43 protein-coding genes (2 of these 43 only partly in view) are annotated in these 57,671 nt (G+C 64.4%); 13 read left to right on the plus strand and 30 right to left on the minus strand.

Annotated features, from left to right (window positions below; all coding sequences use genetic code 11):
* A protein-coding gene (locus tag EA187_RS06700; protein ID WP_127779672.1) for a hypothetical protein crosses the window boundary here: on the minus strand, window positions 1-327 show its 5' end (the start). 972 nt of this gene lie to the left of the window's left edge; the window shows 327 of its 1,299 coding nt (coding positions 1-327); it begins with the start codon at window positions 325-327; its stop codon lies beyond the left edge, outside the window.
* A gap of 281 nt (window positions 328-608) precedes the next feature.
* Here EA187_RS06700 and EA187_RS06705 point away from each other — a divergent pair, with 281 nt between their 5' ends.
* Complete coding sequence (locus tag EA187_RS06705; protein WP_115606568.1) at window positions 609-1,196, plus strand: PhnA domain-containing protein; 588 nt, start codon at window positions 609-611, stop codon at window positions 1,194-1,196.
* A gap of 782 nt (window positions 1,197-1,978) precedes the next feature.
* Here the strand turns inward: EA187_RS06705 and EA187_RS20595 are convergent.
* From EA187_RS20595 to EA187_RS06720, 3 genes are read right to left on the minus strand one after another with little or no spacing between them, the layout of a single operon-like run.
* On the minus strand, window positions 1,979-2,569 hold the full coding sequence (locus EA187_RS20595) for an HNH endonuclease (protein ID WP_206524210.1): 591 nt from the start codon (window positions 2,567-2,569) through the stop codon (window positions 1,979-1,981).
* A 30-nt stretch (window positions 2,570-2,599) separates the two neighbouring features.
* Window positions 2,600-2,899: a hypothetical protein gene (locus tag EA187_RS21195; RefSeq protein ID WP_488226192.1), complete on the minus strand. Its 300-nt coding sequence runs from the start codon at window positions 2,897-2,899 to the stop codon at window positions 2,600-2,602.
* On the minus strand, window positions 2,896-4,131 hold the full coding sequence (locus EA187_RS06720) for a DNA cytosine methyltransferase (RefSeq protein WP_206524211.1): 1,236 nt from the start codon (window positions 4,129-4,131) through the stop codon (window positions 2,896-2,898). Before EA187_RS06720 ends, EA187_RS21195 begins: the two co-directional genes overlap by 4 nt.
* A 799-nt stretch (window positions 4,132-4,930) precedes the next feature.
* Between EA187_RS06720 and EA187_RS06725 the strand changes: the two genes are divergently transcribed.
* Window positions 4,931-5,521, plus strand: a complete 591-nt coding sequence (locus EA187_RS06725; protein ID WP_127779676.1) for a flavodoxin domain-containing protein — start codon at window positions 4,931-4,933, stop codon at window positions 5,519-5,521.
* A 223-nt stretch (window positions 5,522-5,744) separates the two neighbouring features.
* Here the strand turns inward: EA187_RS06725 and EA187_RS06730 are convergent, their stop codons facing one another.
* The 4 genes from EA187_RS06730 to EA187_RS06745 are packed head-to-tail and all read right to left on the minus strand — an operon-like array spanning window position 5,745 to window position 9,789.
* On the minus strand, window positions 5,745-6,788 hold the full coding sequence (locus tag EA187_RS06730) for a hemin-degrading factor (RefSeq protein WP_127779678.1): 1,044 nt from the start codon (window positions 6,786-6,788) through the stop codon (window positions 5,745-5,747).
* On the minus strand, window positions 6,782-7,606 hold the full coding sequence (locus EA187_RS06735) for a heme ABC transporter ATP-binding protein (protein ID WP_127779680.1): 825 nt from the start codon (window positions 7,604-7,606) through the stop codon (window positions 6,782-6,784). Before EA187_RS06735 ends, EA187_RS06730 begins: the two co-directional genes overlap by 7 nt.
* A gap of 51 nt (window positions 7,607-7,657) precedes the next feature.
* Entirely contained in the window at window positions 7,658-8,758 is a 1,101-nt protein-coding gene (locus EA187_RS06740) for a FecCD family ABC transporter permease (RefSeq protein ID WP_127779682.1), read from the minus strand.
* Window positions 8,759-8,760: 2 nt separating this feature from the next.
* Complete coding sequence (locus EA187_RS06745) at window positions 8,761-9,789, minus strand: heme/hemin ABC transporter substrate-binding protein (RefSeq protein ID WP_164856067.1); 1,029 nt, start codon at window positions 9,787-9,789, stop codon at window positions 8,761-8,763.
* A gap of 212 nt (window positions 9,790-10,001) precedes the next feature.
* On the opposite strand from EA187_RS06745, the gene EA187_RS06750 reads away from it, so the two are divergent.
* On the plus strand, window positions 10,002-12,098 hold the full coding sequence (locus tag EA187_RS06750) for a TonB-dependent receptor plug domain-containing protein (protein ID WP_127779686.1): 2,097 nt from the start codon (window positions 10,002-10,004) through the stop codon (window positions 12,096-12,098).
* 56 nt (window positions 12,099-12,154) lie between these two features.
* Window positions 12,155-13,774 (plus strand): HmuY family protein, encoded by a 1,620-nt coding sequence (locus EA187_RS06755; protein ID WP_127779688.1) that lies wholly within the window; start codon window positions 12,155-12,157, stop codon window positions 13,772-13,774.
* 183 nt (window positions 13,775-13,957) lie between these two features.
* On the opposite strand, the gene EA187_RS06760 is transcribed toward EA187_RS06755, so the two are convergent.
* Window positions 13,958-16,573, minus strand: coding sequence for a hypothetical protein (locus EA187_RS06760; RefSeq protein ID WP_127779690.1), 2,616 nt, complete (start codon window positions 16,571-16,573; stop codon window positions 13,958-13,960).
* Between the two features lie 235 nt (window positions 16,574-16,808).
* On the opposite strand from EA187_RS06760, the gene EA187_RS06765 reads away from it, so the two are divergent.
* Window positions 16,809-17,615: an ABC transporter substrate-binding protein gene (locus EA187_RS06765; RefSeq protein ID WP_127779692.1), complete on the plus strand. Its 807-nt coding sequence runs from the start codon at window positions 16,809-16,811 to the stop codon at window positions 17,613-17,615.
* Window positions 17,616-17,831: 216 nt separating this feature from the next.
* Here the strand turns inward: EA187_RS06765 and EA187_RS06770 are convergent, their stop codons facing one another.
* The 11 genes from EA187_RS06770 to EA187_RS06820 all read right to left on the minus strand — a co-directional run bounded on the left by EA187_RS06770 (window position 17,832) and on the right by EA187_RS06820 (window position 35,135).
* Window positions 17,832-19,778, minus strand: a complete 1,947-nt coding sequence (locus EA187_RS06770; RefSeq protein WP_127779694.1) for a hypothetical protein — start codon at window positions 19,776-19,778, stop codon at window positions 17,832-17,834.
* A gap of 303 nt (window positions 19,779-20,081) precedes the next feature.
* Window positions 20,082-21,668: a hypothetical protein gene (locus tag EA187_RS20330; protein ID WP_164856068.1), complete on the minus strand. Its 1,587-nt coding sequence runs from the start codon at window positions 21,666-21,668 to the stop codon at window positions 20,082-20,084.
* Window positions 21,669-21,979: 311 nt separating this feature from the next.
* Entirely contained in the window at window positions 21,980-23,287 is a 1,308-nt protein-coding gene (locus EA187_RS06780; RefSeq protein WP_115606546.1) for a lactate 2-monooxygenase, read from the minus strand.
* Window positions 23,288-23,634: 347 nt separating this feature from the next.
* Window positions 23,635-27,453, minus strand: a complete 3,819-nt coding sequence (locus EA187_RS06785) for a serine-rich family protein (RefSeq protein WP_127779695.1) — start codon at window positions 27,451-27,453, stop codon at window positions 23,635-23,637.
* Window positions 27,454-27,976: 523 nt separating this feature from the next.
* Window positions 27,977-28,528, minus strand: coding sequence for a DUF4168 domain-containing protein (locus EA187_RS06790; RefSeq protein WP_164856069.1), 552 nt, complete (start codon window positions 28,526-28,528; stop codon window positions 27,977-27,979).
* Window positions 28,529-28,747: 219 nt separating this feature from the next.
* Entirely contained in the window at window positions 28,748-29,623 is an 876-nt protein-coding gene (locus EA187_RS06795; RefSeq protein WP_115606540.1) for a YitT family protein, read from the minus strand.
* 25 nt (window positions 29,624-29,648) lie between these two features.
* Window positions 29,649-30,302, minus strand: a complete 654-nt coding sequence (locus EA187_RS06800; protein ID WP_127779698.1) for a glutathione S-transferase family protein — start codon at window positions 30,300-30,302, stop codon at window positions 29,649-29,651.
* Window positions 30,303-30,463: 161 nt separating this feature from the next.
* Window positions 30,464-31,918 carry a dihydrolipoyl dehydrogenase gene (locus tag EA187_RS06805; RefSeq protein WP_127779700.1) on the minus strand — a complete coding sequence of 485 codons (1,455 nt, stop codon included), beginning with the start codon at window positions 31,916-31,918 and terminating at the stop codon, window positions 30,464-30,466.
* Between the two features lie 40 nt (window positions 31,919-31,958).
* The gene (locus tag EA187_RS06810; RefSeq protein WP_164856070.1) at window positions 31,959-32,387 is read right to left on the minus strand and encodes a CBS domain-containing protein; all 429 of its coding nucleotides are present in this window, start codon (window positions 32,385-32,387) and stop codon (window positions 31,959-31,961) included.
* A gap of 112 nt (window positions 32,388-32,499) precedes the next feature.
* On the minus strand, window positions 32,500-33,957 hold the full coding sequence (locus tag EA187_RS06815; RefSeq protein ID WP_206524212.1) for a sigma-54-dependent transcriptional regulator: 1,458 nt from the start codon (window positions 33,955-33,957) through the stop codon (window positions 32,500-32,502).
* A complete protein-coding gene (locus EA187_RS06820; protein WP_115606534.1) occupies window positions 33,954-35,135 on the minus strand; it encodes a protoglobin domain-containing protein in 1,182 nt (393 codons plus the stop codon). The genes EA187_RS06815 and EA187_RS06820 overlap by 4 nt, the downstream gene beginning before the upstream one ends.
* A gap of 664 nt (window positions 35,136-35,799) precedes the next feature.
* On the opposite strand from EA187_RS06820, the gene EA187_RS06825 reads away from it, so the two are divergent.
* A complete protein-coding gene (locus EA187_RS06825) occupies window positions 35,800-36,762 on the plus strand; it encodes a sigma-70 family RNA polymerase sigma factor (RefSeq protein WP_115606532.1) in 963 nt (320 codons plus the stop codon).
* A gap of 20 nt (window positions 36,763-36,782) precedes the next feature.
* On the opposite strand, the gene EA187_RS06830 is transcribed toward EA187_RS06825, so the two are convergent.
* The 4 genes from EA187_RS06830 to EA187_RS06845 form a co-directional block, all read right to left on the minus strand.
* On the minus strand, window positions 36,783-37,562 hold the full coding sequence (locus tag EA187_RS06830) for a 4'-phosphopantetheinyl transferase family protein (RefSeq protein ID WP_115606530.1): 780 nt from the start codon (window positions 37,560-37,562) through the stop codon (window positions 36,783-36,785).
* 231 nt (window positions 37,563-37,793) lie between these two features.
* Window positions 37,794-40,529: a pyruvate, phosphate dikinase gene (gene ppdK / locus EA187_RS06835; RefSeq protein WP_127779705.1), complete on the minus strand. Its 2,736-nt coding sequence runs from the start codon at window positions 40,527-40,529 to the stop codon at window positions 37,794-37,796.
* Window positions 40,526-43,045, minus strand: a complete 2,520-nt coding sequence (locus EA187_RS06840; RefSeq protein ID WP_164856071.1) for a Lon protease family protein — start codon at window positions 43,043-43,045, stop codon at window positions 40,526-40,528. Before EA187_RS06840 ends, ppdK begins: the two co-directional genes overlap by 4 nt.
* Window positions 43,046-43,173: 128 nt before the next feature.
* Window positions 43,174-43,776, minus strand: coding sequence for an HPF/RaiA family ribosome-associated protein (locus EA187_RS06845; RefSeq protein ID WP_164856072.1), 603 nt, complete (start codon window positions 43,774-43,776; stop codon window positions 43,174-43,176).
* A gap of 309 nt (window positions 43,777-44,085) precedes the next feature.
* Here EA187_RS06845 and EA187_RS06850 point away from each other — a divergent pair, with 309 nt between their 5' ends.
* From EA187_RS06850 to EA187_RS06860, 3 genes are all read left to right on the plus strand, one after another.
* Window positions 44,086-44,580, plus strand: a complete 495-nt coding sequence (locus EA187_RS06850) for a SixA phosphatase family protein (RefSeq protein ID WP_115606523.1) — start codon at window positions 44,086-44,088, stop codon at window positions 44,578-44,580.
* A 111-nt stretch (window positions 44,581-44,691) separates the two neighbouring features.
* Window positions 44,692-46,041, plus strand: coding sequence for an MFS transporter (locus tag EA187_RS06855; RefSeq protein ID WP_115606522.1), 1,350 nt, complete (start codon window positions 44,692-44,694; stop codon window positions 46,039-46,041).
* 138 nt (window positions 46,042-46,179) lie between these two features.
* Window positions 46,180-46,872 (plus strand): DUF4336 domain-containing protein, encoded by a 693-nt coding sequence (locus EA187_RS06860; RefSeq protein ID WP_115606520.1) that lies wholly within the window; start codon window positions 46,180-46,182, stop codon window positions 46,870-46,872.
* 426 nt (window positions 46,873-47,298) lie between these two features.
* Here EA187_RS06860 and EA187_RS06865 read toward each other — a convergent pair whose 3' ends face one another.
* Entirely contained in the window at window positions 47,299-47,967 is a 669-nt protein-coding gene (locus EA187_RS06865; RefSeq protein WP_115606519.1) for a DUF2267 domain-containing protein, read from the minus strand.
* Window positions 47,968-48,236: 269 nt separating this feature from the next.
* Here EA187_RS06865 and EA187_RS06870 point away from each other — a divergent pair, with 269 nt between their 5' ends.
* The 3 genes from EA187_RS06870 to EA187_RS06880 all read left to right on the plus strand — a co-directional run bounded on the left by EA187_RS06870 (window position 48,237) and on the right by EA187_RS06880 (window position 51,365).
* The gene (locus EA187_RS06870) at window positions 48,237-50,117 is read left to right on the plus strand and encodes a DUF7305 domain-containing protein (protein WP_115606517.1); all 1,881 of its coding nucleotides are present in this window, start codon (window positions 48,237-48,239) and stop codon (window positions 50,115-50,117) included.
* A 249-nt stretch (window positions 50,118-50,366) separates the two neighbouring features.
* Complete coding sequence (locus EA187_RS06875; RefSeq protein WP_115606515.1) at window positions 50,367-50,786, plus strand: nuclear transport factor 2 family protein; 420 nt, start codon at window positions 50,367-50,369, stop codon at window positions 50,784-50,786.
* 36 nt (window positions 50,787-50,822) lie between these two features.
* The gene (locus EA187_RS06880) at window positions 50,823-51,365 is read left to right on the plus strand and encodes a YaeQ family protein (protein WP_115606513.1); all 543 of its coding nucleotides are present in this window, start codon (window positions 50,823-50,825) and stop codon (window positions 51,363-51,365) included.
* A gap of 274 nt (window positions 51,366-51,639) precedes the next feature.
* Here the strand turns inward: EA187_RS06880 and EA187_RS06885 are convergent, their stop codons facing one another.
* On the minus strand, window positions 51,640-52,056 hold the full coding sequence (locus EA187_RS06885) for a hypothetical protein (RefSeq protein ID WP_115606512.1): 417 nt from the start codon (window positions 52,054-52,056) through the stop codon (window positions 51,640-51,642).
* Window positions 52,057-52,476: 420 nt separating this feature from the next.
* On the opposite strand from EA187_RS06885, the gene msrA reads away from it, so the two are divergent.
* Window positions 52,477-53,100, plus strand: a complete 624-nt coding sequence (gene msrA, locus EA187_RS06890) for a peptide-methionine (S)-S-oxide reductase MsrA (RefSeq protein ID WP_241250179.1) — start codon at window positions 52,477-52,479, stop codon at window positions 53,098-53,100.
* Window positions 53,101-53,468: 368 nt separating this feature from the next.
* On the opposite strand, the gene EA187_RS06895 is transcribed toward msrA, so the two are convergent.
* The 4 genes from EA187_RS06895 to EA187_RS06910 all read right to left on the minus strand — a co-directional run.
* Window positions 53,469-54,296 carry a hypothetical protein gene (locus tag EA187_RS06895; RefSeq protein ID WP_127779709.1) on the minus strand — a complete coding sequence of 276 codons (828 nt, stop codon included), beginning with the start codon at window positions 54,294-54,296 and terminating at the stop codon, window positions 53,469-53,471.
* Between the two features lie 505 nt (window positions 54,297-54,801).
* A complete protein-coding gene (locus EA187_RS06900) occupies window positions 54,802-55,629 on the minus strand; it encodes a hypothetical protein (protein ID WP_127779711.1) in 828 nt (275 codons plus the stop codon).
* Window positions 55,630-55,984: 355 nt separating this feature from the next.
* On the minus strand, window positions 55,985-56,815 hold the full coding sequence (locus tag EA187_RS06905) for a hypothetical protein (protein ID WP_115606505.1): 831 nt from the start codon (window positions 56,813-56,815) through the stop codon (window positions 55,985-55,987).
* A 376-nt stretch (window positions 56,816-57,191) separates the two neighbouring features.
* Window positions 57,192-57,671, minus strand: partial view of a beta-propeller domain-containing protein gene (locus EA187_RS06910; RefSeq protein ID WP_164856073.1) — the final stretch only. The gene runs 1,725 nt beyond the window's last position; 480 of the gene's 2,205 nt are visible here — the last part of the coding sequence; its start codon lies beyond the right edge, outside the window; its stop codon occupies window positions 57,192-57,194.

A 57,671-nucleotide genomic window follows, 5' to 3' on the forward strand; every position in this document is an offset into this window, starting at 1 on the left:
CGTATTCAACGGGCCCCATCGCAGCGTCACCACGTAGAGGGACTCGATGACCGATCCGGGGCGCTGACCGGCTGGCCCCGGCTCGCAGTCATCCTCACCCGCACAGATCAGCGCGGGACGCCCCCCTTGCACCGCCTGGGCCTGGGCCAGCTCGCAGCCATCGACCCCATCGCAGAGCGTGGCGACTGCCTCCTCCAGCGTCCAGGGGGCCACCCGATCCTGGCGTGGTGCGGGCTCTGGCGAGTCCGGACGCGACGTCGCCCCGCGGGCACATCCCACCAAAAACCCCATCGCCACCATGCCTGCCATCATCGCGTTTCGTGTCATCGCGCTCACCCTCATGTCCATCGCATTGCCATCATCGCATTGCCATCATCGGAGCGCCCCTTGCGGCGCAGACTCGGGCGCACCTGCGTCACTCGCCGCGCCAGAGTCTACGCCGCAAGGGGTTCCCGGGACAAAGGCCCTGCCCGGCGGCTCTTTCCCCGGATGACGCCGCGTCGTTTGACTGCTAGGAGCATGCTTCCCCCCTTTCGGGGCGATCGAGCGCGTGGTCCGACCCACGCGTTTCCCCCCTTCCCTCCCCCTCTCACCCGACGAGCCTGACGATGACCGACGCCCGACTGACACACGACCTGGTAGACCGTTCCGGGAACATCTGCGAGCTCTGCGGCGCCCACCACGAGCTTGCCCCCTTCGGAGTGGCCCCCTTCGAGGCCGAGAGCGCCGAACACGCCGCCCTGCTCTGCGCCGGCTGCCGCACCCAGATCAGCGGCGAGGACGCCGAACTCGATCCGACCCACTGGTTCTGCCTGCAGGAGGCCATCTGGAGCCCGGTGGCACCGGTGCAGGTTTTGAGCTACCGGCTCTTGCACAGGCTGGCCCCCCGCGCCACCTGGGCGGCCGACCTGCTGGCCCAGGCCTACCTCCCCGACGAGGTGCTTGCCTGGGCCGAAGAGGGAATCCACACCCCCGACGATGACGCCCCGCGCACCCTCGACAGCAACGGCACCGAGCTCAGCGAGGGCGACGCCGTCACCCTGATCAAAGACCTCGACGTCAAAGGCACCTCCTTTGTGGCCAAGCGCGGCACCCTGGTCAAAGGCATCCACCTCACCGACAACCCCGAACACGTCGAGGGCCGCGTCAACGGCACGGTGATCGTGCTCAAGACGATGTTTTTGAAGAAGGCCTGAGCCGGCGGGGTCTCGCCGGGGGTTTGCGATATGGGGAGTTGGTGCGGGTGCCGGGGGTTCGCGGGTTGTGGTTGGGTGGTTGGGTGGTTGTGAGACGCCGGGGGTTTGCGATGTGGGTCGATTCGTGAGCGCGTTGGCGGGTTCGCGCGTTCGAGATCCAGCCCGAGTTCGAGTTCGAGATCGAGATCGAGTTCGAGTTCCGGCCCGAGAGCACGCCCGAGATCGAGATCGAGATCGAGATCGAGTTCGAGTTCGAGTTCGAGTTCGAGTTCGAGATCGAGATCCAGCCCCACCAGCCCTCCCCACCCACACGCTTCGCCCCATCCGAGCTCCGACAGCCCTCCAAAACCGAACCCCGAACGCCATTCCTCCCGGCTCACCTCCCCCCTGACCCGTACCGCCAACGCCATCCTACCCGGGTCACCTCCCCCCCGCTCCGTACCTTGAACGCTATCCCACCCGGCCCGCCTCCCCCAAACTGTACCTCGAACGGCTTCCGAGCGTAGCTAAGCCTCCCGGGCCGTCCCCTCTGCGATCGAGGAAGGCAGAATAGATGAGGGCATCGAACCCGTGAGTTACACAAAATACTTTACAGTCCCTTTTTTCCCTCCAGTTTGACCACAAAATTTTCCTTCCAGTTTGACCACAAAATTTTCCTTCCAGTTTGACCACAAAACCAGACGGCACGCGGGTTCCATCGGTGCTCACCACCAACGAGGCGTAAACGGCCAACCCCAACCCAAAAACCATCCCCATCACCCCAAAACCCTCACCCCAAAACATCACCCATCCAACTGATGCCTCACATCATGACAAACATGGCACAAGGTCACCAAATTACCTTCTGTATTCGAGCCCCCATCAGCGTGATGCTCGATATGATGAAGCTCAAGGTGCCGAGGATCCGACGGGTTCCACTCTTCATAAGTCCAACCGCAGTCCTGACATTGATAGCTGTCTCGTCGTAACACCTGGCGACGCGTACTATCCGAGATATATCGGTCATGGGCGGGGAGCTGACGCTCATCTTCGAGCACGTAGATACCTGCCGCCAGATCAGGACGCCCGGAAAAGCGAGTAGAGATCGACCACCCCTCTTCCGTGCGCAGCTCCCGAACGCGCCGCGCCCACTCGGAGCCCTTTCTGGCGACATACTTGAGCTCTTCGCCGGTCACCTCTTCACCGACGTTGTGCCTTAAGTAGAGTAGAATTCGATCTTTGATCCCCAGGTCTTTGCGCTTACGGATATCGTTTGCCAATTTCCAACGCTTGGCGCCATTTCGATCTTGAGTGGTGCTGAGAAGAACATAGTCGTCGGGCCGCATAGCCTCGACGTCCACCCGGTCGAGCGGGAACTCTCCTTCTTCTTGCATATCCCTCGCCGTTATGCCGCTAACAATCGGCTACCCCTGTTCCACTCGTAACTCGCGAACCCTGCGCGCCCACTCGCTGATCCCGGCAACAGCCTTAAGCTCTTGTCCAGAAACGACCTGGCGCGGATAGTGCTGCAAATACTCCAATATCCGCCCCCGTGCCGATTCACTTTGAAGCAAAGAGGTCCCCAATTTGCCCAGAGCCGCTTGCGCTGGTACCAGGGCCCGAACCTGGGCGCGAAGATCGTCGTTCTGAAGCTCGTGTTCAAACGCATCTAGCAACTCGAGAAGCTGTGCGCGCAGCTCCTCCGAAGTACGACGCTCACTCATAAATAACCTTTACCTACATCTTCACCCAAGAGCTCTTGAAAAAGAGCGTTCGTGTTATCCACGTATGTTTTTGTCGTTTGTCCACTTAACGTGCGCTGAACTTCATTCGCAATGGCCTCGGCAAGTAGTGGGGGCACCGCATTTCCAATTTGAGTGGAGAGCGCATTGCGTGCCTTTCCGCAAAACACGAAGTCATCTGGAAAAGACTGGAGCCTCGCCCCTTCTCTCAGGGTTATAGGCCGATGTTGGACCGGGTGCAGGTACCGCCCTTTCTCCGGTTTATAAAACTCGGTCCGGACGGTAACGGAGGGCTTATCCCACCACAGACGCCCGAAGAGATCGGTGCCGCCGGACTTCTTCTTTTTCCAGCAATTCGGCGTGATATCAGGTCGATTGGCCAACAGATCAAATCGATTCCCGCCGGGAGGCACTGCTTTATAGCGCTCCATGCTCTTCGCGGTCGGATTACGATTTACATGCAGGTCATGGACCCCTCGTCGTTTAACGACGTCGCCTTCCGGCTCAGGCAAATCTCCAATCGCGTCTTTAACCGTTCGCCAGGGCCGAAGACCCAGCTCTTCACGACGTTGAGCAGACACGTTCTTCAACACACTTGGATTCAGGTGGGAGGGGCGAGGAAGCGAGATGGGGCCCACCCGAGATGCCATCAAAATCGTGCGATGACGCAGCTGGGGCGCACCATAATCCGCCGCCGTCAGCACGTGCGCCGTGACGTGAGCGAAACCCAGCTCACGAAGGCGCTCAAGGATCTGCTGAAACTCCGGCGAGGATATGAGCTGACGGACGTTCTCCATGACGACGACTCGGGCTCCCGATAGCCGCACCGCCTCCATGAAGTACCACCAGAGTTCGCGCCGCTCATCGCCCGCTTTTTTCTTGTTTAACAGCGAGAACCCCTGGCAGGGGGGCCCCCCGATCACGACGTCGGCTGCGGGCACATCGACGCCCGCTTCAAAAAGCTCGCGAACATCCGCGCATACCGAGTGTGCACCATCGGCGTCGAAATTCGCGCGATACGAGTCGATCGCATTCGCGTCGTAATCAACAGCCCAGACGGGCTCAAATCGGCCGTGAATCTCCTCTCTCGTGGACGTCGGTTTGACGAAACCGAGCGTCATCCCGCCACATCCGCTGAACACATCGACCACCCGATAGGTTTCAACGGTCTCGGAGAGCAACGAAATCTGTTCCGGTAAGGTTGTTTCCATCATCGCTATCCTGCAAGTTCGGGTTGATGTTGGGATATCCTAAAAACTGAACACAAAGTCAGTCCAACCTAGAAGATATGAACACCGACCCAGGGACGTCCACCGCAACACCGGCGTGTCGCTCCTAACGCATCGGTGCCAAATTCTCCAGAGACGATCGAGCAGTCGGCCGTCGTTCGGTAGCGCGCGACCGGCGCGGAACCCTTTGAATGTAGAAACACGACAGACTGCCACAAACACTGGTGCGTCCGACCACACGCTTCACCCCGCCCGAGCTCCGCTGAGCCTTCCGGCCCGGACCGCCCCCTGCCCCCCGGGCTGTCCGCCCCCCTCCCCTGCCAGACGCCCTCTGGCCTTGCAGGGGGTCCAACCCCCTCCCCTGCCAGACACCCTCTGGCATCGGAGCCTTAGTAAGCCTCCGGGACCAGAGGGCCTCTGGCATCGGAGCCTTAGTAAGCCTCCGGAACCAGAGAGCCTCTGCCGCCGGAGGGGGTCCAACCCCCTGCGAGGTGGAGCCACCTCCGAGCCCGCGCACAAAAGGCCCCCGGCATCGCGCGAGGGGCCTTGTTGAACGCAGGTCCGACGCCATGCTGTGTTTTATGGGAGAAGGGGCCGGGGTTCGCGATGTGGGTCGATTTGGGTGGGCGGCCGGGGAGGCGCGGGTTGTGATTGGGGGGGCAGGTAGTTGGGGAGCACCGGGGCGCTCGGCACCGTGCCTAGATTTCGCTCAGAGCACCCTTTGTACTCCGGGGTGCGGGCATTGATGCCTTAACGCGCTTCCCCCTTAGAAGGAGGTACTCCCGTGGCACACCAGAACACCATCGCCTTGATCTACAGCAGCCAGGAAGGCCAGACCGAGAAGATCGCCGGGCATCTGGCCGACTACTTTAAAAACAAAGCGTATCCCGTCGAACTTCTGGATGTGGACGACATCCCCGACGACTTCTCTGCGGACGCCTACGCCGGGGTGATTCTCGGCGGCTCCATTCATATCGGGCGTTTCTCAAAAACGCTGATACGTTTTGCCAAAGCGAATCGTCACGCGTTGAACCAGGTGGCAAACGCCTTCTTTTCGGTGAGCCTCTCGGCGGCCGGAGACGACGACGAGAGCCGCCAGGAGGTGCACCACTACTTCGACGTCTTTTGGGAAGCGACCGGCTGGCAGCCGATACTTATGGCGGCCTTCGCCGGCGCGATGCCCTTCTCGCGCTACGGCTTTATGAAACGCATGATCATGCGCTCGGCCGGGCGCCGGGCCGAAGGCGGCGAGAAACTCGATACGAGTAAAGACTACGAGTACACCGACTGGGCTTCGGTCGACGCCTTCGGCGACCATTTTATCGACCAGCTCGCGACCCGGCAGACCCACTCGGAAGCACCGAGTGCGCCGTGAGTGGAGCGCCGGGGGTTTGCGATGTTGGGAGTTGGTGCGGGACGTCGGGGTTCGCGGGTTGTGGTTAGGTGGTTGCGGGACGTAGGAGGTCCGCGAGGGTTGGGAGGTTTGTGGTTAGGTGGTTGTGGGGCGCCGGGGGTTCGCGATGTGGGTCGATTCGTAATGATCGGTTGGGGTTCGCGAGTTCGCGGTCGAGGTCGAGCCCCCCCGACGCACACCATCCTCAGAGCGCGTGCGCCAGCTCCCGCCAGGCTCCAATCTCCGGAATCCCCGGCTTGCGGGCCCCGAAGAAGAGGGCGATGACCTCGCCATCCTTATCGAAGACCTCCAGGGCGGTGACGTCGCCGTCGACGGTGGGTTTGGTGACCACCCAGGCCTGGGCGATGTCGCCGTCTTTGAGGTGCAGGTTAAACGCCGGGTCGAGCACGTTGAACCACTCTCCGGTGCGCACGAGCTTGTTGACCTGGCCGCTGTAGATCTGGATGCAGCCCTTGCTGCCCACGAACACCATGATGGGGAGCTCCTGCTCGCGGGCCTTCTCGAGCACGGTGACCGCGCTCTCGTTGCTGACCTTGCGGGCGTAGCCCTCGGGGGCCAGGCGCATGGCCTGGGTGCGGGTCACGCCGAACTCGCGCAGCATGCCGAAGAAGTCGTGGGTGTCTTGAAGCTCGCGCCAGGTCGTCTCAAAAGCCTCCCGATCGATCTCGGCGTCGGGAGTCTCCGGGTCTTTTGCTTTTTTGGTCTTCGCTTCCAGGTGGGGAGTCTGGTCGGCGGCGGTGTGCTCCTGAACGAAAGAATCCCAGGCGGCCTCGTCGCTCTTTTTGGTCAGGTAGACCTTGTGCACGGCGGTGCCGTCGATGTCGAAGAACTGCAGGCTCTTGCGCACGCCGTTGCGGAAGGGAACTTCCACCGCAAAGCCGTGATGCCAGGACCACATAAAGAGGCGCAGATCGATCATCGGGTTGAGCACAAGGCCAGCCTGCCCGTCAAAGGAGATATCTTCGTAGCGACCGTGCACCTCGTGCACCGCCGACGCGTTGCGGGTGAGCGCCATGACCTCACCAAAGGCCTCAAAGCCCTTGATCATCTCCTTAAAATCCCCCTCCAGGCGCACCACGCCCTGGCCTACCTGGCTGGCGAGGAGCTCGCCCTCGCTCACACCGAGGCGCTCGGCGGCGCGGCGAGCGCGGATGGTGGGCTCGTTCTCTTTGAGGGCGAGGAGCTGGTTGAGAAGGTGCGAGGATTCGGTGGTGTGGGTGTTTAGCATGGTGTTGCCTCCGTTGCTGGGTGAGTGCGTCGGTCCCCGAGCACGACGACCTGGAGGGCGCCGGTGCGGGGGTGGTCGACGATGTCGGCGTCGACCCCGAAGTGGGTTGCGAGTAGGTCGGTGGTTAAAACGTGGTGCGGGGCGCCGATGGCCTGAAGCTGCCCCCGAGCCATCAGGGCGATGGTGTCGGCGAAGCGGGCGGCCAGGTTGAGATCGTGCAGCACGCAGATCACGCCCACGCCCAGCTCGCAGAACTCCCGGGCGACCCGCAGCGCGGCGAAGGCGTGGGCGACATCGAGCTGGGAGGTAGGCTCGTCGAGCAGCAGGTAGCGCGGATCGTCACGCTCCGGGCCGACCTGGGCTAAGACACGCGCAACATGCACCCGCTGGCGCTCCCCGCCCGAGAGTGTGGTGTAGGCGCGCTCGGCCAGGTGCTCGATGCCCACAAGGCGCAGGCAATCCCGGGCGATCACCTCATCGACCCGGCCGGGCTGACCGCCGTTGAGAGGCTGGCGGCCCATCAGCACCACGTCGATGACCGGGAAGGGAAAGGTCAGCGCGGGCGACTGCGGCAGGAGCGCGCGTTTTCTGGCCAGTTGGTCGAGACGCCAGCGATGCAGCGCGCGATCATCGAGTTCGACCTGCCCCGACTCTCCACGAAGCTCGCCGGAGAGCGCCCCGAGGAGCGTGGATTTTCCGGCGCCGCTGGGGCCCACCACGGCCAGAAACTCACCGGGGCGCACCCCGAGGCTGATGTTCTCGACGATCGTGTTACCCCCCAGGCGCACGCTCAGGCTTTTCGCGCAAAGATCACTCATGGCTGGCCTCGTCGCGCATCGCTAAGCCCTTGCTTTTCGGGTCCAAAAACATCAGCGCCCTCCTTTGAGCTGGCGGGTCAGAAGCCACAGAAAGAAGGGCGCGCCGATAAGCGAGGTGATCACCCCGATGGGAAGCTCGGCCGGAGCGGCCACCGTGCGGGCCAGCGCGTCGGCCCCCACCAGGAGGGCCGCGCCGAGCAGGGCCGAGCCCGGGAGCACCAGGCGATGATCGGCCCCACCGGCAAGCCTCAAAAGATGCGGGACCACCAGGCCCACAAAGCCGATCATGCCCGCAAAGCCCACGCTCGCACCGACGGCCAGCGCGCTCAGCGCCACCACGCGCTTTTTGACGCGGTCGGCGTCGATGCCCAGATGAAAGGCCTCCGACTCGCCAAGGAGCATGGCGTTGAGCTGGCGCTGCTGCGAGAGCAGAAGCCCGATGGCGAGGAGCGCCACCGGGGTGGCCAGCATCAAAGTCTTCCAGCTCGCGGTGGTCAGGCTCCCCAGGGTCCACAGGGTGAAGTCGCGAAGCTCGGTGTCGCTCGACGCGTAGATCAGAAGTCCCAGCCCGGCGCCGCAGAACGCGTTGATGGCGATGCCCGCCAGGAGCATGGTGGCCACGTCGGTGCGGCCGCCACGGGTGGCCAGGCGATATACGATGGAGGTGGCGATGAGGCCGCCCACGAAACCTGCGGCCGGGACCATCGCGCCGGCCAGCCAGCCGGCCGCCATCCCCGAGAGAGAGCCGCCGAACATCATCGCGCAGGCCACCCCCAATGAGGCGCCGCTGGAGACGCCGATAAGCCCCGGGTCGGCCAGGGGATTGCGAAAGATCCCCTGCAACGCCGCGCCGCTCACTCCCAGGGTCGCACCGACCAGCGCGCCAAAAAGCACGCGCGGGGCGCGGATCGTGCCCACCACCGCCAGGTGCATCGCGTCGGCCTGGCCGCTCTTGAAGAGGAGCGCCATCAGCGCCGCCCATACCTCCCCCGGAGCGATGGCGACGGCGCCGGCGCCCAGGCTGAGAAGTCCCACCAGCGCCAGCACTCCGCCCAGGCCGACCAGCGAAGCCCTGCGGCGCCGCGCCCGCTCGGAGGCACGCGCGCCGGGCGCCGTGCCCACCTCGGGGCTATGAGAGATCGCCGCGCTCATGCTTAGTTCTCCGCCCGCTCAAGGTTTGCGAATCCCGCGCTGAGCTCGCTGACCGCCTCCCCGAAGCGAGGGCCGAAGCCCAGCAGTTTGAGATCGTCGACCACGACCACCTGCCGGAAACCCGCCGCCGGAGTCTGGCTCATGCCCGGCAGCTCCCAGACCCTGTCGACGCCCCCCAGGCTCTTGAGCCCCTTCTCGGTCATGACGATCACGTCGGGGCGAGTGGCGATCAGCCCCTCGGCGCTCATCGGGCGAAAGTCCTCGACCCCGGAGACAAGGTTCGCGCCGGCCAGCTCAATGGCGGTGGCGGCGCTGGTGCCACGGCCGCCGATGAGCAGGGTGCCCGGGCCGCGGGCGTAGACAAAAATCGCGCGCGGCTCCCCGTCGACCCGGGCGGCGGAGGCTTCCGCGTTCTCCAGCGTCGCGTCGAACTCGGCCACCAGCCCCCGGGCCTCTTCGCTACGTCCGAGCGCCTCGCCGACCTTGAGGATGCGTTCGCGAGCCTGGGCGATGTTATGGGGCTCCTCGAACACCGTGACCTCGACGCCGGCCGCTTGAAGCTGGTCGACCACCTCGGCCGGGCCCACGCCCTCCGAGGCCAGCACGCGCCCGGGACGGTTGGAGAGCACGGCCTCCACAGACGTCTTTCGGTAGTAGTCGAGCGTGGCGACCGCGGCGGCCTCCGGCGGGTATTCGGCGGACTTGTCGGCGGCGACGACCTGATCGCCGGCGCCCAGCGCAAAGGCGATCTCGGCGATGGGACCGCCGAGCACGACCAGGCGCTCGGCTTCGACCGCGTTTTCTGCCGCGGCGGCCTCTTCGGCTTCGGCGCGCTGGCCATCGTGTGCGGCGGTGCTGGCCTGGGAGGTGGGCTCGGCGCTGCTCTCGGCAGCGCCGGAGTCGCAGGCCAGCTGGGAGGCGGCGCACGCCACCACCAGGATCATCGCCAGCGTTGCAAGAAGGCTGTCGGCGCGCCGAGCACGCCTCGCCATGGAGGAGTTCATATCGGTGGTTGCCGCGTCATTGCTCATGTTGGGGTCCTTTTCCATGGTCGTTCAAACGCCTCGTTTGAGGGCGATTCTCTCAAGGTCGACCCCGGAGATATTGAAAAACACTTTCAATTTCAAGCAGAGATTGAAAATCGTTCTCAATTTCATTTTCTCTTTGACAGCCCTTTCAGCAGTCATTATCCCTTCCAATTGAAATTGGTTTTCAATATCGAGCCAGCCCTGGCGAACCCACCATGACACCTATCGCGACATTTCGACGTACCCTTTCAACGCCCCGCTTCCTTCTGCGAGCGCTGACGTTCAGCCTGGCCTTGAGCCCGGGCTATGCACTGGCCCAGTCGGCCCCCTTGCCCGCTGACACCCCGGAGGCAGGCGCGGAAGCGACCGAGGAGGAACGCGACGACGAGCGCATAGAAGCCGGCGATGCCCCCCCTTCCAACGCCGACGCCGGCCTCACAGCTCCCCCTTCTGATGCGGCCGCCCCCGAGCGCCAGACGCGTCGGGCCCGCGGCCAGGTCGTGGTTACCGGAAGCCGGCGCGCCCGGCGCGTGGAAGACAGCCCGGTGCCGGTCACGGTGATCGACCGCGAGGCGATTGAGGCCTCCGGCGCCCGGAACGTCTCCGAGATTCTGGCCGCCCAGGCCGGCGTGGAGCTCGTGCCTTCGGTGGGCGGCACCGGCGTGCGCCTGCAGGGCATGGACTCCGATTATGTGCTGATTCTGATCGACGGGCAGCGCGTGGCTGGCCGCGTCAACGGTGTCGTCGACCTGGATCGCTACAACGCCCGCAACATCGAGCAGGTCGAAGTGTTGCGGGGCCCGGGCTCCGCCCTCTACGGCGCCGACGCGATGGCCGGGGTCATCCACATCATCACCCGTAAAAGCGAAGAACCCTATGAGGCCGAGGCCACCCTGGGCTACGGCCAGCGCAACCAGATCGAGGCCGGCGGCCGCGCCGGGATGCGCCGCGAGGGCTGGCGCGCCCACCTGGAGGCGAACCACCGCCAGGCCGAGGGCTACGATCGCTCGCCAGAAGACATCTTCTCGACCGGAAGCTCTTATAACGAGACGCAGGCCGGGCTGGGCGGGGCGGCGGATCTTGGCGAGCGCTGGGAGCTGGGCGCGCGCGGATCCTATCTGGTGCGCCGCCAGGAGCGGGTCGACGCCGGTGCCTCACGCGCGGTCTTCGACCGCCTCAACGCCTATGAAGACGGGCTGGGCACCATCTGGGCGGAGCGCCAGGGCGAGGGCCGACTGCGCACCACGGCCACGTTTCAGGTCTTCCGCAACCAGTTTTTTTACGACCAGCGCCACTCCGACGCCCTCGATCGCTACGAAGACAGCCGCGAGACCCAGGCCATCGTCGAGAGCGTCTACGAGCGCTCTTTGAGCGACACCAACATCCTGACGGTGGGCGTCGAAGGGGCATTGCACCGTTTTGACTCCGAGCGACTTCGCGACGGCGGAGGTGAGCGCGATCGTCTGGCGCTTTTTGCCCAGGATGAGTGGTTTCTGGGCGATGCGCAGCAGCTGGTTTTGATGCCCGGCATTCGCCTCGATCTGGACTCCCAGTACGGCTTTCATCCCAGCCCCGCCCTCTCGGCCCGCTATCAGGTCTTCGAAAAACTCAACGTGCTGGGGAGCGCGGCGATGGCCTACCGCGCGCCGAGCTTTCAGGAGCTTTTGCTCGACTTTGAGAACCCGGCGGTGGGCTACGTGATTGAGGGCAACCCGGAGCTGGAGCCGGAGACCTCGCGCTCCTTTCAGCTCGGCGCGCTCTGGAGCCCGCTTGAGCAGGTCGACGTCGAGGTGAACCTCTTCTGGAACGAGCTCGACAACCTCATCGGCACCTCCACCACCGAGAGCGGGGGGGCGGGCCAGGCGTTGGTGTTCAGCTACACGAATATCGCCAGCGCCCGCACCCGCGGGGTCGAGTCGATGCTGCGCGTGCGCCCCGGCAAGGGGGTGCGCCTGGAGCTGGGCTACACGCTGACCGACACCCTGGACCGCGAGCTCGACCGCCCTCTGGAGGGCCGCGCCCCTCATCGGCTCAGCTTAACCCTCGGGGCAGACCGCCTGCCCCTGGGACTCAAAGCCAACCTGCGTGCCGGGCTCACAAGCCCTCGCCCCTACTTTTTCAACGGCACCACCGAGCTTGCCGAGCCCGATAGCGCACCGGCCTCCGCGCTCGTCGACGCGCACCTCTGGCGGGACTTCGGCGAACACATCTCGGTGTCTTTGCGCGGCACCAACCTCTTGAATCAGGGCGACGCGCGCTTTTTGCCCATCGCCCCCCGGGCGCTCTTTGCCGCGATCCGCGCGCGCTACTGACGCTTTCCCCTTCGCATACACCACCCCTAACCTATTGAATAGGATGGAGTTTCAGCATGAACCACCTCTCAAAAAACCTCTTCTTGCGCCTCGTTGTGGCGCTCTTCATCGCCGGCACGGCCAGCGCCTGCGCCAACGATCTTCGTGACGACGTGGACACCGAGACACCCGACACCGGCACCGACCCGGATACCGACGGTGAGGAGTACGACTGGCACCAGATCACGATCGACTCGCAGGATGCCGAGAATTTTCAGTTCCTGAACCTCCTCGACGCCGAGCTCGTCGAGGGCACCGACTTCGACCAGGAGAACTGGCACCTGGCGCTGCAGCGCTTCCAGATCCTGGTCAACGGCGGGGTCAGCGGTCCGGGCTCGGTCAGCGTGCAGATTCTGGAGGGCGAGGACTTTGAGACGCTCACCCGGGCTCCCGATGGCGAGTACATCACTGATGTGCAGGGCGAGCCGGATGAGCGGGGACAGAACCCGGGACTGGTCTTCCAGCAGGAGGGCGCCTGGTATGAGTACGACCAGACCACCCACACGCTCAGCGCCCGTGATCGCGTGTACGTGCTGCGCCTGAACGCCGAAGACTACGTGAAGGTGCAACTCCTGGACTACTACGATGAGGCCGGTACCTCCGGCTTTGTCACGCTGCGCTTCGACAGCATCGCCGCGCCCACTGGCGAGGTCACGCTGCCTGACGTCGAAGCCCCCGAAGATCCGGAAGATCCGGAAGATCCCGAAGATCCGATCGAAGGTGTCTTCACCATCGACGCCTCGTCGAGCGAGGCCTGGACCTACGTCTCGCTCGTCGACAAAGACGCTGTCAGCGTCAGCGACGCAACCACCGAGCTGGTCTGGGATATTGCTATCAAACGCACCAGCTTCCAGACCAACAGCGGCGTCAGCGGCGCGGGCCTGGCCGGCGCGCTTCCCCTCAACGCCGACGCCGACTTTGAGACGCTGACCACCACCAATACCCTCGGCTTTGTGGTGGACACGATGGAGGTCCCCGCCGGCCCTCCCGGTGCCGAGCCCGTGGCCCAGAACGCCGCGCTCTCCAGCTGGTTTGACTACGATATGAGCACCCACACGCTGAGCCCGGCCGAAGGCGTGTTTGTGGTGCGCCTGGCCGACGGCACCTACGGCAAACTTCAGATCCTCAGCTACGAGGGCGGCATCTACCAGCTGCGCTTTGAGGCCATGGAGGCCCTGGTCGAAGCGATCACCCTGGAGGTCGACGCTTCCAACGCCGAGAGCTGGGCCAACATCTCGCTGACCCGGGGTCAGGTGGTGGAAGATGGCGAGCGCTGGGATATCGGCCTTAAGAACTACCAGGCCCGCGCCTTCGGCGGCACCACCGCCCCGGAAGGTTCGGTGGGCGCGCTGGCCGTGGAAGAAGCCTTTGAGGCCGTACTCGAAGCGCCGGCCGAGGGTTATCAGCTCGACGAAACCCTGACCGTCCAGCCCTCCGGCGCTGAGTATTCTGGCAACCCCGTGCTGGCCGACTGGTACGACTACGACTTCGCCACCCACACGGTGAGCCCGGCCGAAAAGACCTTTGTAGTGGCGCTTCAAGATGGCGGCTACGCCAAAGTCCGCGTCGTCTCGTTTGCCGATGGCGTCTACGAACTTCGCCTGGCCTACACCGGCCCCAACGCCAAGGATTTCTGATCAGGCAGACCTGCTGCACCGCAACACACAGGCATCGATGAGGTTCAAAGAGCGTGCCTCATAGACGAGGTGCAGAAGGTTGCCCTGAACAAAAACCCCCGGCGGTGCGATGCACCACCGGGGGTTTTTGTTCAGGGCGACCGGCCACCCGGGGCAGCCGAGGTCATGGTGCGGAGCACGAACTCACGGACAATCCTGGCCGGGATTCGGTGCGTTATAATAGCAATCTTCCCACTCAGTGCTTGTGTTCGTCTGGCAACTTCCTCCTGAGCAGGTGCGCCGCGTGACCGAACGGCTTTTGATGGAAAACTCGCAAATCGGCACGATCGAGCACGACGACCAGTTGCCGTAGGTGGTGGCACCGCAGGTGGTGCCGTTGGACGCGTTGCAGTTCTGGCTCTCAGTGAAGTTATTGCTGGCGCAGGTGCCACTGCTGCAGGTGCGCTCGGTGCGGGTGCGGGTGCGAGTGCCCGTGCACTGGTTGCTGGCGACGTTGCAGCTCGACCAGTTATTCCAGGTCGTGCCCGAGCCGCAGGTGGTGCCATTGCTCTGATTGCAGCTCTGCGTCTCGGTGAAGTTGGCGCTTGTGCAGGTGCCATTGCTGCAGGTGCGCTCGGTGCGGGTGCGCGTCTGCGTGCCCGAGCACTGACCGCTGGCGATGCTGCACGATGACCAATTGGAATGGGTGATGCCCGAGCCGCAGGTGGTGCCGTTGCTTCGATTGCAGCTCTGCGTCTCGGTGGTGTTGGTGCTCTGGCAATTTCCGCCGCTGCAGGTGCGGTCGGTACGGGTGCGGGTCTGCGTGCCCGAGCACTGACCGCTGGCGATGTTGCAGCTCGACCAGCTATCCCAGGTCGTGCCCGCTCCACAGGTGGTACCGGGAGCCACGGTGCGCGTACAGCTCCCGTTTTCGGTAAGGGTATTCGACTGGCAGGTTCCGCCGGAGCAGGTGCGGGTGGTCACCTGACGCGACCGTGTGCCGGTGGTGTCACACACGTCGGCAAAGCCGCTGCAAGTCGTCCAGGGCGTCTCAGTGACGCCCCCCTCGCAACTGTTGCCGGCGGTGGAGCGGGTGCAGCTGGCGGTGTCCGTCTCGACGACCGAACGCGTGGAGCAGGAGCCGCTTGCGCACTCCTGATATGTCACCGTGCGCGTACGGCTACCGCTGGTCGAGCATTGACTGGCGTAACCACAGTTCGACCAGCTGCCGTTCGTTACGCCGCCGCAGCTGATGCCGTTGGTATGACGTGCACAGCCGGCGGTATCGGTCTCGGTGCGGGAGGTCTGAGCGCAGCTGCCGCCCTGACAGGCATATTCGGTGACGGTGCGCGTGCGGCTTCCAGAGTCGGAGCACGAGTTGGCGTACGTGCAGCTCGACCAGTTGCCGGTCGCATCGGCCTGACACTGCGTGCCGTTGGTGGAGCGGGTGCAGGTCTGGCTCTCGGTGGCGGTGCGCGTGGAACACACGCCGCCCGCACACTCGCGATAGGTCACCGTGCGCGACTGCGTCCCGGTCTGCCCGCAGACACCGCTGAACCCTTCACACGCGCTCCACGGGCTGTACGTCTCCTCACCACAGCTCGCCCCGGTGGTGGCGCGAAGGCAGGTCTCGGTCTCGGTGTCGACGCGCTCATTGCAGTCACCGCCGTCGCACTCAAAGTAGGTCACCGTGCGGCTGCGCGTGCCATCCTGATCGCAGACGCTGTCAAAACCGCCGCACGCGCTCCACGCGCCGGCCTCTGGCGCGCCGCAGGCCTGGGCGTTGGTGTCGAGCACGCAGGCCTCGAACTCTTCCTCTTCGACAACCTCACAGCCACCGTCGGCGCAGACGTAGCTTGTGATCACACGGCGGCGCTGACCTTCGGTGGTGCATACGCCCTGCTCGCCAGCGCCCTGGCAGGCGCCCCACTCACCCGTTACCGTCTCACCACAGGTCTGGTCGTCGGTCTGGCGGGTGCATTCCTGCGTCTGCACCTCCTCGCTGACTTCGCAGGTCATCGCGTCGCCGCAGCTGGAGGTGGTCACGGTGCGGGTCTGGGTGCCGACCTCAGCGCAGGTGCCCTCGCCAAAATCGCAGTCGCTCCAGGGCGTCGCAAGCGGCTCCTGACAGTCCTCGCCAAGCTCACACATCTTGCCCGGCGCGCAGGCCTCGCACTCGGAGCCGCCGCAGTCGATGTCGGTCTCATCCCCGTTCTGCAGGCCATCGTCGCAGGTAGACACCACGCAGCTGCCCTCCACGCACTCGGCGCCCTCTTCCGAGCAGCCCTCATCGCCGGAGCACGCGCCGTAGCAGACGCCGCGGTAGCAGGTCTCACCTTCGGAGCATTCGGTCGTCGAGCAGTCCAGGGGCACGCAGGAGCCCTGGTAGCAGCGAGAGCTCGGATCGCAGCCGTCGCTATCCTCACACGCCAGGTAGCAGACCGAGCGGTAGCAGGTCTCATCGGCGGCGCACGCCACATCAGCGCAACTCTCATCGACGCAGACCCCGGCGGTACAGAAACCCGAGGCGCAGTCGGAAGACGTCCCACAGGATTCTCCCAGCTCGCAGGTCGCGCAAGCTGGACCGCCGCAGTCCACCCCACTCTCCTGGCCATTTTGCTCGCCATCATCACACGAGGACGCGGGCTGCGCATCGGCGTCGGGCTGGCCGCTGTCGGGCTGGCCTACGTCCAGATCGCCGACATCGTCGGAACGAAGGGCTCCGCCGTCGTCGATATTACACGCGAGCACAAACGTGAAGATTGCGGCGATCCACCACGTCTTCTGCAGGGAACGCTGACCTCGAATCCACTGAACCATAGACCTTTCTCCTAAAACCATGACACCTTCGAGGTCGATGGGTCGGCGACCCTCGCCGCGAATCGATCGCTTCTCTCACCTGTCCGACGGCACGCTCGGAAGCGAACGCCGAACCGGCCGCACGTAACAGGCTATAAAGCATTTTTCCACGATGGACGGAATAAATCCTGCCTTCCAGCTTAGGGCAAATTTTGCGCAATTTACAAGTTTTGCCACAATTCACAGGAGCTTACCTATGACGCGATGGCATCTGCCCCGAAGCCCCGAACGCATCGTCTGTTTGACCGAAGAGACCACCGAGCTTCTCTATCTGCTCGGCGAGCAAGAGCGCATTGTAGGGATCAGCGCGTACACCGAGAGGCCGGCACGGGCCAAAAGCGAGAAGCCGGTGGTTTCGGCCTTTATCGGCGGAAGCGTCAAAAAGATCGCCGCGCTCAAGCCCGACCTGATCATCGGCTTTTCGGATATTCAGGCCGAGCTGGCCCACGATCTGATCAAGGCCAACCTTCCGGTAGCGGTCTTTAATCAGCGCAGCCTCCAGGAGATTTTAGAGGTGATGGTGATGGTGGGTACGCTTGTGGATCGGCGCGCTGAGGTGTTGGAGCTGACTCGGGGGTATATCGCGCGGCTGGAAGCCGCGCGGGAAAGAAGCGCCGCCGCGAAGCGGCGGGTTCGGGTTTACTTTGAAGAGTGGGACGAGCCTCGCATCACCGCTATTTCGTGGGTCAGCGAGCTTATCGAGCTGGCTGGCGGTCAGAATATCTTTGCCGAGGCCTCCACCGGCAAACTCGCAAAAGAGCGCTTTGTCGATGACGACGCCATCATCAACGCCAACCCGGAGCTGATTCTGGCAAGCTGGTGCGGCAAGCCCGTCGACAAAGAAAGCATCCGCCGGCGTCCGGGCTACGAAAAGGTGGAGGCCATCGCGCACAAGCGCATCATTGAGCTCGACCCGGCGATCATCCTGCAGCCTGGCCCGGCCTGCTTAAGCGCGGGCCTCGACGCCCTGGAAGCAGCCATTCGGCCACTGGCTGAGAACTAAGGGCGCCGTACTGCACCAACATCGAAAAAAAACGGCAGCCCCCGCCCCTCATACGGACGTCCTTCGTATGAGGCAAGCGTTCCTTACGTGAAAGAACGTAACGCGCTGTGTGCAGAAGCGCGCCCCATTTTTTGGGCTGCTTCACGCGCGCTTCGGGCACAAAAAAGCCCTCGCCGACCGGGGTCGGCGAGGGCCTGTGGAGCGTGAGCCAGAGCCTTAGAGGGGTTCAAGCTCGCAAAGGATCTGATGTCCTCCGCCACCGCCACCGTTATCAACGCAGCTACCGCTCTGACAGCAACCACGTCCGTTATTACAGGTCGCGCCATCGAAGGCGTCGCAGGCACGCCTCTCGGAGCGCGTCACATCGACACAGCTGCCGCCGGAGCAACGCCGGTCGGTGCAGGAGCGGAACTGATCCCCCCGGCATTGGTCCGGCTCGACCAGACACGCACCGAAGGGCGGCCAATCATCACAGACCGATAACCCGCAGACGCCGCCATCGGTGTCTCGGCTACAGGACCCGGTCTCGGTTTCGGTCACGGTGGAGCAGCTGCCCCCGGAGCACCGCTGGTGCGTGACCGTGCGCGTGCGGGTGCCGGCCTCCCCACAGGTGCCAATAAATCCGCTGCACGCGCTCCAGCTTCCGTGCGTCGTCGAACCGCAGCTCATCCCGTTGGTCGTGCGCGTGCAGGTCTGCGTCTCGGTGCGCGTCACGTTGCTGCACGAACCACCGCTGCACACCCGATCGGTCGCCGTGCGCGTCTGCTCACCCGTCGTGTCGCAGGTGTTGCTGAATCCACCGCACGCGCTCCAGCCCGTGTAGCTCGTCGAACCGCAGCTCTCACCGTTGGTCGTGCGCATGCAGGTCTGCGTCTCAGTCCGCGTCACGTTGCTGCACGAACCACCGTTGCACACCCGATCGGTCGCCGTGCGCGTCTGCTCACCCGTTGTGTCGCAGGTGTCGCTGAATCCACCGCACGCGCTCCAGCTCGTGTAGGTCGTCGAACCGCAGCTCTCACCCTGGGTTGCCCGGCTGCAGGCCTCGGTCTCGGAGGCGACGCGCTCCGCGCAGGTGCCGCTCCCACACTCAAAATAAGTCACCGTACGGCTGCGGGTGCCCGTGGTATCACAGGTCCCGGAGAAGCCCCCGCATGCCGACCACGCCCCGGCCTCGGGGGTGCCGCAGGCCTGCGCATCGGTCTCGAGCACGCAGGCCTCAAACTCCTCGTCTTCCACCACCTCACAGCTCCCCTGGGCACAGGCAAAGCTGGTGATCACCCGGCGACGCTGCCCCTGGGTCGAACACACGCCTTGCTGCCCGGCCCCCTGACAGGCCCCCCACTCGCCAACCACCGTCTCACCACAGGCTTCGGCATCGGTCGTGCGGGAGCACTCCCGCGTTTCCACCTCATCTTGAGCCTCACAGGTCTGGGACTCTCCACAGCGATACGACACGACCGTGCGCTCCTGGGTGCCCACCTGCGCGCAGGAGTTCTCGCCGAAGTCACAGACGCTCCACTCCCCTTCGACGCGTGCCTGGCAGTCGCTCAGCTCCAGACATGTCTTGCCTTGAGCGCAGGCATCACACTCGGCGCCGCCGCAGTCAACGTCGGTTTCCGCACCGTTTTGCAGACCGTCGGTGCAGGTGGCCACCACGCAGCTTCCCTCCACGCACTCGGCGCCTTCCTCCGGGCAGCTCGTAGCGTCGGAGCAGGCCGCGTAGCACACCCCGCGGTAGCAGGTTTCATCGCTCTCGCAGGTGGTTGCCGAGCAATCCAGCGGCAGGCAGACCCCTTCGTAACACCGCGAACTGGGGTCGCAAGCATCGGCCCCCTCACAGCTCAAATAGCATACCGCCCGGTAGCAGGTTTCATTGTCGCCGCAGGTCACATCGGCACAGCTCTCGTCCACGCACACCCCATCGGTGCAGTAGCCCGAGTCGCAGTCGGAGCCCTCCCGGCATTCTGGCTCATCAGGGGTATCTGGCGCGTCGGGGGTATCCGGCTCCCCACCGTCCTCCAGCACCGGAACATCCGGGCCGACGTCATCCTCGGGTCCGGGTTGAATGAGCCCACTGTCAGAGAGGTTGCAGGCGATCATGAATATAAAAAGCGCACTCAGCCCCCAGACTCGCCGCCCACGGCATGTTAGCTTTTGAATCATTTCATTCTCCTCATCGACATGAGATTCATTTCCCTTGGGATGGCCTGCCCGGCGGCGTGCACTCTCGTAAAAGGGTCGCTTGTTGAGCCCTGACTGTCAAAAGCGCAAGTACCTTTGCGCCGATCTCGATTCAAGTTCTTTGTCATTCGTTCGTCCCGGGGGCACGGGACTCTTCATGCAAGAGCATCGTCCCCTCCCTTTTTTTACGCCCGCTTGCAGCCTCAAGAACAAAAAAGCCCCCCTCCCGGAACAGGAGGGGGGCTGTGCATCAGCAGCGCGCCGCGGTACTGGCGAGCATGCACATCACATCAGGCAGGGCACCGGGTTGGGATCGCTGTTGGAGACACAAACGTTCTCCGAAGAACAGCAGCCCGCCTGCCCACTGCTCGTCTCGCAGGGATGTCCTATCTGGCAGCGCGCCTCCATACAGGGACCATCATCGTATGTGCTGCGGATCGCTTCGCAGGTTCCCTGACCATCGCATTTCGGATCCCAGGTCGAAACTCGCCACCGCCCCATCACGCACTCGCGGGAATCAACCGGAATCGCCATGGAACAGTAGGTTCCCTCCTCCACATAGATCTGGCAGGCCGAGTTCTCGGTGGTCGTTACCGTCTGATCGCATGCACCGGTGGTACCGCAGACCGGCGTGGTGATCGTCGTCGTCTGCTGGCCCGCTTCGGTACAACTGTTGATCGTGCCTCCGGTCGCCATGCAGTCGGTGATGCGGCGCCTCCCGATGCCGCAGACGCGCCCGGCGGTACGCAACACGCAGACCTCGGATTCAGTCACCGTCGATGCGCTGCAGCCCCCATCGGTGCAATGGTACTCGGTGCGCTCGCGCGTCCGTGTTCCGGCGGTGTTGCACACTTCACCGGGAACGTCGGCCCTGCAGGGGCCCCATTCAGTGACCTCCTCAGCGTTGCAGATCGCTCCGATGGTATCGCGCTCACAGCCCCGGGTGTCGACCAGACGCTCTTCCACCTGCTCGCAGCTGCCCTCGCTGCACACGAAGGTGATGATGTCGCGCACACGCTCACCTGTGGTATCGCAGGGGCTCGCGTAGACGCACTCCGACCAGCCACTGTCGATCGGCTCCCCACACTGCTGATCGACAGAAAGCTCGCGGCGACAATCGCGCTCTTCGATCGCCTCGCTCATTTCACAGGTTCCCGACTCTCCACAACTAAACGTCGTCACAGTTCGGGACTCCACGCCCGTCAGAGCGCAGACGTTATCGCCGAATACGCACTCCCCCCAGGGACCGGCCTCGCTGGGCTGGCAGTCCGAGGTCTCACTACAGACCGACGCCTCGTAGCAGACGCCCCGGTAGCAGGCCTCGCCAGCACGGCAGACCACCTCGGAGCAATCGGTGGGGATACAGGCCCCCTGGTAGCAACGCGAGCTCGGATCGCAGGCGTCTGACTCCTCGCACGCCAGGTAGCAGACCCCGCGGTAGCAGGCTTCTTCGTCCCCGCAGCTCACATTTTCGCAGCTCTCATCAACGCAGACCCCGCCGGTGCAGTACCCGGTGGCGCAGTCGTCTGAGAATACGCAGGACTCACCAAGCTCGCAGGCTTCACATTCGGTGCCGCCGCAATCGACATCACTCTCATCGCCGTTTTGAACGCCATCCTCACAACCCGGTGCCACCTCGGTATCGGGCTCCTCCGCATCGGGCTCCTCCGCATCGGGCTTGTCTGCATCGGGCTTATCCGCATCTGGAAGCCCCGAATCCCCCTCACCGATATCGGCTTCGCCTCCCCCGGGACCGTCGTCGGCGAGCATCACCGCCCCGTCATCCACGTTACAGGCGGCCAGTGTGAGGAGCAGGCAGCTCACCCAGATCATCGCCCAGCGCGACTTTTTCCCCTTCCCGTCCAGATTCATCTCATCCTCTGATCAAAATTTTTCGATACCAACGCGTCACACAAAGCTCGACCATGGAAGACGAGCCCCTCTGGCGTCGACATCCACGACCTTCAGCTAACCTTTCGGTCAGGATAGAATAGTATCTGAACGCAATGCAAACTTATTTTACGACCGCCCGAAAAAAACCGCGTTTCCCCGGTGACTTAGCCCCTACGCAGCCAGGAGTCCGAACCTCCAACACGTCTGAAGAACCAGCGTCTGAAGAACCAGCGGCCCAAGCCCCCGGACCGGACATGCCCCTCTGTTGTCCATGCTCCCCCCCGGAGCACTCAGCGCGCATGCAGCCGGCTGGCCTTGACCTCGGCGACCGAGCGACACCCGGCCAGCCCCATCGTCAGATCAAAGTCAGCTTTGAAGTTACGCAGCACCTCCACCACTCCCTCCTCACCGCCGGCGGCCAGCCCGTAGACATAGGGCCGGCCCAGGAGCACCGCGTCAGCGCCCAGCGCCAGCGCCTTAAAGACGTCGGCGCCGGTGCGAATCCCGCTGTCGAAGAAGATCGTCACATCCTCACCCACCGCCTCCGCGATCGCCGGAAGGGCCTCAATCGAGCTGAGCGCCCCGTCGACCTGACGGCCCCCGTGGTTCGACACCACAATGCCATCCATGCCGTGCTCTTTGGCCAGCCGGGCGTCCTCCACAGCTGTGATTCCCTTGAGCACAATCGGCAGATCGGTGCACTCGCGCAAAAAGCTCAAATCCTCCCAGGTCAGCGAAGGACGAGAGTAGATGCCGGTGAATTTGCGCACGGCTGCCAGCGCCTCCCCGCTGGTCAGGCTCTTGAAAAACCCGTCGGGATAATTCCCGGCGAGCTCCATGAGCACGCGGATCGTGGCCAGATTGACCTTGCGCTCCGGCCCCACCTCCTGGTCGAGCTCATCCTCTTTGAGCAGGCGACGAAAGACCGGATCGGAGGTGTACTGCGCGATCCCCTTGCCCCTCAAAAAGGGCAGGTACGCCAGGTCCAGATCCCGGGTGCGCCAACCCAATAAGGTCGTGTCCAGCGTGACGACAATCGCTTCACAACCGGCCTTCTCCGCGCGCTGCACGAGGCTTTTGACCAGATCGTTGGAGACGCTCCAGTAGAGTTGAAAGAAGCGCGGCGTCTCACCCAACTCCCGGGCGCAATCCTCCATAGGCACCGAGGCCTGATTGCTGAAGATCATCGGGACACTCTCGCGCCGCGCCGCGCGCGCCACAGCCAGATCCGCTTCCGGATGCGCCATCTCCAGCACGCCGATAGGCGCCAGCATGTAGGGCGAGGGGTAGCGCGTACCGAAGATCTCCACCGACGTGTCGCGCACCGAGACATCGCGCAACATCCGCGGCACGATCGCCCACTTCTCAAAGCCCTGACGGTTGGCGGCCATCGTGCGCTCCATCCCCGCGCCGCCGGCCACGTAACCAAAGGCCTCCGGGCTCATCGCCTCGCGCGCGCGCTCCTCCTGGCGAGCGATATCCACCGGCACTGCCGGCGGCTGCCCGCTGACCCCGCGCACATAGATCTCGGTCTGACGCTCACGGCCGATACCGGGCTGCGAGGGGGAGGGGGACGTCGGTTTCTGAGGCTTCGACATAGGGGGGGCTCCTTAAACCAGTACATCACGAGGTTCGCCAACAATGCGCCGTATCCGGGATCGACACCCAGAATGACCGGCTCTCTAAAGAGCGCGGCCAGCAAAAAAGACGCACACCATTCTGATGCCCTGAGCTTTGTCTGCCGGCCCGATGAGGTCAAGCCCCTCGCCGCCCTGAGCGGAAGTCATCCCACCGGGAAAAAACGCAAGAAACACCGTCCCATCCCTCGCATAGGCGTACCCGAATAAAAAACCGGCCGCGATGCGCTCGCGGCCGGTTTTTTCTCTCGATCTTCCCGGGCAACCTGCCCCCCTCCGAGATTTAGAAAGCCGTCTCGGCTAACCCCTTAGAGCTCGCACACGCGAATGGGCTCGCCGGGCCGACTCTGCGGCTCACAGTAGCCGTTGCCGTCGCAACATCCCGACCAGCCATTGTTAGCCGTGCAGCTCCGGCCAATGAACGCATGACAGCTCTGAGATTCCGTGCGCGTGGTGCTCGAGCAGCTCCCATTGGAACAACGGTAGTCGGTGCAGCTACGCGTCTGGGTGCCGGTGCACTGACCAAAGCCGGTCTGGCAAAAGCTCCAGTTTCCACAGGACGATCCAGAACCGCAGCTGATCCCGTCGGTGTTGCGGCTACAGTTGTCTGTCTCCGTCGTCGTGCTCGACGTGCAGCTGTTGTTGGAACAGGTGTAGGTTGTCACGCTTCGCGTCCGGGTGCCCGTCTCATCGCAGCTGCTGGTAAACCCACCGCAACTCGACCAGTTGCCGGTCTGCGTGGTCCCACAGCTAGTCCCATGAGTCGAGCGAGTGCAGGCCTGCGTCTCAGTCGCTGTGGACGTCGTGCACGTTCCGCTGGAGTTGCAGATGTAGTCGGTACGCGTGCGCGTCTGCTCACCGGTGGTATCACACGTTGAACTAAATCCGCCGCAGCTTCCCCACGAGGTGTGGGTGGAGGCTCCGCAGCTATTGCCCGTCACGCTGCGCGTGCAGCTCTGCGTCTCGGTACGATTAACCGTGGTGCAGGTACCATTGGAGCACTTGCGCTCGGACACGGTGCGCGACTGCTCACCGGTCCGATCGCAGGGACTGGAGAAGCCGCCGCAGCTTCCCCAGGACCCGGTACTCGTTGTCCCGCAGCTGCTAGAGTCGGTGTCACGGTAGCAGGTACGACTCTCGGTGAAGTTCGAAGAGGCGCAGCTCCCGCCTGAGCAATGATATTCGGTGCGGGTACGGGTCTGAGTACCGCTCTCATCGCAGGTGTTCGAAAAGCCGCCGCAATTCGACCAGCTCGTGTAGTCATTGCCACCGCAACTGTTTCCTTGAGTCACCCGGGTGCAGGCCTGGGTCTCGGTCGCTGTGGAGGTCGTGCACGAGCCGCCCGAGCAGTTGTAGTCGGTGCGCGTGCGCGTCTGCGTCCCGGTTGTATCACAGGTGTTGGCAAAGCCGCCGCAGGCACTCCAGGAGGTGTGGGTCGACGAGCCACAACTCACGCCAGACCTGTCACGGGCACAATCCGAACGCGTTGACGTCTGCGAGGTCGTCACGGCCCCACAGTCGCCACCGGAGCAGGTGCGCGTCGTGACGCTTCGGGTGCGCGTGCCGGTCTCAGAACATGCATTGGCATAGCTACATGTCGATGACCAATCGCCGTAGGTCACTCCGGCGCCGCAGCTATCACCTGTTGTGATGCGATCGCAATCCGAACGCGTCGCGGTCTGACTGCTCGTCACCGAGCTGCAACTACCATCGGCGCAGCTCTGCGTGGTCACACTCCGGGTGCGCGTACCTTCCAGCGCGCACACCGAGGCGTACTCGCAGCTCGCCGACCAATCACCATAGGTCACGCCCTCGCCACAGCTCGTCCCGGCGGTGTTGCGCACACACGCCGTCGTGTCGATCTCCGTCGTCGTGACCGACTCGCAGCTGCCCCCGACGCAGCTCCGCGTCACAACGCTTCGAGTACGCTCACCGTTGAGCGAACACTCGGTGGCATACTCACAGCTCGACCACTCACCGTGGGTTACGCCCGCCCCGCAGCTCATGCCCGTGGTATCACGGGTGCAGCTCTGCGACTCCGTGCGATCCACCGAGGAGCAGTCGCCACCGGCGCAGATGCGGTCTGTGGCGGTGCGGGTCTGGGTGCCCTCCTGTGCACACTCATCGGCAAACCCTCCGCAGGCGCTCCAGTCGCTGTGCGTCGTTCCACCGCACTCCACATCGGCGGTGTCGCGGGCGCAGTCCGCGTGAACTTCCGTCTCACTGGTTGTCACAGCCTCACAGCTGCCGCCGGCGCAGCTCCGCGTCACCACACTCCGGGTGCGCGTACCTTCCAGCGCGCACACCGAGGCGTACTCGCAGCTCGCCGACCAATCACCATAGGTCACGCCCTCGCCACAGCTCGTCCCGGCGGTGTTGCGCACACACGCCGTCGTGTCGATCTCCGTCGTCGTGACCGACTCACAGCCGCCGCCGGCGCAGCTCTGCGTCACCACGCTTCGGGTGCGCTCACCGTTGAGCGAACACTCGGTGGCATACTCGCAGCTCGACCACTCACCGTGGGTTACGCCCGCCCCGCAGCTCATTCCCGTGGTATCGCGGGTGCAGCTTTCGGTCTCAACCTCCTCGCGCGGCGCACACGAATCATCGCCGGCGCACTCATAATAGGTCACCGTGCGACTACGGGTGCCCTCCAGCGCGCACGCGTTGGCAAAACCGCCGCAATCGCTCCACGCCCCGTAGTCCGGCTCCTGGCACTGCACCCCTCCCTGGTCGCGGCTGCAGCTCTGCGTCTCATCGCGCTGGCTCGGCACGCACGCGCCACTGCCACAGGCGTAGCTTGTGATGGTACGGGTCTGCGTGCCCGTCTGACTGCACGTCCCGTCAAAGCCCATACAGGGGCCCCACTCCCCAACCTCCTGAGCGCCGCACTCCAGCGCGTCGGTCTCAAGCGCGCAGCTCTCAACCTCTTCGGAAATCGACTCCTGGCAGCCACCTTCGGCGCAGCTATACGTGGCAATCTCACGGCGGCGCTCACCCTCCAACGCACACACCGAAGCACCATCGACCGCCTCACATCCGCTCCACTCGCCAATGACAGCCTCGCCACACGCAAGCGCATCGGTCTCGCGCACACAGCTCTCAACCTCGTCGCGCTCGGCGGGCTCACAGCTCTGTGAGGCGCACGCAAAACTCGTCACCGTGCGGCGACGCTCGCCATCATAGGCGCAGAGATCGGCCTCGGCGCCTTCCAGCGCCTCACAGCTGCTCCACTCCCCAAACATCGCTTCGGCGCAAACATCGGCTTCGGTCACACGCTCGCAGCTCTGCGACCCCTCGATCTCCTCCGAGGCGCACACGCCTTCCTCACCACAGCTAAAAACCTCGACCACACGCGTCTGCACCCCGGCCTGAATACACGCATCACCGTCTTCAAACACACACTCGCCCCAGGGGCCCGCCAGTGCTTCGCCACAATCCGCATCAGCGCCGCACTGCTGGCCAACGTCGCAGGCTTCGCAGGAGTCCCCGCCGCAGTCCACATCGGACTCCGCGCCGTTCTGAACGCCGTCGTCGCAGGTGGGCACCACGCAGCCGCCCTCCACGCACTGCGCACCTTCCTCAGAGCAACTGCCATCATCCTGACACGTCGCGTAGCACACGCCCCGGTAACAGGTCTCCGCCGCGCCACAGATCACATCATCGCAGCTCAGCGCGGTGCATGCGCCCTGAAAGCAGCGCTCTTCAGCGCCGCACTCCGCGCTATGATCACACGCCGCGTAGCACTGCCCCCGGTAGCAGGCCTGACCTTCGTCGCAGGACACCCCTTCGCAGCCCACGCCCACGCAGATGTTGTTCTGGCACAGCCCGCTTGAACAGTCGCCCCCATCCTCACAGCCCTGCCCCGGCTCGCACGCCTCGCACTCCGAGCCGCCGCAATCCACGCCGGTCTCCCCGCCATTCTGCTCGCCATCGTCGCAGGTCGGCGCCGGAGGCACATCGCCCACATCCGGCAGCGGCGCATCAAGCAGATCCCCCACGTCCAGGCCATCGTCGGGGTCCGCTACGATCACCTCCCCGTCGGAATCGGAACACGACAAAAGTCCCAGAGATATGAGCACCACTACCAGCCAGGAGCTCAACCATCGAGAGCGCTTAGAAGTCATCGGTAAGGCCATACGTTGAGGTTTTTCAAGGAGTAAGGGACTGCCGGACACAACTCACCATGTCGTCCACAGGCTCTCGTGCATCTTCCCCCTTGAGAGCCGGACCTCCGGCGCAGACGCGCCTTCATCGAGATGTAAACAAATGTTTCACCACTCCTTTTTGTTACAAAAACCCACAAAAATCCAGAGAAATCGGGAATATTGGCATCTTCACATAGTCACAATCACCCGAAGTCTCCCCGCCTCGACTCGCACCACGCAAAAAGGCCGCCCCCGGGAACTCCCGGGAGCGGCCTCTTCACATGACGTACACCGCGTCAGCTCACGACCTTCGCTCGCTACCACGCCGTGAGACGATGGTGCTCGTCGCTGGATGCGAGCTTAAACGCAACTTCGGCAAGGCGCGAAACGCAGGCGCTGCTTGAGCATCATCAAGGCTTTACGACAGAGCCCGAGATGCTTTCAATGCAGCAGATGCCGCATCAACGATAGCTCACGGCGTCCTACTCGCCGCGAACTCCAATTACTCCAGAACGCGCAGCAGCTCTGCCTCAAAGCGCTTCTGCAGCGTCGTGTCCCGCTCCAGGCGCTGCGCGAACATCGTATAATCTTCAAAGGCCATGCCCGACTCCTCGACCACAGACTGAAGCCGGGAGATCGCCTCCTGCTGGACCTTCTGCACGTCTTCAGGCGACTGCACCGAGGCCATCTTCTTCTGCACCTCAGCCTGCACCGGCTGCATCGCCATAAAGGCCCGGGCGAACGCCTTCACCTGTGCATCGTCGAACTCCTCCTGCTCCACCTCCGGCGCAGCGGGAGCCTGCGCCCCCTCGGAGCTCGCAGCCTCATCCTCAGACGCAGCTTCGTCGTCCACCTCCGGCTCCTCAATCACCTCCGGCGTCTTGATCACCTCGGGCGCTTTGGACTCATCGCCGGCGCTCTCGGCGCTCACCTCGGGCTCGGTCTGAAGATCGGGCTTCTCGTCCACCTCGCAGGCCATCAACCCGGCAGCTCCGAACGCCAGAAGAAGTCCACGCAGCGCGTTATGTCGGTGAATCCAGGGCTTCAGCTTCATCGTTGCTCCTTCCATTCGAGTTGCGGAGGCTCGCCGAACCCGACCATCCAGGTCCGACACGTCACGCGTCATGATTTGCAAGATGCGTTCTACCCTCGCCAGGCGTGATATCTCACCCGAAATTCACCCTGTGACCCCGAAAATACGTGCCGATATGCGACATGTTGCACATCACAACACCTGTTGCCCCCTCGTTCTCCCCTTTCGAAGGGGCCGAACCTACCCCTTACCGTTGGCTCGTTCCTGGTAGCGATCCGCCACGATATCGCGCAGCGCACGCGCCTCCACCCCGGCCGACTCATTGACGATGGAGGCCTCCAGAATCGCCTTCGGATCAACCTCGTGCACCGCCGTGCGCAGACGCGCATACGAGAAACGATCGATGATGCAGTAGATGATCTGCCGGGGCTCCCCGCTATAGCCCCCCACCCCCTGCAGGAGCGTCACACGCATCTTCATCTCTTCGACGAGCTTGCGTCGAACCGGCTCGCAGTTGTCGCTGATGATCATCACCGAGACGACCTGGTTGAACCCCTCCAGCACAAAATCGATGACCTTGGTGACCAGAAAGAACACCGCCACCGAGAACATCGCGCTCTCCAGGCCGAACACCAACGCCGCCCCGCTCAAAATCACCACGTTGATCGAGAGCAGAAAGGTGCTCACCGGAATGTTGAAGCGCTGGTTGGCCCAGACCGCCAGCATCTCGGTGCCGTCGATCGCCCCGCCATTTCGCACCACAATACCCACCCCCAACCCCAGCAGGAGCCCCCCGTAAAGGACGATGAGCACCTCGGAGGTCGTCACAGCCGGAACATCGCGCAACATCACCAGCCCCAGCAACGCCACCGCGTTGCTGTACCCGGTACGCCAGGCGAACGTCTTACCCAGCGCACGCGCGCTGATCACCAGAATCGGGCCGTTAAGACAGAGCAGAAAAAGCCAGATCGGCAACCCGAAGAGCTTCGCACCCATGATCGAGAGCGCCGTGGTACCGCCATCGACCAGGCTGTTTGGCGCCAGAATCAGCTCCAGCGCCAGCGCCACGAGGACCGCACCCACCGTCAACATCAGATAATCCACAAAGGTGCGCATCCATCCTCACATCTCTCAACCATCATCACTCGCTACGAAGCAGCTCGACCATCTTTTCGGTCAACCCCTCGGCCCGGGCCGCCTGAACGCTCTCACGCGCCAGCAGCGCCTGACTGTAGGCCTGGACCTCTTCCAACCCGTCAAGAAGATCGCCCCAGCCCATCACCTCCATCGAGGCCCATCGCGTAAACACCGGGGCCAGGGTCGCATCCACAAGGCTGAAGGACGCACCGGAAAAGTACGGTCCTTTTTGACGCTCGCGCAAGGCTCCTTCGATACGCTCCAGCGCACTCCGCACCGTCGCACGCCCCTGCTCAACCCGGACCGGGTCGCCGCCGGCAAACCACAGCGTCCCCACCCCATCCATCAGCACATCGTTGGCAAAAGCTATCCACGCCCGCGCGCGCGCCCGCTCCAGCGGCCCCTCCGGAAGCAGCGCCGGCTCGGGGAGCACCTCCTCGAGAAACTCGTTGATCACGCTCGACTCGAAGATCGGCACCTCATCGACCACCAACACCGGTACTTTGCCGCGCGGCGAGAGCTTGAGGAACCAGTCGGGCTTATCTTTGAGGTCGATGAAAACCTGCTCAAAGGCCTGCCCCTTCTCATGGAGCACCACACGGCTGCGCTCCACATACGGACAGAGATCAAACGAGATCAGAGTATACGTCGACGACATCTTCGCGCTCCTGCTTTAAGTCTGAGACAACGGCACCATGCCGACTCCCAAACACAGCACCGCTGCGCTCTCGTCAACACAGGGCAAACGCATCTCCGCGTTGCCTCAACGCAACTTCGGCAGAAACGCCCCCCCCACGCCCTACGAATTCTCACGAAACCTCAGGTCCCCGGCCCGTAGCGCAACTTCTCGGAGGTACCCGCCGTCAGGCGAAGATCGCCGGTGAGGCTGCGCAACGCGGTACGAATCCCCTCTTCGACCACCGGATGGTAGAAGGGCATATCCAGCGCATCAAACACCGTCATCCCACTCTGCACCGCCCAGGCCAGCAGATGCGCGGTATGCTCTACCCCCGGCCCGAACATCTCGGCGCCGCACAGTCTGCCGGTGTCGCGGTCGGCGTAGATCCTCACAAGCCCCTTATTCTTCGCCTCGACCCGCGCGCGGCCCTGGTCTGCATACGACACCTCGCCGATGCCGCACTTCTCTTTATCGAGCGACTTCCAGCCGCAGCCCACCACCGCCATCTGCGGATCGGTAAAGGTGATCGCCAGCGGCGCGCGCCGAATCTGCGCGCGGATATCGGGGAAGTTCGCCGCATTGCTGCCCGCGATTCGCCCTTCATCGGCCGCCTCATGCAGCAGCGGGTAGTGGTTGGCCGCATCACCGGCCATGAACACCGGCAGCTCACCCACCTGGGTGGTGCGCGGATCGAACGAAGGCTGCCCGCGCTCATCCACGGGCACACCGGCCTCCTTAAGCCCCAGCCCCGCAAGGTTGGGGCGGCGCCCGGCGGTCACGATCACCTTTTCAAAACGCGCCTCACCGGGCTGCTTCTGAGCGTCGTGCCAGCGCAGCACGAAGCCGCCTTTACCGTCGGTGGCCTCGCTCACATCAAAGGCATCGATGCCCAGGTGCAGGTCGAGCTCGTCGCCGAGCACCTCGTGAATCACCTCGACGACCTTCGGATCGTGAAGATGCGCCAGCTCATAAAAGGGCGAAAAGAACGAGACTCGCACTCCCAGCCGATGCAACGCCTGACCGAGTTCCAGACCAATCACCCCCGGCCCGACCACGGCCACCGACTCGGGCAGATCCTCCCATTCAAAAACATCGGCGCTGGTGGACAACGACTCTCTGAGCGGCATGAGGTTCGGCGGGAAATAAGGGCTGGAGCCGGTGGCGATCACCACCGCGCGAGCGTTGATCTCCATCTCCTCATCGCTGCCTTCCAGGGCCACCCGCACCGTGGTCGGCGAGGTCAGGCGTGCTCGCCCGCGAATGCGCACCTCATCGGGAATGCGCTCGGTTGATTTGAGCACAAAACCCACAAAACGATCCCGCTCGCGCCGCACCCGCTCCAGCACCTCTCGCCCATCAACGCGCATCCCTTCGGGGTGCACGCCAAAGGTCGGCGCTTTCCGGACCGCATCGGCCGCGTTGGCCGCGGCGATCAACAACTTCGAGGGCATGCACCCCACCCGCGCGCAGGTGGTTCCGTAAGGGCCATCTTCAATGAGCGCCACGCTGGCACCGGCCTTACGCGCCGCACTTTGCGCTCCAAGCCCGGCCGTCCCGGCCCCGATCACCACCACATCCACGTCGCGCTTTTGCATCCCTGAGCTCCTCACTGCAATGGCATGTATGACCCGCGCCTCAACTCCAACATTCGGCGGCCTGGCGCAGCACATCGATCACACTGACCACGCCCACCACTTCCTCGCCCTCCACCACCGGGAGCGCGCCGACGCGGTACATCAAGAGCGCTTCCACCGCCCGGGACGCATCATCCTCGGGGCGAACCGTGACCACGTCACGATCCACCAGAAAACGGCTCTTGATGATTGTGGCCACCGGCGATTCCAGCACCTCTTTGACGTCCGCCTGCGAGAGCATAGTAAACACTCCGGGCATCGAGTGAATGAACGTCAGATCACGATCGCTGACCATGCCCACGATCCCCTCGGTGTCGACCACGGGCACATGGCGGATGCCCCGCTCCCGCATCAACGCCAGCACCGCCTCGATGCTCGTGTCAGGGCTGACCACCACCGGATCGCTCGTCATCACCTCGCGCACCTTCATCCCTGCCTCCTGCGCCGGCATCGACAACGCGGCCTCATTGCCCGCACGGACCATCCGGCCAACCTGTTGATATCAAAGACGAATTCAACATCGCGCGACGCGGAGCAACGACTCAATTCTCGATCACAACCCCGGCCTCGCGGTACTCACGGAGCCGATACTGGACCTTACGCACGCTGATGCCAAGCATCTCCGCGGTCTCCGCGCTGCTTCCACCGGTGGCCTCGTAGGTGCGTAGAAGCGCATGGCGCTCGATCTCGGCCAGGGTCGACCCGGGGATCTGCACGCCGATCTCACCGGGCGTCGTGCCGCTCTGTCGCAGAAGCTCCGCGGGCAAATGACGAAGCTCCAGGCGTTTGCCATCGGTGAGCACCACCGCGCGCTCGATCACATTCTCCAGTTCACGCACGTTTCCGGGCCACTCGTAGCGCTCCAGGGCGCTCATCACCTCGGGGGCGACTTCTTCAATGCTGCGGCCGTTCTCCTGGGCGTACTTCGCCACAAAATGTCGTGCCAGCAGGGGCACATCCCCCGGCCTGGCGCGCAGCGGAGGCGCCTCGATATGAATGACGTTGAGACGAAAATAGAGATCTTCGCGAAAACGACCGGCTTTGACCTCGGCTTCCAGATCACGGTTGGTCGCGGCGACCACCCGCACATCCACCGAGATGGTCTTGTTGCCCCCGACCCGCTCAAACTCCCGCTGCTGCAAGAACCTCAGGAGTTTGACCTGAATCGTCGGCGAAATCTCGCCGATTTCATCCAGGAAGAGGGTGCCGCCGTGGGCCTCCTCAAAACGGCCCTCGCGTCGGGCGCTGGCACCGGTGAACGCGCCCTTTTCGTGGCCGAAGAGTTCGCTCTCCAACAGGCTCTCCGCCAGCGCCGCACAATGCAGGCGCACAAAAGGCTTGTCGACGCGCCCGCTCTTCTCATGGAGCATCCGCGCGATCAGCTCCTTACCCGTACCGCTCTCGCCGGTGATCATCACCGTGGCGCGCGCGCCGGCCACCTGGTCGATCATCGCAATGAGCGACTGCACCGCCGGGCTCGCCCCCAGGATCTTTGTGCGCGATTGCTCGCGATGCTCGGCGTGGCGGGCGCGCAGATTGGTAAGCTCGCGACGCTCCTCAATGCGCTCCATCGCCCGGGAGAGCACCAGTGAGACTGCGTCGAAGTTCAGGGGCTTGGTCAGATAGTCGTCGGCGCCGGCCTTCATCGCCTCCACCGCACTCTCCACGCTGCCAAAAGCGGTCATCACCACACAGCCCAGCTCCGGCTGCTCCTCGCGCGCCTTCTTGACCAGCGTGATCCCGTCCATCACAGGCATGCGCCAGTCGGTCAGGAGCACCTCACAGGGCCACTCACGCAAGATCCCCAGCGCCTTAAAACCGTCGCCGGCCGAAGACACCTCGTAGCCCTCATCGCTGAGAAGTTCCACAAGCGCGCGGCGGGCATGCGGTTCATCGTCGACCACCAGGATGCGGCGTTTGCGCTGCGGCGCCTGAGTCTCAGGCGCCTTCTCAACGCGCTCAGCGGGAGAAACAGCCATCTCATCAGTCCATGCACTCATCGCTCAACCTCGTCCTCCGCGTCACGCCGCGGGTAGGGTAAGTAGACGGTAAAGGTGGTGCCCTCCCCGGGTCGCGAGAGCACATCGATGGAGCCGCCATGCGCCTCCACAATCTTGCGGGCGATCGCCAGGCCGATGCCGGTGCCGGAGGCTTTCGACGTGTAGAAAAGATCGAAGATCCGGTACTTCATCGCCGGCGACATCCCCTGGCCGCTGTCGCCGAACTCCACACGCAGCCCGCTCTCACTCTGCACGACCTGCACCCGCATAAGCCCCCCGTCGGGCATCGCTTCGACGGCGTTGGTCATCAGGTTGATAAAGACCTGCATCAGACGATCCCGGTCGCAGATCATCACCGGATCGCCTTCAACCTCAATGTCCATCTGCACCCCGCCGGCCTCCAGGGTCAGCTCGTGGTTGCGGCGGATCTCATAAAACATCCCGGCCACATCCACCGGTCCGGTGTGGATGTCGACGGGCTTGGCAAAGTCCAAGATCTCGGAGTTAAGCCCCTGAATGCGGCGCAGCTCCGCACGCACCGCTTCGAGCACCTGACCGTAGACCCCTTCGTCGACCTCGGAGCTGCGCAGGCGACGCTCCAAGAGGGTCATCTGCAAGCCGATGGCATTGAGCGGGTTGCGCACCTCGTGGGCAAGACCTGTGGCCAGCGCCGCCGGAATCTCCAGCTTCTGCTTCATCAGCGAGTCCCAGTAGGACTGCACCATGATCGTCAGCTCAATATCCAGGATGCGATCCACGCTGGTCACCGAATGACGCAGACTCTGAATGCGCGGATCGCTCTGAAGGCGCGCCTCCAGATCGCTTAAGATCTCCAGGAAGCCGTGGCGGATCAGGTTCATCGCCCCGAACATAAACTGCGGCAGCAGCCCCACGTTCACATGCACCCGGCCGATATGCTGGCGATGCGCAAAATATGCGTCGTCGTAGCGACCCTCAAAAAGCTCACCGAGCCACACCGCAAGTGAGGCGCGCAGCCGATCGATCTGCTCCGGGCCGACAAAGACGCCGCGAGCGCGCGGATGGGCCATCAGCGCATCGTAAAACGCCACAACCACCTCCGAGAAGCGAGGCTCCACCAGGGGGCCCAACGCCTTGAGGCGAGCGGCGTCTTCGTCGGTGAACCCGACATAACTTTTGATCTCGTCAAAGAAATGCATCACGAAATAACTCGGAGGTTCGAGGGTGCCGACGTCCCCCCGGATGGGCGAGGTCGGTGCTCGGGTCAATGCGTTACTACCCGTCGCCGATCATCTCCGCTCGACACCGGGCGGCCTCGGCACAAGAGGATGGCTCCCGGGTGCGGCAGAATGTCGCGACGACCGGGGCTAAAGCAAAAGCGGTGCCATCCTCGTCCGGAAGGAACCCGCCAGAGGGCGAAGACCCTTATCTGGTGCGCCTTATCGCGAGGCGATCGCGCTAAAATAAAGCCGGAGGAGCGGGAAGTCCGGCGCAAACTACGCAGCGAAGGGGCCGCGGAGACGCAACTTCTGCATCAACCAAAAGCATCGCGCAAATATTGCACAAAGACACGTCCTTACACAGCTCCTGAGCGGGAGCGTAGCGGGCGACTTGAGCGGTCAACGCGCCCCCATTCTTCTTTCGGGCCCACACGCCGGAGCGCGACGATCCGCCACCTTTTCTGAAGCTGTGCGGTGACCAGCGCGACGGGGCCGCTCACCTCGCCACCAACCTTTTTGAAACCTCTGGCACAGGGATTGCTCTAACCGACGACAACGCTTGCTGGCGAGATCCCCGCGCAGTCGGATTCGCCCTGGAGCAGGCATTTGTTGGTGTCTGACTGCGCTACTTTGCGAGGTACCTATGGCCGCACCCTGCATCTCGATGCCTGTTTCCGCTCCGGTCAACGCCCCCACGCCCGCGGTGCACCCGCTGGCGCGACAGCGCGCCCGCTCCTCGCGTGAGACAGACCTGCACGCCGACTCGCTGACCACCTACATGAATCAGATCCGACGCATTGAGATCCTGCCCAATGAGATTCAGGATCGTCTGGCGCGCGCCTTTTTGGAGCAGGGCGATACAGAGGCCGCCAAGACTCTGGTCTGGGCCAACCTGCGCCTGGTGGTGAAAGTGGCGACCGACCTGCACCGCCCCGGCCACGATCTTTTGGACCTGATTCAGGAAGGCAACCTGGGGCTGACCGAGGCGCTGACCCGCTTTGATCCAGACCGTGGCACCAGCTTTGTGGGCTATGCGCACTTCTGGATCCGCGCGCTGATCTTCAACTACCTGCTCAACCACACCTACCCGATCCGCATGGGCAGCTCGCGCGACAGCCGCAAGCTCTTCTTCAACCTGCGCAAAGCTCGTCGCCAGCTGCGCAGCCGCGGGCTGGAGCCCAGCGCCGAGAACGTGGCCGACTACCTGGAGGTTGATGTCGATGAGGTCGAGCGCGTGGCCACCCTGACCGGCGGGGGCTTCACGCGCCTGGACGCTCCCTTAAGCGACGACTCCGAGACCACCGGCCGTGACATGCTCGCCAGCGAGGAGCCCGACCCGGAAGAAGCCGCTCACGACCACCTCCTCTATGAGCGTTTGCGCGCGCTGGCCGAGGAGTTCGTGAACACCATCGACGACGCGCGCCGCCGCCAGATCTGGCATGAGCGTATGCTCGCCATCCACCCCCGCCAGCTCGACGACCTGGGCGATGAGTTCGGCATCTCCAAAGAACGCGTGCGCCAGCTGGAGATGGATATGCGCAAAAAGTTCCGGGTGTACATGGAGACCTACCACGCCCCCACCCTCCAGGAATACCTGGCCCACTGATCCTCGAATAACCCCCTGATTCAACAGGGGTTTTCGCACCAGGCAAGCGCAACGAGATGGCCGTCATCGAGCTCGGTGAGGGCCACCTCCCAACGCGCGGGATCGTCGTCGGGCAGCGCGATAAGTCTCGGGGCGTCCTGCGCATCAAGGTCGAAGATCACCTCATTGAGCCCCGCGCTAATGCCGCGTCCGTCGGCCTTCATCCAGGCCTCCTTGAGCACCCAGAGCTCCAGAAAACGCCGGCGTCGCGCGCTCACCTGGCCCTCCTCCCCATCGTCATCCAGCCTGGCGAGCGCCCGCTGCTCGTACGCCGAAAAAAAGCGCTCGGCGACGCTTCGATGATCGACGCGACGGGTGCCATGCTCGATATCGACGCCCACACGCAGCCCGTGGGCGGCGGCCAGCACCACCCGCTCTTCGCTGTGGGCCAGATTAAAATCAAAGCCGGGCAGCGCCGGGGAGACGAGGTGCGGTCGCTCAAGCGCGCTCTTCCCAAAGATCAACTCCTGCGGCTCGCATCCGGCAAGCTCGCTGAGCATCGTCCGCGCCAGCCCGCGCGTGATGAGGTCGCGCCGACGCAACCTCTCGAGCGCGTAGCGCTGATGACGCTCCAGCTCCTCGGCGCTCATCCAGCCCCGCACCTCCTCGCCAGCCCGCATCGAAAGCGCTCCGACCGCAGCACTCTTCACGATCACCCCGGCGCTCCGAGCGGCCTTGAGCACCACATCCTCCACCCTCAGCTCCGACCCACCGGTGCCCTCCTCACCTCCCGGGGCTGACTTTTCATCGCTGAAACACATTGCAGCTCCTGAACCGGATCGTGAAACATCTTCCGCATCATGCGGAACACATGCCCGCACGGAGCCTGCCCGGCGGACTCCGCGCGGATGGTTTTACCTGAGCCGCCACGTTTTTTTTAGCGATCGTCATAAAAGAGCGCCGCGCACTATTTGCGCGACGCTCTTTCATTCCGGGCCGGCGACGCCCCGCAGGCTCCTGGCCACACCAAACGCGGGGGGCTCAAAAGAGGTTCAATCCCCGTTGCTCTGCCGCTTCATCGGCGCCAGCCCGCCGCGCCAGGCCTCTCCGCTGCGCGCGGCCTGCTCCTCCTGGATAAACGCCTGCGCTGCGGCCAGACGCGAGCTGGCCACGCGGTAGGGTGAGACGCTCACATAATCCAGGTTCAGCGCCTCGAAGAAACGAATGGAATGGGGCTCCCCGGCGTGCTCCCCGCACACCCCGGCGGCCAGCTGCGGATAGACCATCCGCCCCTGCTTGAGCGCCTGACGCATCAAAAGCCCCACGCCGGCGCGATCGAGGATCTCAAAGGGATCTTCCGACAGGACGCCCTGGTCGCGGTAGGCCTCCATGAATCGCGAGGCATCATCGCGCGACATCCCCCACATCAGCTGCGTGAGATCGTTGGTGCCAAAGCTAAAGAAGTCGGCCTCCAGCGCCAGCTCCCCGGCCAGGAGTGCGGCACGTGGAACCTCCACCATCACGCCCACGGCCACATCGGCCTCGCGACTTAATCCATAGAGATGACGCGCCACCGCGTCGTTGATCACCGCGATCAGATGTCCGGCTTCCCCCGGGTCGGCGACCATCGGGATGGCTATCTCCACCCGGGTGCGTACGCCCTCATCCTGCACCTGGCGGGAGGCCTCGACGATCGCCTGCACCTGGGCTTCGTAGATCTGCGGGTAGACCATCGCCAGACGCCCCCCGCGAAAACCCAGCATCGGGTTGGTCTCACGCAGCGCATCGACCCGCCAGCCCACCGCCTCCTCGCTGATGCCCAGCACCTTCGCCACGCTCTTTCGCCCGGCGGCCGTCCCCGGCAAGAACTCATGGGCCGGTGGATCGAGAAGACGCACCATCACCGGCAGGCCGTCCATCGTGCGCAAAATTTGCGCAACCTCCTGGCGCTGGTAGTCCACCAGCGCATTGAGCCCCTGCTCCCGCGTCTCCCAATCCGTGCTCAAGAGCACCTGACGCATCGCGCGCACCGCCTCACTGCTCTCCAGGATCATATGCTCGGTGCGGCACAGGCCCACCCCCTCCGCCCCCATCTTCCGGGCCATCTCGGCTTCCTCGTTGCTGTCCACGTTGACGCGAACTTCAAGACGGCGGTAGCGGTCAGCGAGTTTTAGAAAGGTCTTCAGCTCCCCGGTGATCGTCGGGTCGTTGAGCTCCAGCGCCTCCCCGAACACCTTCCCCGAGCCCCCATCGATCGTGATGCGCTCGCCCTCTTCAAAAAACGCATCGCCCACATAACATCCACCTTTATCCTCATCGATGCGCAGCTCTCCCACCCCGCAGACGCAGGGGGTGCCGATGCCGCGGGCCACCACCGCCGCATGCGAGGTTAAGCCGCCCTGGGCGGTGAGCACGCCGACGGCGGCATGCAGCCCCTCCACATCATCAGCCGAGGTCATCGGGCGCACCAGAATCACGGACTTGCCCTTCTCAGCGCGCTCCACGGCGCGCTCCGAGCTCAGCGCAATCTCCCCGGTGGCCGCCCCCGGGGAGGCGGCCTGACCGCGGGCGATGGGCTCGGGCGGCGTACCGGCGATCTGACGATGCAGTGCCCGCTCCAGGTGCAACTTCGGATCGACGCGTAAGATCGCCTCCTCTTCATCGATGAGCCCCTCCTCGCACATCTCCAGGGCTGCGCGCACGGCGGCCTGGCCGGTGCGCTTGGCCGCGCGGGTCTGCAACATCCACAGCTTGCCGCGCTCCACGCAGAACTCCACATCCTGCATATCGTGGTAGTTGCGCTCGAGCTCCTGCATATAGCCGCAGAGCTCGGCGTACTGCTCGGGCATCAGGCGTTCCATGGCCGCCATGCCCCCGTGCTGCTCCTCCTCCATGCCCAGGGGCCCCGGGGAGCGCCGACCGCCGACCACGTCTTCGCCCTGGGTGGCGATCATATACTCGCCATAGGGCCGGGCCTCCCCGGTGGCCGGATTGCGGCTAAACGCCACCCCGCTGGCGCTCTCATCGCCCAGGTTCCCAAAGACCATCACCATGATGTTGACCGCCGTGCCCCACCCGCCGCCATTCATGCGATGCAACTTGCGGTAGGCCCGCGCCCGGGGCGCCTCCCAACTTCGAAAGACCGCCTCCACCGCCCCCCACAACTGGCCAAAAGGCCCGCGGGGCACATCTCGCCCCGTGACCTCCACGGCCTTCTGGCGCATCGCCTCACTGATGGCGAAGAGCTCCTCCCAGCCCAGATCGTGATCATCGTCGACGCCGGCGCGGCGGCGGTGGCGCACCAGGACCTCTTCGAGCAACGCGTCGTCCACGCCCATGACCACACTTGTGTACATCTGCACAAAACGGCGCTGGCAGTCGTAGGCAAAACGCCGGTCGCCGCTCTGGCGCGCCAACCCCTCGACGCTGTCTTCGCTCAACCCCAGATTGAGCACCGTGTCCATCATCCCGGGCATGCTGCGCGCGCCCCCCGAGCGCACGCTGAGAAGCAGCGGGTTGTCCACATCACCAAAGCCGCGGCCGGTGCGTTTCTCAAGCCAGGCGATGCCCTGACGCACCTGCATCTCAAGGCCTTCGGGGAAAAAACCGTGCTCCAGATAACTTCGGCAGGCCTCGGTGGTCAGGGTCATTCCCGGGGGGACCGGCATCCCTAAGCGCGCCATCTCCGCCAGCCCTGCCCCCTTGCCACCGAGCAGCTCCTTTTGCGAGCCATCACCTCGGGCGTGGCCCTCTTCAAAGCGGTACACAAAGATATCGTCGGTGCTCATCGTCTCCTCCTCCACGTCGGAATTCTGCGGGGGCGCGCGTCGCGGGCCGCCGGCGGATCAGGCTCTCGGGGGCCCGGCGCCTCAGCCTCATGGGGGGGCCGCGCCACGGTGGCCGGCGACCCGCCGGAGCGAAAGTGGCGCGAGGCCCGGGCCAGCGCTTCGAGGCGCTCCTCGACTTCGAAAAAGACCGTGCCCTCCTCAAACGCGCCGGCCTCAGTGCGGCGACCGGCCGGCCGATCGAAGATCAATGTAGCGGCCTGGTGTACGGTTTCGACCGCATAAATAAAGAACGTCCCGGCCCTGACTGCCTCGACCACCTCGTCGGAGAGCATCAAATGCTGCGTGTTGCTCGCCGGGATCACCACCCCCTGGGTGCCGGTGAGACCCCGGTTTTTGCAGAGTTCGTAGAAGCCCTCGATCTTGGCGTTGACCCCGCCGATGGCCTGCACACGACCGTGCTGATCCATCGAACCGGTCACGGCCAGATCCTGACGAAGCTCCAGCTCACTGATCGCCGAGAGCAGCGCGAGTGTCTCGGCCACCGAGGCGCTGTCGCCGTCGACCCCGCCGTAGGACTGCTCAAAGACCAGACGCGCCGAGAGGGCCAGCGGGCGCTCGCGGCCAAAGACCTGACCAAGGTAGCCGCCCAGGATCAACACCCCCTTGGCGTGCAGCGCCCCGCTGAGTTCAACCTCCCGCTCGATATCGAGCAGCTGGCCCTGGCCTACCTGCACGCTGGCGGTGATGCGGCTGGGCCGACCAAAGCGCTCCCCGCCCAGCTCCACCACCGAGAGCCCGTTGACCTGCGCGCTTTTCGTTCCTTCAAGCTGCACATGCAGAATATCGCGCTGCATCGCCTCGGCGATGCGATCACGCAGCCTTGAGGCGCGCCTGCGGCGCGCCTCAAGCGCAGCCTGCACATCCTCCCTTTGCACCCGCTCTGCGCCGCGCTCCTGGCGTTGCCAGTCCGCCTCGGCGAGCACCTCATCGATGCGCTCCACGGCGACCGAGAGCTTTTGGGCATCTTCGGCCTGGCGCGCGCCCCACTCCACCAGGCGTGCCAGCGCCCCGGCGTCGAGCGGCGAGGTCTTCAGCTCGGCGCTGCGCCGGGCGATGAGGCTTAAAAAGCCGTCGAGCTCGGTGTCGCGCTCAACCGACGACTCAAAGTCGGCCATCACCTTAAAAAGATCCGAAACATCCGGGTCAAACGCCTCCAGCAGATAATAAAGGCGGCGCTCGCCAACGAGCACCACCTTCACATCGAGCGCTACCGGCTCGGGCTCCAGGCTCTGGGTCGAGAACAACCCGAGGGTCTGCGCCGGGCTCTCCACGCGCAGCTCACCGGCGCGCAGCGCGCGCTTGAGCTGCTCCCAGACCATCGGCTGCATGAGCACCTGGCGCACATCGAGCACCAGAAAGCCCCCGTTGGCCCGGTGCAACGCTCCGGGCCTGATCATCGTAAAGTCGGTGGAGATCGCCCCCAGGTTCGCCCGGTGATCGATACGCCCGAAGAGGTTTTCAAAGTTGGGGTGATGCTCCTGAATGACCGGCGCGCCTTCGGCCTTTCGATCTTCGTAGAGCACATTGACCTGGTAGCGGCGCAGCACCTCATCTTTCCCCTGAGCCGCTCCCAGCCCCAGAAGTTGACCGGCCTGGCCGCTGCCCTCACCGGCGACGAACGCATCGGCATGCTCCACCAGATCATCTTCCAGCGCATCGAGGTACCCGATGACCTGCGCGTAGTCGCCAAAATCCTCGCGCACCGGCTTAAGGCGCGCGACGACTTCGGTGCGCACGGTGGCCTCTTCCAGGGCCTCAACCTTCTGGCGATGCTTACTCTCCTGGCCGGCCAGGGCGCGCAGGCTGTCATCGAGCTCGGTGTGCAGCGCTTCGAGCGCGTCTTCAAAACGTTTGCGCTCCTCCACATCGAGTTCCTGGAAGGCCATCGGGCCGAGCACCTCGCCATCGACCACCGGCGCCATTACCACCCCGGAGGGGGTCTGAATCACGGCCACATCGTGGGCCTCGGCCTTTGTGCGAATCGCCTCGAGCTCGTCTTTCTGACGGCTCTCAAAACGCTCATCGAGCTCGCGGCGCGTGGCGATATACTCGGGGCTCTCCAGGGCGCGGGGGAGCGCGTCGCTGAGCGCTTCGATCAGCTCGGCCAGGGTCTCTCGAAGCTCGGTGGCTCGCCCGGCCTTCAGGCGTAAGGCGCGCGGGGCACGGGGCTGCTCGAAGTTAAAGACATAACACCAGGCGTCGGGAGCCGGCCGCCCGGCGGCGGCCTCCTCCAGGAGCTCCAAGATCTGCCCGTGTTTGCCCAGCCCCGGCGGCCCCACCGCGAAGATGTGATAGCCGGGCCGGCGCATGGAGACACCGAACGCGAGCGCCTCTTCGGCGCGCGCCTGTCCGGGGACCCCACCCTCACTGAGCTCCTCGCTGCCCTGCACACCGAGGCGCTCCGCTTCACAGATCCGGCGCAGCTGCTCGGTGGAGAGCTGCGTTGACTCACGCAAGGCCTCCACCCTCGCCACACGCGCTGAGACTTCCGAGTGGCCGTTGGCCCCCTTACCATGCGGCTGTGCCGACTGGCCGGATTCATTGCTCCTGGTCCTTCTACGTCGTCTCACCCTCGCTCCCTGCGTTAAGCCCGGGGCACGATGCCCATGATGTGGCGCCCGTGACGTCCGATCACCTCGACGGTGCTGGCCTGAGGCCCTTCCTCGCCATCGACCTCGCTAAAGCGAACCTCATCGCCCAGCTCCAGGCGGGCAAAACCGCCATTGAGCACGGCGTTTTTATGAAAGTAGATCTCGCGCCCGCCGATGGTGCGCAGAAACCCAAATCCCTCCTCGCTGTTGAGATGCGTGATGACCGCATGCGGGGCGTTGGCCCTGGGCTTGCGCTCGGCACGCAGCCGGCCGGCGTAGCTCTTTAAGCGGCGCTCCATGGCCACAAACGCATCGCGCACGGCCTGATAGGGATCCTGAACCACCGCGCGCGTCGGCATCCCGAAGCGGGGCGTCGTCGTGGCCACAAGCTCCTGACCGGGCACGCTCACCTCCACGCGAACCCGGTAGCCGGTGACCTCATGCTGGTTGTTGCGACTGGCCGCCTCCACGGCGACCCGACAGGCGATGATCCTCTGAAAATAGCGCGGCAGGCGGTCGACCCGCTCGCGCACCAACCGCTCCAACGAGGCGCTTGCCTCGACTTGCTTGAACGCGATCTCCAGCGGTACTCGCATAAAACGCCTCCGTCGCCGCCAGGTATGCGGCGCTTGAGGATCGAGGATGCCTTCCGATCTCCACCCCGACCGGGGCGTAGAAGGCGGAGCGGGCGCTCGACCCATCTCATCGTTGTTCAAACTCGAAGCTAAACACGCCCGACGATCCCCCATGATCCTCAGCGCGGCGTTGACCCCCGCGCCTCAAAGGACCAAGATTCGCCGGCAACCTTCAGCCGCCCCCGGTCTGCGCCGGCGGCCTCCCTTACAACCACTCGCCAGAGGCCCGAGGATGCTGCCCGGCCGGCCTATTTGAGATGAGGACTCTGCATGCAACGCCGTCTGATCGTGATGCGCCACGCCAAAAGTGACTGGGCCGAGCCCGGCTTAAGCGACCACCGCCGCCCCTTAAACACCCGCGGCCGCACAGACGCCCCCCGCGTCGGGGCTCGCCTGGCCGAGCTGGGCTGGACGCCGCAGGTCGCGCTCTGCTCCGACGCCACTCGCACCCGCGAGACCTTCGAGTTGATGGAGCCTTCCTTTCCCGACTGTGAGCTGCACCTGTTAAGCGAGCTCTACCTGCCGGGCACCGGCGATGTGCTCGATGCGCTGGCCACGCTCGACGACGAGGTGGAGACAGCGCTGGTGCTCGGCCATAACCCCGGCTTTGAGCAGGTGCTGGGCTACTTAAGCGGCACCTTTCATACGATGACCACCGCCAACGCCGCGCTCCTGCTCGCCAGTGGCGAGAGCTGGGCGGAGGCCTGCCAGGCCTCCACGATGCGCCTGCAGCAGATCGTGCGCCCGAAAGATCTCGATGACTAAAGACAGGCGCAGGCGCGGGCAAAGCGCATTCACAGGCGCCCTCACTGCCCACCTCTAACCCTCTCTTTTCAAAGTACGTTCACACCCAGGCACCCCACAGGGAGTACCGCCATGAGCTCGTCAACTCGCACCCACCGCCTGCTCGAAGCGCTGGGCCTGCACCGACCCGAGCTGCGCGCCTGGGCGATGTACGACTGGGCGATCACGGGAATGTACGCCGTGATCATCGTGGCGGTCTTTCCGATCTACTTTCAGCGCGTGGCCGCCCAGGGGCTCGATCCCACGCTGGCCACCCAGCACTTCGCCACGGCCACCACCCTGGCGCTGGCGATCGTCGCGGCGATCGCCCCGGTGGTCGGTGCCATCGCCGACTTTGCCACGGTCAAAAAACGCTTTCTGGGGACCTTTGCCGGCATCGGCATCGCCGCCGTCGCCGGGATGTACTTTATTCAGGAGGGCGACTGGCTGCTGGCCGCGGGCCTCTTCATGATCGCCAACCTGGGCGCCAACGGCTCGATGATCTTCTACGACGCGATGCTCCCGCATATCGCGCGCGAGCATGAGATCGACCGCGTCTCCACCGCCGGCTTCGCCGTGGGATACGCCGGGGCGACGCTGCTCTTAACGCTGAACCTGGCGATGATCATGAAGCCGGCCTGGTTCTTTCTGCCCGTCGAGAGCACGCTGCCGAGCCGCCTGGCCTTTATCACGGTGGCGATCTGGTGGCTGGCTTTCTCCATTCCTTTGTTTCGGCGAGTGCCCGAGCCCCCGCTTCCCGAAGGCATGGAGGCCATCTCGGCCGGTCAGGCGGTGCGCCGCGCCCTGGGCCGGCTGCGCCACACCTTTGGCGAGCTGCGCGGATTTAAACATGCCTTTTTGATGCTCCTGGCCTTTCTGATCTACAACGACGGCATCGGCACGATCATCCGCATGGCCACCATCTACGGCACCGAGCTGGGCATTGAGCAGGGGGTGCTCATCGGCTCCATTGTGCTGGTGCAGATCGTGGGCGTGCCGTTCACCTTCATCTTCGGCACCCTGGCCGGGCGATTTACCACCAAGACCGCCCTCTTCTTCGGGCTTTTTGTGTACATGGGCATCAGCGTGCTGGCCTACTTTATGACCACCTGGGTGCATTTTGTGCTGCTCGCGCTGCTCGTCGGCACGGTCCAGGGGGGCACCCAGGCCCTCTCGCGCTCGCTCTTCGCAAGCCTGATCCCCCGACATAAGAGCGGGGAGTTTTTCGGCTTCTTTGCCGTCTTCGAAAAATTCGCGGGCATCTTCGGGCCGGCGATCTTCTCGTTGATGATCATCGCCACCGGGTCGAGCCGTCAGGCGATCCTCTCGGTGATCGGTTTTTTCATTATCGGCGGCCTGCTGCTGCTCTTTGTCGACGTAGATGAAGGCCGCGCCATCGCCCGCAAGGCCGAAAAAGACCGCGCCGAGGCCCTCGCCGCCTGATCTTTCACCTCATGTTCTCCGTGTTTGTTTGGCCTCGGGAGATCAGGCGTGCGGCAGAATGCCACCTCGCTGCACGTCACCATCCCGCGCATGATGACCGCTCTTGCCCCTCCTCTCACCTGAAGCCCCGGATCTGCCATGAGCCGCCTGCGCCCCTTCACCGACACCATCTGGTTGATCGACCACCCCCTCAAGCTGGCCGGCGTGCAGATGGGCACGCGCAGCACCCTGATTCGGCTGCCCTCTGGCGAGCTGACGATGATCAGCCCGGTTTCTTTCAGCGATGAGGACCAGGCCGAGATCGACCACCTGGGAGCGGTCACCACGATCATCGCCCCGAACCTCTTTCATCACCTCTATCTCAAACGCGCGATGGCGCGCTGGCCACAGGCCCGCGTGCTCGTGCCGCCGGGCCTCCCCGAGAAGATCGGCGAGTTGGATCAGGCGCTGACCCTCTCGCCGACGGGGGAGCTGGAGGATAGCCTGCGCTGGCACCGGATCGAGGGGATGCCAAAGCTGCGCGAGCACGTCTTTTATGAGCCTCAGAGCGGCACGCTGATCCTGACCGACCTCTGCTTTCACTTCCCCGACCACCCGCACTGGTGGACGCGCATGTTCATGCGTCTCAACGGCGCCCTTGGCAGCTTCGGCCCCACCCGGATCTTGCGCTCGGGCATCGCCGACAAAGAGGCCTTCGCAAGCTCCCTGCCCGCGCTGCTCGACTGGGAGTTTGATCGCGTCGTCATCGCCCACGGTGAACCTCTGGCAGACGAGGGCCGGCGCCGTTTTCAGGAGGCGTTCGGCGCCGAGCTCGCGCGCGCCGGAACCTGACCCACGGTCAGCTTCAACGGGGTATGCGGGATGACCCACGGTCAGCTTCAACGGGGTATGCGGGATGACCCACGGTCACCTTCGACGGGGTATGCGAGATGACCCACGGTCAGCTTCAGCGGGGTATACCACCTGACCCACGGTCACGCTTCGCCCTTAATATATGCGCATGAGGCTCAACCCAGGGTCGCCTTTGACGGGGTATGCGAGATGACCCACGGTCAGCTTCAGCGGGGTATAGAACCTGACCCACGGTCAACCTCCAAGGGGTACATGACATGACCCACGGTCAGCCCATCCTGAGCAATAAAACTGACCCACGGTCAGCCCACCCTGAGCAAAACAACTGACCCACGGTCAACCCACCCTGAGCAAAAAACCTGACCCACGGTCAGCCATCCCTCCCCTCACATCGCGGCCACACGCTCAGCTGTGCCGCCCGGACTCGTTGATCGATCGCGAGCTCCCGGGGCGGCCCTCGGCCAGGGTGCGGCGGGCCGGTTTTCCGCGGCTGGTCGCCACCCTGTCACCCTGGTGGGGCTCTTCGTCGCGGGCGATGGAGTCCTGCTGGGCAGCGCTCCCCTCGCTCAAGGGGTGCGCGCTCCCGGGGCGGCCTTCGGCCAGAGCGTCGCGGGTGGTGCGGTCGGCCACCCCGGGCTCCTCGGCCAGCTCGGGGCGATGGCCGAAGTCGGCCTTGCGCGGCTCAAAGAGCTCACGCCAGTCCTCGCCCAGTCGCGCGATGAGCAACGTGCGGCGCTCGCTGCCCACGCTCTCGCTGATGACCTGGCAGACCACCCGGCTGAACTCCATGGCAAAGCCCTCATCAAGCGCGAGCGCCTCACCCACGCTCGTGTAGAGCGCGGTCGGTGTGATGCCCGGGGGTGAAGCCGCCCGAGTTTTTAATTGAGAGGAGGGGGCCGCCCGGAGCTCGGAGGCCAGCGGCTCGGGCAGGCGCTCGGCCACCACCTCGGCGCTCTCCCGGCTCAGGCCGCTGGCCAGCTCCAGGATCACCCGGTGCACAAGCTCCTGAAGCAGCCCGGCGTCCTCAATGCCGCTTCGGCGCTGCACGCGCATCAACAAGATCTCGTAGGTCATCGCGTCACTCCCTGCGTAACGGCGTAAAACGTCGAGCGGACGCGCCTCTCGCGCCCTCTCTGCGGGCCTCGGCCCTCGGGGGCAATGTAGGAGCGAGGGGCGTGTCACCAACCGATGGACCGTCTTCCCCCCGTGTTACACCCACCGGCTGACACAGCCTGTTACGCCCCCATCGCTGCGCTTCGCCCCCCGAGTGTGGTAGCGTTGACGCGACCCCGAGAATCACCACCCCCGATGTGTTCTGCCTTCTTTCAGCGTGGAGTTTCAGGATGAGACACCTGACCTGGCCCCTGGTGGGTTTGTTGTGTGTAAGTCTGATGAGCAGCGCCTGCAGCGATGACGTCGCACCTTCGGAGCGCGAGGGCGACGACGTGCCCGACGTCAGCGACGACGGCGGGCTCGACACAGCCCCCGACACCTCCGCCGATACCGACACCGATCCGCCCGACACCGCTCCCGGCGACACCGGCGATACCAACCCCGACGACGCGGGCGACACAGACGACGCCCCCGTCGATGAGAGCTGCCCCTCCTACCAGGACCGCTGCGAGGGGGAGTGCATCCCCACCAGCGTCGACCCCGAGAACTGCGGGGGCTGCGGGGTGGTCTGTGAGGGCTCAGACGTCTGCTCCGGTGGAAGCTGCGTCGACCCCGAAAGTTGTCCCGGCGAGCTGGAGGCCTGCGGGGGAGCGTGCGTGGACACCTCGCTCGACAGCGACCACTGCGGCGGCTGCGGCATCACCTGCGACGCCGGCGAAGGCTGCGTCGCCGGCACCTGCCGCGAGGTCATCGCCCTGGAGCCCGGCCCCGCAAGCTGCGAGGGCGTCGGCCCGGTCATCGACTTTGAGCCCGGCCAGGGATCCCCGCAGGCCTGCGCCGGCGACCTGGCCGAGTACACCTTCCGCTGGGGCTTATGCTCCTGCGACGACGTCGTGACCAACGTCGGGCTGATGGTCGATGCCTACGACAGCAGCGTCGGCCCCTACACCCCGGGCGGTCCGGGCGGCGGCGTGGGCACCAACGGCAGCCAGCGCGCCAACGGCCTGGTCGATGTCACCGGCTCCCTCTGGGTGGCCGGCTCCGAGGGCATCAACCTCAACATCGGCGCCGAGATCGGCCAGCGCCTCTACAACGGCGGTGACTTCTACAACAACAACCCGGTCTCGGTGGGCGAAGACGCCTTTATGGTGGGCGACATCGACACCAACCTGGGCGTGACCATCGGCGGCGATCTCAACGTGCCAGCCGGCACCTCCATCCACCCCAACGTCACCTACCAGAGCCTCAATGAGGGGCCCGTGAGCGTCGGCGACGCCTGCTCCTACTGCGAGGAAGACGACCGCATCGATGTGGCCGCCATCGTCGCCAGCCGACGCGACGTCAACGACAACGCCACCATCGGCCTTGAGCCCGACGTCCTGGAGAACGCCACCGGCGGTGTGCGTCTGGAGCTCCCCTGCGGCAACTACTACCTGAGCGAGATCACCCCCAACCTGCCCACCACGATCGTGGCCACCGGCAACACCGCCCTCTACGTCGACGGCGACATCGAGAGCAACGGCCAGCTCACCATCACGCTCACCCCTGACGCCAGCTTCGATATCTTCGTGGCCGGCGACGTGCGCACCAACGAGCGCTTCCGCCTGGGCTCGCCGAACTACCCGGCCCTGATGCGCATGTATGTCGGCGGCCCCAACGGCTTCCGATCCAACAACCAGATCGACGTCGGCGGCTACATCTACGCGGTGCCCGGCGGCATTGAGACCAACAACGACATCGAGATCTTCGGCGGGCTCCACGGAAGCCGCTTCGGCGCGAACAACCAGGTCAGCATCCACTACGATCGCGGCGTGGGTCGCGTCGGCCAGAGCTGCCCCGATCCCGACACCGACCCGGATCCCGATCCCGGCGACGATGTCGGCCCCGATCCCGATGTCGACCCGGATCCCGATCCCGATCCGGTCTGCGGGAGCACCGATGACGGCTGCGCTTCCGACTCCGACTGCTGCAGCCCGCTGCGCTGCGAAGAAGGTGTCTGCGCACTGCTCTCCTGCCAGCCGGCCTACCTGCCCTGCTCCCGCCCCTCCGACTGCTGCAGCGGCATGTGCACCGCGTCTGGCTCTCAAGAGGGCGTGTGCATCGTGCCCTGAGCGCGGCCTAACACCGCGCTGAGTTCTGACCCGGGGTCGCCCTTCAACCGCCAACCATGCGGGTGATCGGCGACCCCGGGTCGTTGCGTACCCGAGAAATCATGCGTCGCCGAGCGATTCGAAGTGACGCGCCCCCGGCGGATGCGGTACACCGCCCTCGCCGCACCGGCCCGGCACCGCGCAAAAGATGCGCACCAGCGCTCGACGCGCCCGACTTCCATCACACCCGGCCCATAACGACCCACGGCGATGCCTACCGATCTGCACGCGCTGCTCTCCGCGCTCAACTACGCGCTGGCCGGCGGGGACTTTGATTACATCCTGGAGCACGCCGCCGACGACATCCGCTGGGAGATCGTGGGCGTGATGGTCATCGAGGGCAAAGACGCCCTGGCCCAGGCCTTTGAGGTCTTCGCCCACAGCGAGACCCGCGGGATGGAGCTTCGCAGCATCTTCGCCAGCCACGATGAAGGCGTCGTCCACGGCACGATGCGCGTGGCCACAGCCTCCGGCGAGGAGCGCAGCTATGCCTTTTGCGACGTCTACCGCTTCGAGCTCGCCGACGCCTCAACGCCGCTGCTCCAGCACCTGACCTCGTACATCGTCATGCCTCAGACCGGCGCGCTCACCGAGCTTCTCGGCGAGGGCACCCCGCCCGATGAGGGCTGACCCCCGGCACGCTTTTTAACTTCTCGTGGAGACCCCATGGCCTTAAGCGCCACGATGCGCCGCTTTGAGATCAACCTCTCCGACGTCGACCGCGGCGTCTACGAGACGCTGGAGCTGCGCGTCGCTCAGCACCCCTCCGAGACCGATCTCTACCTGGTCACGCGTGTGCTGGCCTACTGCCTGGAGTATGGCGAGGGCATCGACTTTGGCCGCGGGGTCAGCACCCCCGACGACCCCACGATCGCCATCTTTGACCTCACCGGACAGATCCTTCTGTGGATCGAGATCGGCCAGCCAGCCCCTGAGCGCCTTCACAAGATCGCCAAAGCCGCCGGCCAGGTCGCCGTCTACACCCACAAAGATCCCGCGCCCACGCTCAGCGACCTGGAGAGCGGCCAGATTCACCGCGCCGAGACCATCGCGCTCATCGCCTTTGCGCCCGAGTTCATTCAGACGCTGGCCGAAAAACTCGACCGCACCAACCGCTGGGACGTGCTCCGCAGCGAGGGCATGCTCTACATCACCGTGGGCGACGCCACGCTGAACACCCAGGTGGGGGTCTTGCGCGACCCACGCTGATCGTTTCAGATCACAAAACCACGACCCCGGGTCACTCAAAACCACGACCCTGGGTCGCCCAAAATCACAACCCTGGGTCACCTCAAACAACGACCCTGGGTCACCCGGATTGACGCCCCTGGGTCACCTCAAACAACGACCCTGGGTCAGCCTGATCGACGACCCTGGGTCACCCCAAACAACAACCCTGGGTCACCCGAAACGACGCATTTCCCCCCGGCTGTGCTGTGTAACCCCGGCCGGAGAGGCCAGGTGATTGAGATGATCGAAACGATCAGTAGGTGTCCGACAAAAACTCGTCGAGCAGCGCGGTGACGCGCTCGACCTCGTCCTCGGCCTCATCATCTTCCGGATCGAGCTCCAGCAGCTCGGCCATCGCGATGAGCAGGGGCTCGATCTGATCAAAATGCAGCTCGGAGGGCCGCTGACCAAACTCCAACAGCTCCCAGGCCTGCGCCAGCGCGATCCCCAGCCCCTCGCCGACCTCCTTGATACCCACCTGGCCGGTGGGCACGCGCAGCGTCTCCCCGTCGAGGTCGAGCTCTTCGACGATCTCCTGGATGTGGGTCAGAAGCTCGGTGGCCAGGTCCACAAACCCGTCGACCGACTCGCCATCGAGGACCTCCCCGGCCGCCTCGGCCCACTCCTCGATCTGACGATGAATGACATCAAGTCCCTGCTGCAAACGCATGTTACTCGCTCTCTTCTTCAACGCCGTGAGGCCATGTTGACGCCTTTGGATGCGAGATTGAGAGTGGCCTGAGCAAGGCGCAAATCGCAGGCGATGCTTTGTGCATCGTCGAGAATTTGCAACGCAGCTCAGGGTGCTCTCAATGCAGCAGACATGGCGTCAACGTGGGTTCACTGCGTAATAAGGCTCCGGTTGCGATCTACCCCCCGCGCGGGGGTCGGCAGTTTCTCATCATGCGCCGCGCGCCTTGTCAAACCCTTCCCGTAGCCTCAGAGAACTTTTCCCCCCCAGAAATGCGCCGGACGCGCCCGGCGTTGCCCGCATAGAGGCGCAGACTGCAGCGCAACGACGCGCGCCCCCCGACCACCTCCACCGACGCGAAAGGCCGAGCCGATGTTTTTCAGCCCCCGAAAAATCCAGATGCCCCACCCCGACGACGCGCTCCCCGGCCGCGAGGTGCCCCCCTTCGAGATCCCCGAGACGCACGAGGTGCTCGGCACCCCGCTCAAGCCCCCCTTCCCCGAGACGATGGAGGTGGCGATCTTCGGCATGGGCTGCTTCTGGGGCGTGGAGCGCAAGTTCTGGCAGCTCGACGGGGTCCACTCCACCCAGGTCGGCTACGCCGCGGGCTACACCCCCAACCCCACCTACCGGGAGGTCTGCAGCGGGCAGACCGGCCATAACGAGGTGGTGCGCGTGATCTTCGATCCAGAGCGCATCAGCTACGACCAGCTCTTGCAGGTCTTCTGGGAGGGCCACGACCCCACCCAGGGCATGCGCCAGGGCAACGACGTGGGCACCCAGTACCGAAGCGGCATCTACGTCACCTCCGCCGCCCAGCGCGAGGCCGCCCAGGCCTCCCTTCAGGCCTACGCCCGCGAGCTCGCCGCGGCCGGCTACGGCGAGCCCACCACCGAGATCCTCGACGCCCCGGAGTTCTACTACGCCGAGGCGTACCACCAGCAGTATCTCGCCAAAAACCCCGGCGGCTACTGCGGCGTCGGAGGCACCGGCGTGAGCTGCCCCACCGGCTGGCGCGCCTGAAACCCGGCTTCTTCCGCCCATCGAGGTAAATTTTGGCCTCCAGGGCCGGAAGCTTCCGCACTCCGAGATAGATTTTTCACCCACTTGCCGGAAAGCTCCGCCCTGCCGCGCAGATTTTTCACCTTGAGAACCAGAAAGCTCCGCCCTGTCGCGCAAATTTTTCGCCAACCTGCCGGAACCTTCCGCCCATCGAGGTAAATTTTTGGCCTCCCAGGCCGGAACCTTCCGCCCATCGAGGTAAATTTTTGCCTCCAGGGCCGGAAGCTTCCGTCTTTGAACGCAAAAAAATGGGGCGCCGCGCTCCGCGCGACGCCCCACGTACGAGAGACCGCCCCACAGGGCGCGTCACTCACCACTTCGACCGACCTTTAGCGGGTGTAGATCTCCACAAAGCTCGGGCGCTGCTCGTCTTCGGAGCGACGGCGAGCACTCATCGAGTCGCCGCTGACGCACACGTCGTAGACCTCCTCGCCGACGGTGACCACGCCACCCTCGCTGGTGTAGGCCCCGGCGCTCTCTTCTTCGTAGGTGCCCGCCACATCACACTCGCAGCGACCGGCGGTCGCGTTGGTGATGCAGCTCACCTCGACGCTCGGGTCGGCCGAGCCGGCGATATCCCCAAACCCTTCGCAGCCGAGAAACCCGATCGCCTGACAGTCGGCGGGAATGTAGACCAGCGCCTCGGCTTCGATGGTGATCGCGCGGGCGAAGTTGTCGGCCGTGACCACCAGAGTGCCGTCGGTGTCAACGTCGAGCGATTCCACCGACGAGCCGTCACACACCGACGCGAGGAGCGCGGCAAAGTCGAAATCGGTGCAGGCGTTACCAAAGCTCCAGGTGCCCTCGATGTCGCCATCGCAGGCGTCGTCCGGACCGAAGGTCGGCTCACAGGCCGGGGCGGGATCGGGATCGGTGCCGGCGTCTTCCTCCACGCCGGCGTCGTCGTCGGTGCCCGCATCTTCATCCGTGCCGGCATCGTCGTCCGTGCCCGCATCTTCATCGCCGCCGGCGTCCTCATCGTTGGAGCCGGTGTCCTCGTCGCTGCCCGTGTCCTCATCGCTCGACCCGGTGTCGCCGGCGTCCGGGGTTTCCTCGCCAATATCAAAGCCGGCGTCTGTATCGTTGGAGCTGCCGGTGTCATCACCACAGGCCGTCACCATCATCGCCGCCACACACACCACCAGCCATCGCTTCATCACACCGCGCATCTTTGCCTCGCTCTTTCGGATCGCGTTTCGGCGCGCCTTTCAACCACAGCGCGACCTCCGGCGATCATCTCTGTCCATAAGTAGGGGTCAACGTGGGTGTTGTAGCGCCGAGTTCCCTCCGAGATCAACCCCGGGACGAAGCGCGTGACCCACGGTCGCCTCTTAACCGTAAAAAGCCCTGCCGCCGGCACGACCCTGGGTCACCTCCCAGTCTGACCGTGGGTCACCTCCCGACATGACCCACGGTCGCCTCTCAGCGTGACCCACGGTCGCCTCTCAGCGTGACCCACGGTCGCCTCTCAGCATGACCCACGGTCGCCTCTCACCCGCATAAACGCTTGCCTTTGTCGGTCTCTCGGACGGCCCCATACCCCGCTCCCGTGTCGGAGAGTCACCGCGGCAACCACGCAAAAAAGGGCGCCGCGCTCCGCGCGACGCCCCACTCGCGAGAGACCGCCCCACAGGGCACGTCGCTCATCACTTCGACCGACCTTCAGCGGCTGTAAACCTCCACCAGAAAGCGCGCTCCGGGATCGTCGGGACGAAGACGCATCGTGAGTCCACCCCCTTCTGCACATACATCGTAGATCACCCCGTCCACGTTCAACTCGCCCTCATTGTAGGTGTAGCCGCCGTTGGCTTCCCGCACGTAGGTACCGGTGACGTCGCACTCGCAAAGCCCCGCAGCCTCATTCGTGACGCAGGTCGTCTCCAGGTCGGAGAATGAGTTGACCATGTTCTCATGGCCCTGGCATCCCCCAAACAGCATCGTCGGGCAACCGAGCGGGATATGGGCCACGGCGTCGACATCCACCTCCACAACACGCGAGAAGTTCGACGCGCTCACCTCCATCGAGCCCCGGGCCAACATCTCAAACTCCACCAACTCTGCGCCCTCGCAGTTTGAGTAGAGCGCCAGGGCCTCGATGGTCTGCTGCGGACAGAGGCTCTCGAAGGTCCAACTCCCCTCAATATCTCCGCCGCAGGCGTCCTCCTGCCCGAAGTTCTCATCGCAGGCCGGCACAGTTCCCGGATCAGTGTCGGGATCATCGCCCGTGTCCTCTTCGATGCCTGTATCCTCCTCGATGCCGGTGTCCTGCGTGTCTCCAACGTCTTGCGGAGAGCCCGTATCATGCTCGTCTCCGGCATCCGTCAGCTCTCCGGCGTCGTCTTCGGCGCCGCCGTCGTTGAGGTCCCCGGCGTCGTCCTCCACCTGCGAATCTCCGCCGTCGGAGGGAGGCGTGATGTTGTTGATCTCGATGCAGGCCGACGAGAACGCCAGCACAGCCACCAGCGCACAGATTTTTAAATCAAAAGTCATGACATGTTCTCCTGATAACGCGCGCTCGGACGCCTCAAAGACGTCCATCGCTCTCCGTCGCTCTGCACCGCGCGTCCTGTTTCGTTGAAATCCATCGCCGCAGATCTAGCGACTTCGCGCTCGCGCTTCAACCTCCCTCTCACCGTCCCACATGCCTCGTCTCGTCCGACCCTGAGTCGAACATCAGCCGCATAAACGCTGGCTTATGTCTGTCCCCAGGACGGCCCCATGCCCCGCTCCCATGTCGGGGAATCGCCGCGGCAACCACGCAAAAAAAGGGCGCCGCGCTTCGCGCGACGCCCCACTTGCGAAAGACCGCCCCACAGGGACCGCCACTCCCTACGCCGACCGACCTTCAGGGGCCGTAAACCTCCACATAGACCGCCTCATCCGGGTTGTCGGGGCGAGGACGCAGGGTGAGACCGCTTCCCGAACGGCACACGTCGTAGGTCAAGTCGTCCGTGACCACCGTCCCGTCTTCATAGACGTAGCCGCCGTCGCTCTCGCTGATAAAGCTTCCGGTCACCTCACACTCACACCGCGCCGCGCCCTGGTTGAGCACACAGGAGACGTCCAGTCCGGAGAACGAGCTGGCGATAAGTTCATAGGTATCGCACCCGCCAAAGAGCAGCTCCGGGCAGCTTGTGGGCACGTAGGTCTCGGCCTGCACGTCGATCTCGACCGTGCGCGCGAAGTTCGTGCCGCTGACGGTGAGCGTGCCCGTCACAACCTCTTCGTACGAGACCAACTCCGCCTCGGCGCAGGTCGACGCGAGAACGGTCGACGACATATCGGTAGCGTTGCAGATGCTATCGAGCGTCCAGCTCCCCACGATATCTCCGCCGCAGGCGTCCTCCGGCGCAAAGTTCTCATCGCAGGCCGGCAGAGGTCCGGAATCATTGCCGGTGTCTTCGTCGCTGCCGGCGTCTTCGTCGCTGCCGGCGTCTTCGTCGTCGCTGCCGGTATCGTCGTCGACCGGGTCGTCATCCCCGGTGTCCATCGGATCGCCGGCGTCGTCCTCCCCGCCGACGTCGCCGTTATCGCCGGCGTCGGCGCCGCCCGTGTCTTCATCGGTCTGGGAGTTTCCACCACCATCGGCCGGAGGCGTAATGTTGTTGATCTCGATGCAGGACACCGAGAGCCCCAGCGCGAGCGCCACCGCGCACATCTTCAGTAGATGGGTCATCACTCTCTCTCATCATGGCGCGCAGACCGGTGCGACACGTCTCTTCGTCGTCACCACCTCGCGCACGCGTCTTTAAGGCAATCCGTCTGCCGCGTTCTAACAACTTCCCAATGCAGTCTCAATACCACGTCACGTGTACACGCATCGCTCAGCGAACCTGACCCACGGTCATCTCTCAACCGCACCATCACTGGCTTTTCTGCGACCCAGGGTCATCGCTACAGCTGACCCACGGTCACCTTTCAAAACGACCCACGGTCACCGCTCACCGGCGTCCCCAGACGCAACGAGGGAGCGAGTCACCTCGCTCCCTCATGCACCCTCAATGCTGCCGGTCAGGGCACCTCACCGCGGGTGAGGCGCCCGAATCACGCGCTTAGAAACGCTCGCGCAGAAGCACCGAGGCCAGCTCTTCGTCGGTGTTGTAGACGTTGTTGACCTTCATACCCACGTCGCTCAGCGAGTACACAAACTCCTCGCCATTTTCGCTGCTCATGATGATGCTGCGACGCATCTGGGAGTACCAGCCCCAGTAGTCTTCCTGCTGGCAGCCCGGCTCCATGTCGTAGCGCACGCAGTGCGAGTCGGCCACCAGGTCGCCGTGGCTGACGCGACCGATCTCAGTGATGCCGGCATCTTCGGCCTCTTCTTCCGCGTCGATCTCAAAGAGCATCAGGCCGGTGAACTGCTCGCCACCATCCCAGATGTTCATCGGCACGCTGAGCACGCCCAGGCGAGCCTGGTAGGTGAAGGCGTGGTGGTTCCACATCGCTTCGCTGTCGGAGGACCAGCCACCGGTGGAGATGACGTGGTGATGCTTGAGCTTCGGATCGGTCATGTCGCTCACATCGAAGAC

The organism is Lujinxingia sediminis (assembly GCF_004005565.1).
Lineage (GTDB): Bacteria > Myxococcota_A > Bradymonadia > Bradymonadales > Bradymonadaceae > Lujinxingia > Lujinxingia sediminis.

Excerpts from the sequence above, each read along its gene's own strand:
- EA187_RS06795 (WP_115606540.1), bottom strand. The coding sequence starts at position 29,623 with ATGCGCACCTTTGTGGATTATCTGATGTTGACGGTGGGTGCGGTCCTC.
- EA187_RS06805 (WP_127779700.1), bottom strand. The coding sequence starts at position 31,918 with ATGCAAAAGCGCGACGTGGATGTGGTGGTGATCGGGGCCGGGACGGCC.
- EA187_RS06885 (WP_115606512.1), bottom strand. The coding sequence starts at position 52,056 with ATGCGTTTGCAGCAGGGACTTGATGTCATTCATCGTCAGATCGAGGAG.
- EA187_RS06905 (WP_115606505.1), bottom strand. The coding sequence starts at position 56,815 with ATGACCCATCTACTGAAGATGTGCGCGGTGGCGCTCGCGCTGGGGCTC.
- msrA (WP_241250179.1), top strand. The coding sequence starts at position 52,477 with ATGCCCCACCCCGACGACGCGCTCCCCGGCCGCGAGGTGCCCCCCTTC.
- EA187_RS06880 (WP_115606513.1), top strand. The coding sequence starts at position 50,823 with ATGGCCTTAAGCGCCACGATGCGCCGCTTTGAGATCAACCTCTCCGAC.
- EA187_RS06825 (WP_115606532.1), top strand. The coding sequence starts at position 35,800 with ATGGCCGCACCCTGCATCTCGATGCCTGTTTCCGCTCCGGTCAACGCC.
- EA187_RS06850 (WP_115606523.1), top strand. The coding sequence starts at position 44,086 with ATGCAACGCCGTCTGATCGTGATGCGCCACGCCAAAAGTGACTGGGCC.
- EA187_RS06770 (WP_127779694.1), bottom strand. The coding sequence starts at position 19,778 with ATGATTCAAAAGCTAACATGCCGTGGGCGGCGAGTCTGGGGGCTGAGT.
- EA187_RS06900 (WP_127779711.1), bottom strand. The coding sequence starts at position 55,629 with ATGACTTTTGATTTAAAAATCTGTGCGCTGGTGGCTGTGCTGGCGTTC.
- EA187_RS06735 (WP_127779680.1), bottom strand. The coding sequence starts at position 7,606 with ATGAGTGATCTTTGCGCGAAAAGCCTGAGCGTGCGCCTGGGGGGTAAC.
- EA187_RS06860 (WP_115606520.1), top strand. The coding sequence starts at position 46,180 with ATGAGCCGCCTGCGCCCCTTCACCGACACCATCTGGTTGATCGACCAC.
- EA187_RS06780 (WP_115606546.1), bottom strand. The coding sequence starts at position 23,287 with ATGTCGAAGCCTCAGAAACCGACGTCCCCCTCCCCCTCGCAGCCCGGT.
- EA187_RS06765 (WP_127779692.1), top strand. The coding sequence starts at position 16,809 with ATGACGCGATGGCATCTGCCCCGAAGCCCCGAACGCATCGTCTGTTTG.
- EA187_RS06730 (WP_127779678.1), bottom strand. The coding sequence starts at position 6,788 with ATGCTAAACACCCACACCACCGAATCCTCGCACCTTCTCAACCAGCTC.
- EA187_RS06760 (WP_127779690.1), bottom strand. The coding sequence starts at position 16,573 with ATGGTTCAGTGGATTCGAGGTCAGCGTTCCCTGCAGAAGACGTGGTGG.
- EA187_RS06830 (WP_115606530.1), bottom strand. The coding sequence starts at position 37,562 with ATGTGTTTCAGCGATGAAAAGTCAGCCCCGGGAGGTGAGGAGGGCACC.
- EA187_RS06755 (WP_127779688.1), top strand. The coding sequence starts at position 12,155 with ATGAACCACCTCTCAAAAAACCTCTTCTTGCGCCTCGTTGTGGCGCTC.
- EA187_RS20595 (WP_206524210.1), bottom strand. The coding sequence starts at position 2,569 with ATGCAAGAAGAAGGAGAGTTCCCGCTCGACCGGGTGGACGTCGAGGCT.
- EA187_RS06870 (WP_115606517.1), top strand. The coding sequence starts at position 48,237 with ATGAGACACCTGACCTGGCCCCTGGTGGGTTTGTTGTGTGTAAGTCTG.
- EA187_RS06790 (WP_164856069.1), bottom strand. The coding sequence starts at position 28,528 with ATGAAGCTGAAGCCCTGGATTCACCGACATAACGCGCTGCGTGGACTT.
- EA187_RS20330 (WP_164856068.1), bottom strand. The coding sequence starts at position 21,668 with ATGAATCTGGACGGGAAGGGGAAAAAGTCGCGCTGGGCGATGATCTGG.
- EA187_RS06740 (WP_127779682.1), bottom strand. The coding sequence starts at position 8,758 with ATGAGCGCGGCGATCTCTCATAGCCCCGAGGTGGGCACGGCGCCCGGC.
- EA187_RS06705 (WP_115606568.1), top strand. The coding sequence starts at position 609 with ATGACCGACGCCCGACTGACACACGACCTGGTAGACCGTTCCGGGAAC.
- EA187_RS06875 (WP_115606515.1), top strand. The coding sequence starts at position 50,367 with ATGCCTACCGATCTGCACGCGCTGCTCTCCGCGCTCAACTACGCGCTG.
- EA187_RS06800 (WP_127779698.1), bottom strand. The coding sequence starts at position 30,302 with ATGTCGTCGACGTATACTCTGATCTCGTTTGATCTCTGTCCGTATGTG.
- EA187_RS06820 (WP_115606534.1), bottom strand. The coding sequence starts at position 35,135 with ATGCATTTCTTTGACGAGATCAAAAGTTATGTCGGGTTCACCGACGAA.
- EA187_RS06855 (WP_115606522.1), top strand. The coding sequence starts at position 44,692 with ATGAGCTCGTCAACTCGCACCCACCGCCTGCTCGAAGCGCTGGGCCTG.
- EA187_RS21195 (WP_488226192.1), bottom strand. The coding sequence starts at position 2,899 with ATGAGTGAGCGTCGTACTTCGGAGGAGCTGCGCGCACAGCTTCTCGAG.
- EA187_RS06750 (WP_127779686.1), top strand. The coding sequence starts at position 10,002 with ATGACACCTATCGCGACATTTCGACGTACCCTTTCAACGCCCCGCTTC.
- ppdK (WP_127779705.1), bottom strand. The coding sequence starts at position 40,529 with ATGAGCACCGACGATATCTTTGTGTACCGCTTTGAAGAGGGCCACGCC.
- EA187_RS06810 (WP_164856070.1), bottom strand. The coding sequence starts at position 32,387 with ATGAAGGTGCGCGAGGTGATGACGAGCGATCCGGTGGTGGTCAGCCCT.
- EA187_RS06815 (WP_206524212.1), bottom strand. The coding sequence starts at position 33,957 with ATGAGTGCATGGACTGATGAGATGGCTGTTTCTCCCGCTGAGCGCGTT.
- EA187_RS06865 (WP_115606519.1), bottom strand. The coding sequence starts at position 47,967 with ATGACCTACGAGATCTTGTTGATGCGCGTGCAGCGCCGAAGCGGCATT.
- EA187_RS06895 (WP_127779709.1), bottom strand. The coding sequence starts at position 54,296 with ATGAAGCGATGGCTGGTGGTGTGTGTGGCGGCGATGATGGTGACGGCC.
- EA187_RS06845 (WP_164856072.1), bottom strand. The coding sequence starts at position 43,776 with ATGCGAGTACCGCTGGAGATCGCGTTCAAGCAAGTCGAGGCAAGCGCC.
- EA187_RS06745 (WP_164856067.1), bottom strand. The coding sequence starts at position 9,789 with ATGAGCAATGACGCGGCAACCACCGATATGAACTCCTCCATGGCGAGG.
- EA187_RS06720 (WP_206524211.1), bottom strand. The coding sequence starts at position 4,131 with ATGATGGAAACAACCTTACCGGAACAGATTTCGTTGCTCTCCGAGACC.
- EA187_RS06785 (WP_127779695.1), bottom strand. The coding sequence starts at position 27,453 with ATGACTTCTAAGCGCTCTCGATGGTTGAGCTCCTGGCTGGTAGTGGTG.